Origin of the sequence: Streptomyces griseus subsp. griseus, assembly GCF_000720255.1 — a bacterium.
Classification (GTDB): domain Bacteria; phylum Actinomycetota; class Actinomycetes; order Streptomycetales; family Streptomycetaceae; genus Streptomyces; species Streptomyces griseus_I.
Genome location: NZ_JOJE01000004.1, coordinates 57,516 through 115,186, shown reverse-complemented (window position 1 = coordinate 115,186; position 57,671 = coordinate 57,516). Strand labels below are relative to the sequence as shown.

The following is a 57,671-nucleotide window of genomic DNA, read 5'->3' as shown; positions in this document are numbered from 1 at the left end:
CTTGCCGCAGATGAGCCGCCCGCCGAAGCCCTCGTTGGCGAAGAGGTGGTCGTGCGCGTCGACGAACCCGCGCACCTCGCCCGCGGAGTTCGTGCCCTTGAACGGCTCGCCCGTGACGTCGATCTGCGAGTCCGGCGCGGGCCGTGCGGTGGGTGTCCACCAGTCGGCGGCGGCGGCCGAACTCGGCGTGGGGCCGAGGGTCATGGCCAGCACGAGGAGGAGCAGCGAGACGAGGGTGACGTCTTTGCGGCTGCGGTACGGGCGTTGAGCACTGGTCACTACCCACGTCCCTTGAATTGTCATGAGCGGCACAAGATGTGGAACGAGGATCACCGCTGCCGCATGCCGCGTCAATACTTCGCGGTAACTTCTCTGTGGAGCCCGTCACTTACCGGATCAGTCCGGCCTTCTCGCAGGCGGCCCGCAGGTTCGGGACGCAGATCTGGCCAACGGTATACACACCGTCCGCGACGAGGGTCTGTTCGATGTTGTCCACGGTCACCGACTGCGGGGTGAGCAGCACCGCGGGGATGCGCGGTGTGGTGGGGCTGTCGAACGTCGTGGTGGCGATGCCGCTGAGGTCCTCGCCGCGCCCCAGCGCCACCGCCATCTCCGCGGCCGCGTTCGCTTCCTCGTCGAACGGCTTGTAGACCGTCATGTACTGCTCGCCCTTGACGATGCGCCGCACGGCGTCGAGATCGGCGTCCTGGCCGGTGACGGGAGGCAGGTTGCTGACCCGGGCGCTCTTGAGAGCGGAGATGACACCCGCGGCCATGTCGTCGTTGGCCGCGAGGACGCCGTCGATCCGGTTCGGGCCCAGGGCGGCGATGGCCGCGGCCATGTTGGTGTGGGCGTTCTCCGTGCTCCAGTCCTGGGTGTCGTACGACCTGCTGATGATCACCCTGTCCTTGAGGACGGAGAGCGAGCCCCTGCGGAACCAGGCCGCGTTGGCGCTGGTCGGATCGCCGTTCATCATGACGACGTCCTTGCCGGTCCCCCGCTTCGCCACGGCCTTCAGCAGCGCCTCGCCCTGGAGCCGGCCGACCTGGGCGCCGTCGAAGGTGACGTAGCCCGAGATCGGGCCCTCGGCGAGCCGGTCGTAGGCGACGACGGGCACGCCCTCCTTGCGGGCCTCCTGGATCGAGGAGCGCAGCGCCCTGGTGTCGGCGACGTCGAGGATCAGGACCCGGGCCCCTTTGGTGATCATGGTGACCATCTGCTGTCGCTGCCGCGCCGCGTCGTCGTCGGCGTTGGCGTAGTCCACGGTGCAGCCGGGGCAGAGCTCCTTGACCCGCTTTTCGATCAGCGGCCGGTCCGACTTCTCCCACCGCGGGGTCGTCCGGTTGGGGAGCAGCAGGCCGACGGTGAAGTCGTCGGAGCCTCCCGCGCCGTCGCCTCCGCCGCAGGCGGTCGACGTCAGCGTCAGCAGTCCGGCGGCGAACACCGCGAGCCCCTGCCACACCCGGGCCCTCATGACAGCTCCCAGCCTTCCTTGCGCGGCGTCGCCTGCGCGGGATCCGGCTCGTCGCGCGGTACGGCGATCTCGCTCCACACCTGCTTGCCGCCGGCCACCGGCACCGTGCCGAAGGACTCCGCCATCGCCTCGACCAGCAACAGGCCCCGGCCGCCGGTGGACTCCCAGTCCACGATCACCGGCTTGGCGGGCGCCCGCGGCGAGGAGTCGCTCACACAGACCCGCACCCGGTCGCCGCGCAGCATCAGATCGACGCGGACCGGCCCCTGCGTGTGCACCAGGGCGTTGGTGACCAGCTCGGACACCACCAGCAGCACCGTGTCGGACACCTCCTCGACCCTCCAGCGGCGCAGGGTGCGCGCGGTGAAACGGCGGGCGTGCATGACGGCGTCGGGCAGCCGCCACACCGCCCAGCCGGCCCGGATGGGGCGGCTCTCCATGCCGTCGTAGCGCAGTACCAGCAGGGCCACGTCGTCCTCACGGCGGCCGATCTCGCCGAGCAGTTGGTCGGCCATCCGCCCCGGGTCCGCCGGGTCGACCACGGCGAGCGCGGCGCGCACGCGTTCCATGCCCTCGTCGAGGGGCAGGTCGGCGGCCTCGACCAGGCCGTCGGTGACCAGGGCGAGCACCGTGCCGGGGGCCAGGGCGACGGCGGTCATGGGGAACTCCGCCTCCGCGAGGATGCCGAGCGGGGGTCCGCCCTCGACCTCGACCTCCTCGGTGACGCCGTCGGGGTGGCGCAGCAGCGGGGCGAGGTGGCCGGCCCGGACGAACAGGGTGTTGCCCTCCTCCAGGTCCAGCTCGGCGTAGCAGCAGGTGGCGAACAGGTCGGTCTCCATGCCGACCAGGAGGCGGTTGGCGTGCGAGACGACCACGTCAGGCGGGTGCCCCTCCACCGCGTAGGCCCGGACCGCCGTACGCATCTGGCCCATGATCGTCGCGGCTCCGGCGCTGTGCCCCTGGACGTCGCCGATGACCAGGGCCACGCGGTCCTCGGAGAGCGCGATGACGTCGTACCAGTCGCCGCCCACCTGCAGCCCCCGCCGGGCCGGCAGATAGCGGGCGACCGCGGTTCCACCGGGCAGCTGGGGGAGGCGGCGGGGCAGCAGGCTGCGCTGGAGCATCGTGGCGAGCTCCTGCTCGGCGTCGTGCGCGTGCGCCCGCTTGAGGGCCTCCCCGACCAGAGCCGCGGTCGCGGTGAGCAGGGAGCGCTCCTCGGGGACGAAGTCGTGCGGCTGGTCCCAGCCGACCAGGCACACGCCGGCGATCCTGCCCTTGGCGGGCAGCGGCAGCACGGCCAGGCCGCCGCTGCCGATGCCCGCCAGACCGGATTCCAGGACCGTACCGGCGGGCCACAGGTCGGTCCGCCCGTCGCGCAGCGCCATCTGGAGGGTGGGCAGACCGCTGATCGGGGCGTCGGGCCACTCCGAACGCCATTCGGCGCGCCAGATGTCCGGCCATGCCTCGGGCTGCGGCGGGTCGAGCATCGTCACCATGAGCCGGTCGTCCTGCAGTTCGGCGAGGGCCACGCGGTCGGCGCCGAGCGGCTCGCGCAGCGCGGTGACCACGATCCGGCTGACGTCACGGACGGTGGCGGCGTCGTCGAGCGCGGCGGTCAGCCACTGGATGCGGGACACGTCGTCGGCGCTGCGGCGCAGCACGGCGGTCGCCGTCACCACGCCGAGCACCTGCTCCGGCCGCTCGTCGGTGCCCGCCACGACCCGGCAGCTCAGGCTCAGCCAGCGCATCTCACCGGTGGGACGGCGGACCCGGAATTCCAGTTCCCGCCTGCCGAACGCCTGCGGGGACGGCTCCAGCACCGACATCAGGGCGTGCATGTCCTCGGGGAGGGCGTGCGCGAGCAGGGTGTCGGCCTTGCCGTCGAAGTCGTCCGGCGTGATGCCGACGAGTTCGAGCAGCGTCTCGTCCGCCTCGATCAGGCCGGTGTCCGGCACCAGCACGAAGGAGCCGGCGCGCAGGCTGCGCAGGGCCGGACGCAGCAACGGCGGCGCCGCGGCCCGGCCGTTCGCGGCGGGCAGCAGGCCGGCGACCGCGTCGGCGTACCGCTCGAGGAAACCGCGCTGCTCGGCCTCGAAGCCGTTCGGGGAGTCGCCCACGACCACGAGGCAGCCCAGCCGTCCGCCGTCCCTGCCGAGCGGCAACACGCCGAACGAGACGTCTGCGCGCGCGGGCGACGGGCCACCCTGGGGGTAGGAAGCGAGGGCCACGGGGTTCAGCCAGACGGGCCGGTCGGCGCGGAAGGCGTGCGCCGCGGGCGAATCACCGGACAACGGCAGCTTCTCCGGCAGCCCGAACCCCTCGGCGCCGGAAGGTCCGGTGGTTTCCACCAGCAGGAGCTCGGCGCCGGCCTCGGACACATAGAGCGCCGCCAGCGCGACTCCGGCGAAGGTCAGGGCCCGGTCGCTCGCGGCGGCCTCGGACACCGGCGGCGCTGAACCGGTGTCCGCGACCGAGGCCTCGGACACCCGCTGCTGCGAGACCCCGGCCCGGGCAGGGCCGTCATGAGGCATGTCCGCAACCTACCTCCCGTCCATGCCGCAGGTGCCGACAGGATGAGATCGGGGCACCCACACACCAGAATCGCATAAACCGGCTAACCGGACAGATCTATGTATACGCGTACGATTCTCGCCTATGCCCAGAATTGTCTGCCGTCCTATGCCCAGAATTGTCTGCCGCCGAGCCGGTCGGTGGCCGAAGCAGCTGCGCTCGCAGTTCACCGTGCCCGGTGACAGACTGACGACGTGGTCGACGCGTGGCACGGTGAGGAGGCCGGGAGTCGCCATGCTCGATGCGGAAGCCGAATGTACCTGGCGGGTCGGGCGACGGACCCACCGCGCCGGGACGGGCGCCGACACGCCGCGACCCTCCGAGCCGCAGTCGTGCGACCCGCAGCCTTGGGCACGGCCACCGGCCCCGGCTGCCGCATGCGACGCCCTCGCGCCGCGTCCGCATCGGCTCGGTCGGCGGCACGCTGGCGCATCGCGTCATCGCCGGCCCCGGCCGGCCCGCCGCCTTCGTACCCCCGGCAGCGAGCTGCGCGTGCGCCGTTCCTCCGCCGTCGCACCGCGCCGGCGGACAAGGGAGGTCCCGCACATGATGGCCTGCATCCGGGGCGCGGCCGTCGCGGTGGCCGCGCTCTCGACGGCGGTCGCCCTCGCGGCCTGTGGCGCGGGCAAGGGGAACGACGCCGTCGGCGGTGATCCACCGACGATCGGTCTGCTGCTGCCGGACGCCACCACGGCCCGCTGGGAGACACAGGACAGGCCCCTGCTGGAGAAGGAGATCGAGCAGCGCTGCGCCGACTGCGTGGTCGAGCACGCCAACGCCAAGAACGACGTGGCCCTCCAGCAGGAACAGATGGACTCGATGGTCACCAAGGGGGTCGACGCCATCGTGCTCGTGGCGGTGGACGCCCGCTCGCTCGGTCCTGCCGTCCGCAAGGCGGACCAGGCGGGCATCCCCGTCATCGCCTACGACCGCCTCGCCCGGGGTCCGATCGCGGGATTCGTCTCGTTCGACGGCGAGGAGGTCGGCAGGCTCCAGGGCGGAGCGCTGCTGAAGGCCATGGACGACGATCCGGACGCCGGGGACGACCGGCAGATCGTGATGATGAACGGCGATCCCACCGACCCCAACGCGTCGTCGTTCAAGAAGGGCGCGCTGTCCGTGCTCCAGGGGAAGGTGAAGATCGGAAAGGCCTACGACACCCTCCAGTGGCGGACGGAGAACGCGAACACCAACATGGCCGGGGCCATCTCCGCCCTCGGTGTCGGCAACATCCACGGGGTGTACGCCGCCAACGACGGACTCGCCGCCGGCAGCATCTCGGCCCTCAGGGCGAACAAGGTCACCCCGCTGCCCCCGGTCACCGGTCAGGACGCCGAACTGGGGGCCTTGCGGCGCATCGTCGCCGGCGACCAGTACATGACCGTCTACAAGCCCTTCGCCCCGGAGGCGTCCGGCGGTGCCGCCCTGGCCGTGGCCGCGGCGCGGGGCGAGAAGCTCGACCGGGTCGCCGAGGACAAGGTGACGACCAGCGCCGGGAAGGTGGTCCCGGCCGTCATGCTCTCCCCGGTGTCCGTGACCGCCGACAGCATCAAGGACACGGTGGTGAAGGACGGCGTCTACACGATCCGGCAGATCTGCACCCCCGAGATCGAAGCCGCCTGCGCCGAGGCCGGGCTGACCTGACAGGGCGGTCCCGGCCGCTCCGGGGCCCGGGAAGGAGATGGATCCGTGCCGAGTCCCCCCTTGCTGGCCCTGCGCGGCGTGTGCAAGCGCTACGGCGTCGTGGAGGTCCTGACCGACATCGAGCTGGAGATCCACGCCGGCCAGGTCGTCGCGCTGCTGGGCGACAACGGGGCGGGCAAGTCCACCCTGGTCAAGGTGATCGCCGGGGTGGCCCCCGCGGACAAGGGCGTGATCGAGTGGGAGGGGCGGCCGGTCCACATCAGGCGTCCCCATGACGCGCAGGACCTCGGCATCGCCACCGTCTTCCAGGACCTCGCGCTGTGCGGGAACCTCGACGTCGTCGGGAACCTGTTCCTCGGGCGGGAGATCCGCAAGTTCGGGTTCCTCGACGAGGTGGAGATGGAGCGCCACTCCCTCCAACTGCTGAAACGCCTGACCAGGGGTATCCCCGATCTGCGCGCTCCGGTCGTCTCGCTCTCCGGTGGTCAGCGGCAGACGGTCGCGATCGCCCGTTCGCTGCTCGGGGAACCGCGGGTCCTCCTGCTGGACGAACCGACCGCGTCTTTGGGCATCGAGCAGACCGGCGAGGTCCTCGACCTCGTCGACCGATTGCGCGAGCGCGGCCTGGGCGTGCTGCTGATCAGCCACAACATGGGCGACGTCAAGGCCCTCGCGGACCGTGCGGCCGTGCTGCGGCTCGGTCGCAACAACGGCTTCTTCGACGTGAACACCGCGTCCCAGGAACAGATCATCTCCTCCATCACCGGCGCCACGGAGAACGTGCCCCGCCGCATGGTTCCCCGGGAGGCGGGTTGGTGAAAGGGAAGCGTTTCACCGGGACGGTGGAGGGCTGGGTCACCGTCATCCGGCGCAAGCTGAGCGCCGGTGAGCTGGGTTCCCTCCCCGTCGTCCTCGTCCTCGCCGCGATCTGGATCGTCTTCCAGTCCCTCAACCCGAACTTCCTCTCACCCCGCAACCTGTCCAACCTCAGCGTGGACATCGTGGGCACGGGGCTGATCGCCGTCGGCATCGTCTTCGTCCTGCTGCTCGGCGAGCTCGATCTGTCGGTCGGTTCGATCAGCGGGCTCGCCGCGGCCGTCTTCGCCGTGCTCAACGTGAACAGCGGTGTGCCGGAGTGGCTGGCCCTCGTCGTCGCGGTGCTCGCGGGAACGGTGGCGGGAACCGTCCAGGGCTATTCGTTCGCCAGGACCCGGGTGCCGGCGTTCGTCGTCACCCTGGCGGGGCTGCTCACCTGGAACGGCCTCATGCTGTCCATCCTGGGCACCAGCGGCACCGTCAACCTCGACGAGAACGGCCTGGTCGCCGAGCTGACCAGCTACTACTTCACCAGCGACGCCGTCGCGTACGCCGTGGCGGCGGTCGGCGCCGGGCTGGTGTTCCTCGTGGCGTACCAGGACCGGCGGCGCCGCCAGGCCGTCGGCATGCCGCACCGCTCGCTGGGCAGCATCGCGACCCGAACCGGGGTGGTCGCGGTGATCGCGTTCGCCGCCGCGTACGTGCTCAACCGCTTCCAGGGGCTGCCGCTCGCCCTTCTGATCTTCCTGATGATGGTGGCCGGCCTCGACCTCCTCCTGCGCCGCACGCACTACGGGCGGCAGGTCTACGCCCTCGGCGGCGGCGTCGAGGCGGCCCGGCGTGCCAGTCTCAGCGTGACCCGGGTGCAGACGGCGGTGCTCGCGATCTCGGGCACCATGGCCGCGATCGGCGGCCTGTTCCTGGCGTCCCGGATCACCTCGGTGAGCCAGAGTTCGGGTTCGGGCGTGCTGCTGCTGAACGCCATCGCGGCGGCCGTCATCGGGGGCACGAGCCTGTTCGGCGGACGGGGTACGACCTGGTCGGCGGTGCTCGGCATGCTGGTCATCCAGTCGATCGCCTCGGGCATGGCGATCACGGACACCCCTGCCGCGGTCCAGTTCATGATCACGGGAGGGGTGCTCTTCGCCGCGGTGGTCATCGACTCGCTGTCACGCCGCTCGCAGGAGGCGCACGGGCGGGCGTGACGGGACCGGGGGTTCAGTGCCGCAGGCGTGCGCCGACCGCCGCCGCCACCACACGGTCCCGTTCGGCGCGGGTGAACAGCCCCTGCGACTGCCAGCCGTCGGCGAGGGTGCGCACCGCCGTCACGAAGCGGCCGGAGGTCGCGAACGGTGCCTGCTGCCAGAGCACGTCGAGGAAGGTCAGGCCGTCGGCGCGGGCCCGGTTCGGCACCCCCGAGTCGGCCGTGCCGAAGACCACGACGGGCTCGGAGCGCTTGAAATAGGCGTGGTAGCGGCTGTCGTCCGCGATATGGAACGGGGCGAGCGTCAGGCCGTGGGTCGTGAAGTGCAGCGGGCGGCCCTCGGGGCGGACGGAGTCGGCGAGGTCGCCGCGAAGGGTGAAGTACTTGTAGAAGGAGAAGGCACGGAAACCCGTTTCCGGGCTGCGCGCGACCAGCAGGACCGGTCCGAAGAACACCGACTGGACGGTGGGATCGTCCAGGGCCCTCTCGACGCGCAGGCGGTACGGAGCGGAGACCTTCACCTGGTCGCCCGGGCGCCAGCTCCTGCTCAGCGTCAGGTAGCTGCCGGGCACCGCCTCGACGCGCTGCCGGACCCCGTTGACCGTGACGGTGAAGCCTCCCGTCGCCCAGGACGGCACCCGGAGTCTCAGGTCGAGCCTCCCGCTGCCCTCGCGGAAGGTCAGGGTGCGCACCCCCTCGGCCGGGTAGTCGCTCGTCTGCTCGACGACGAAGCCCCGCTCCGGCCAGCGCAGCGTCGAGGCGAGGTAGAGGTTGACGTACAGCGCGTTGCCGTCGGCGGAGCGGAAGTAGACGGAGTCCTGGTACTTGGTGTGGTTCTCCATGCCGGTGCCGCCGCAGCAGGTGCCGGTGTTGTCGTACTCGCGCACGACCCCCGGGCCCATACCGACGAAGTAGGTGACCTCCGGGCTGGTCGTGCTGGGGGCGTCCCGCCGGGAGGCGAGGATGTGGTTGGTCAGGCCCCGCTCGTAGTAGTCCATGTACGCCGGGTCCGGCTCCCGGAAGAACAGCTGCCGGCTCAGCTTCAGCATGTTGTACGTCGCGCAGGTCTCGGCGTTGTTGTCACCCAGGGTGGCCGCGATGGCACCCCGTGCCCGGAACATCTCACCCTGCCCGGTACCGCCCAGGCTGTACGTCCGCGGGTCGACGACCATGCCCCAGAAGTTGCGGGCCGCGGCGGCGTACCTCTCCTCCCCCGTGTGGTCGGAGAGCCGGACGTAGCCGGTGAACTGGGGGATGTGCTGGTTGGCGTGCCGGCCGTCGAGGATGTCGCGGTCCTCGGCGCAGGCGTCCAGGAGCGCGGTGTTGTCGAAGCAGCGGGCGGCGGCGAGGTGTTCCTGCCGTCCGGTGAGGGCGTACAGGTCGGCCAGCACCTCGTTCATCCCGCCGTACTCACCGGCGATGTAGATCGACCACATGCGTTCCAGCTGCGCCTTCGGCAGCCGGCCGAGGCGGCTGTGCACCCAGTCGCCCATCTTCGAGGCGATGGTCAGGGCCTGGGCGTTCCCGGCGAGGGTGTGCGCGTCGAGGAGACCGCGCATGATCTTGTGGCAGGTGTAGTACGGCGCCCAGATGGTGGGGTACGTCGTGTAGCTCTCCAGCAGGATGAACTGCGTCTCCGGGTACGCCGCGAGGAAGCCGGGGTGGCTCGGTTTGGGTGTGCCGTGCTCGGCCAGGGCCTGCTGGCACTCGCCCAGCGCGGTCACCAGGTAGTCGAGCTTGGCCTTGAGCGCGGGCTCCCTGGTGTCGGCGTACGCCTGGGCGATCAGGGTGAGGAAGTGTCCGCCGAAGTGGCCGCGCAGGTTGCCGTCGGAGGTCTCCCAGCCGCCGGGCGGCCGGGCGCCGCGGGTGTCGAGCCCGGCGTTGGCCCGGAAGACGGCCAGGATGCGGTCGGCCGGGTAGGACCTGGCGTAGTCGAGCATCAGATCGCGCTTGCGGCGGAAGACACCGTCGCCGAGGGTCACCCGGTCGAGCGGGAAGGGCTGTACGGCCCAGGTGGGCGGGGTCGGCGCCGCAGCCGGGGCCGGCGGGGCGGGGGCGGCCTGGGCCGGGGTGGCCGCCTGCACGAGGGGTACGGCGGCCACCGTACCTGCCGCGAGGCTCAGTACGCGGCGGCGGGTGGGGGGCTGGGACACGCTCGGTCTCCGATCGTCGGTCGTCGGCGGGCATGGGACGGGAGGGGGGACGGATGGTCATGAGGGGGCGGTCACGGTGACGGTCGCCGTGGCGCGGTACGTGGTGCCCGCCACGGTGCCCTTCACCTCGAAGGTCCCGGGCCCGGCGTAGCGGTCCGGGTCCACCGGGTCCCAGGTCACCGGGACGCCGCTGTCCTTCGAGCCGTCGTTGTAGGTGGCGACGACGGTCGCGGGAAGCGTGGGTGCCCGTCCGGCGCGGGCGGTGACCCGCTCCTCCGCGATGCTGGTGATCTCGACGGCGTCCGTCTGCCGCACCCACACGGTCGCGGTGACGGGCCGGCCGGCCCGGTCGGCGAGCCCGGTGATCCGTACGCTGGTGCCGCCCTCGGCGACCTGGTCCGCGGTGAGGGCGGGCCAGGCGACGGGCGAGCGGGCCGTGGAGCCGTCCGGGTACATCAGGGTCACCTCGCGCGGCAGTTCGGGGATCTTGCCGCGCGGGGTGGGGACGTGGACCTCGCGCACGGACTCCGGTGTCTCGGCGTACACCTTCCACTCCTGCACGCCGAGCGCCAGGTTCGGGTGTCCGGTCAGCCGGGCGCGCAGGGCGGTGGTGGTGACCGGCGTGAAGGTGGTCCGGTTGTAGCGGTCCTCCTGGGTGCCGTAGCCGCTGGGCGAGGCGACCTCGCGCCAGGTGTCGCCGTCGCGGTACTCGATGACCCAGGAGGCCGGGACGCCGACGCCGTCGGCCGCGCCCGGCTGGGCGTCACGGAAGAAGTACAGGTCGGAGCCGTCCACACGGACCGGCTCGTCCCAGGTGTACTGGACCCACTGGGTGCCCTTCTGCGGCCAGCTGCCCCAGCGTGGGGCGTCGGAGGAGGAGACGGGTTCGCGGCCGTCGTTGATCGCCGCGACCGACTCCCAGCCCGAGGTGTAGGACGCCGTGGGTGTCGCGGCCGGGGCCACGTTGACCTGGCCGTCGGCGAGCCCCTCCGCCTTGACCACGACCTGCTTCGAGGACGTCGACGCGCCGTCGGTGGCGGTGAGTTCGAGGGTGTAGGTGCCGGGCTCGGTGAAGCGGGCGACGGTGGTCGGGGCGTTCGGGGTGTCGAGGATGACGGCGGCGCCCTCGGGGCCGCCCACCGCCCTCCACGAGGACGACAGCTTGCGCTCCGGCAGCCCGTCGTCCTCGACGATCCCCGTCAACCGGACCTGCCCGGGCCGGCTGTAGGTGGTGTCCCGCCATGCCTCGACGTACGGCGCGTGGTTGCGGGCCGCCGGGGGCCGGACGCCGGTGGCGAACGCCTGGATCTCCTTCAGTCCGCTGGTGTGACCGTCGCGGTGACGCATCAGCACCCTCAGCTTGCCCGTCGTGAGCTTACGGAAGCGCACCTCGTTGAGGTTGGCCCGCGGGTACACGGGCGACTTGACCTGGCCGGGCACGTCCTTCCACTGCCCGCCGCCGTCCTGGTACTGGACGCTGTAGAGGGCGGGTTCGGCGTATCCGCCGGGCCGTTTGTCGCTGTAGAAGTGGACCCTGACGTCGTCGACCTGACGCGAGCGCCCGAAGTCGATCTCGTACCAGTCCTCGGCGTTGCCCGACCCTCGTGCGCCCCAGAAGGGCTCGTTGATCGTGAAGCCGTCCACCGCTCCCGCCACTCCCCGGCCGGGTGCCTCGTGGGAGGCGCGGGCGGTGGCGCCGACGGCGAGGTCGTCCTTCGCTCTGCCCGTCAGGTCCCGGCCGGCCTTGGCGAAGAGGTCGGTGACCCGGTCCTTCGGGCCGTACCGCACGGCCTGCGGTTCGGCGACGGCCGTACGCAGCCCGGTGGTCCGGGCCTTGGCCCCGCCGCCGTCGGGGAAGGTGACCTTGCGGGTGACGGGGTCGTAGACGAGGTGGGTGAGGCGGTCGGCGGTCAGGGCGAGCTTCCCGTCGAGGTAGAGGGAGTACCCCTCGGGGACTCGCTTGCCGTACGGCCGTTTTTCGTCGCCCGGCTGGTCCCACAGTACGGCCACGTCGGTGCCGCGGTAGTTGATGTCGGTCACCGCGAAGTGGGACCAGTCGATGTCGATCGGCGACAACTCGATCTTCCGGTCGTCGCGCGGCCGGAATCCCATCGCGTCCTCGATGACGGTCCAGTTGGTGGTGCCGAGGATGGTGTGGTGGATCCAGGAGCGGTAGCCGATCTTCTGCGGGTCGGCGCTGCCGTCGGACCAGAACTCGTTCTGGTCGGGCCACCGGTTGTCGCCGTCGACGTAGTGGGACCAGGCGTTCCAGGACAGCAGCTTCTTGTACCAGCTGTTGTCGATGTACTTGTTCGGGTACTTCCGCAGCACCGAGGAGAGGAAGCGGAAGGTGACGGTGGAGTTGATGACGGAGAAGTTGTTGCTCCCCGGGTGCCCCTGCTCCGCCGCCTCCGCCTTGTCGGCCTGGTTGGCGGTGAAGAACGGGAAGACGGGGTACTGCTTGTCGTCCGCCCACAGCCGCAGGGCTTCCAGGTACTGCGGGTCCTCGTCCGGCGTGGGCATCAGGCCCACGCTGTACGGGTAGTAGTTGTTGATCTCCTTCCAGGGCACCAGGGTGTCGCTGGCGACGTGCCGGTGCTTGACCAGCTTGTCCTTCGGATCCCAGAGGTACTTCAGGACTCCGTCCTTGACGCGCTGCGCGACCCCGCGCATCTCGTCGGCCTTGTCCTTCTCACCGAGCAGGTCGTAGGCGCGGGCCGCGGCCGTGGCGTTGCTGTGGACGTACGCCGACTCGGCGCGGTCCATGTTGCCCGGCTTCCAGTCGAACGACACCGCGTCGGCGTCGTTGCCGGTCATCGCGCCCCAGTCGTACTCGATCAGCCCGTTGCCGTCGTGGTCGTAGTTCTCGAGCTGGCCCCTGACGTCCTTCTCGGCGTACCGCGCGAGGTTGCGCACCACGCCGTCGGGTCCGCCGTGCACCTGGTAGGAGCGCCAGGCGGCCTCGGAGATGTACTGGGTGTAGCTGTTGGACCAGTTCTCCGGGTCGCCCGGGTTGTCGGTGTACTTGCCGTTCTTCGACACCTCGCCCGCGGACACCCAGGGACCGTAGGAGTAGCTCGGGTCGCGCAGGTACTTGAGGTCGTCGACGAACATGCCGACGGTCAGCGCGATGGCGTTGTTGTAGCCGAGCACGCCCTCCATGGAGGTGGGGAACTGGTAGTCGTTGCCCGGGATGTCGGCGTCGAGGTAGTTGTAACGCAGCAGCCACCAGCGGTAGTAGAGCGTCTTCTCGATGTTGTCGTCGGGAACGTCGAGGTAGGGCAGGTTCTCCCCCCACCAGCGGTTGTACGTCTGCACATGGGTGCGGAAGGCGGCGGCCGGGGTGGCGGTGCGCACCGCGTCGTACTCCGTGCGGGAGCGGCCGATCTCCTCTGTGACGAAACCGAGTTGGACCTTGGTGGTGAGGGTGCGGCCGGCGGGCACGGTGAGGTTCCGGGTCAGGGCTTGCTCGTCGGGGGCGAAGCCGTCGCCGCTGAGCCGGGGGAAGACCGTGGTGAGGTTGTTCTTCGCGGGCACCGCACCGGTGAGTTCACGGCCTTCGGGGGACGTGGTGTACGGCGACGAGGCGCGCAGCGTGACCGCACGGCGCGCGGAACCGGTGTTGGTGACGGCCAGGTTGGTCACGGCCACGTCGGCGTCGGTGATGAACTTGGTCTGGGTGACCTTCAGTCCGGTGGCCTCGTGGGTGAACACGCTGCGCCAGTAGCTGGGGGTCTGGGTGCGGGCGGCGGTGTCCTCGCGGAGGGTGAGCTTCTCGCCGTTCACGGACAGGTCGACGGTGTACGCGGACCGGTTGTCGATGCTCTCCCAGTACGCGACCTTGCCGGCGAACCCGAGCCGGTCGGGGTCGTGTTCCTTCATGAACACCGCCCGGCCCCGGGTGAACAGCCAGTCCCCCGACGGGTCCTCGCCCTTGCGGGCCAGCATGCGGTCCATCCAGAAGTCGGTCCCGTCGCCCGCCTTGCGGTCGGCCTCGAACTGGGCGCGCAGGGTGCGGTGGGTGGAGAAGCCGGCCGGCAACTCCGGCACCGGGTGCGCGGAGCCGGAGTAGACCGGGTAGCCGATGTCCGCGTTGTCCGCCGTGGCGGGGGTGGCGGTGGCGAGGGTGGCGAGCAGTCCCAGGACCGGCGCCACGGCCGTGCTTCGGCGGTGGTGTCGTCTTCGCGGTCGTGGCACGGCTACCTCCCTGTACCGGTGCGGGCCGGTTCCTCCGTCGGCAGCCACACCCGCATCGTCGAGGGGCCGCGGTTGGCCCAGGAGTGGTAGGGAACGAGAACGATCCCCGCCGGGTCCGCGGCAGGGGCGGAGTCCTCGTCGGGCGTCCGGTACGGCCACGGGGCGTCGTGCTCCGGGCCCGGCGCGGCGAGTGCACCGGCTACGACAACGGTGTCGTCCGGCCCGTCCGCGGGCTCGGCGGAGGGATCCACCCGTACGGCGTCGACCTCGTGTCCGTCGGGCAGGTCGACGGACTCGGCGCAGTACACCAGCGGCCCCCGCTGCACGGCCAGCGTGCCGCGCACCGCGTCGACGCGCGGGTCGGCCGTGATCCAGCGCGGTGTCACGGGCAGTTCGAGCCGTACCTCGTCGCCGGGCCGGAAGACGCGGGTGACCTCGGCCGTACCCGGTGCCACGGCCCGCCGTACGCCGTCCGGTTCGACCAGCCACACGGTGGCGCCCCGCGTCCAGGCGGGGACGCGCAGGGAGAGGGTCCAGGGCTGGTCCGGGGACCTGCCGATCCGCACGGTCACGCTTCCTCCGGAGGGGTAGTCGGTACGGAGCCGCAGTGCGACGGGCCGGCCGGTGGAGAGGACGGTGGTGATCTCCGCGTCCGCGTACTGGTGCAGCTGGATGCCGTGGTCGTCCGCCGTCGCCAGGTACGCGGGCAGGGCCGCCAGTGTCCGGGCCACGTTGGTCGGGCAGCACGACACCGCGAACCAGGGGGCCCGCAGGCTCGACTCGGCGCGCGGACTGTCACGGTCCGCGGGCGGCACGGTGCCCCGGTGGCGCCGGTGCAGGGTGTTGGCGTAGAAGAAGGCCCGGCCGTCCTCGGACGGGGAGGTCGCGACCACGTTGAACAGGGTGCGTTCGGCGAGGTCGGCGTAGCGCGGGTCGCCGGTGGCGAGCAGCAGTCGCCAGCTGAGCATCACGGAGGCGACGCCGGCGCAGGTCTCCGAGTAGGCGCGGTCGGGCGGCAGTACGAAGTCGTCGCCGAAGGACTCGTCGCGGTGGTGGGAGCCCATGCCGCCGGTGAGGTAGGTGCGGCGGGCGACCGTGGCCTCCCACTGGCGTACGACCGCGGCGAGCAGGTCCTCGTCGCCGGTCTCCACGGCCACGTCGACGGCGCCGGACGCGAGGTAGAGGGCGCGGACGGCGTGGCCGCGCAGCACGGTGGCGTCACGGACGGGCATGTCGTCCTGGAAGTAGGCGCGGCCGAACTCGATGTCGGCGAGGGTGCGCCGGCCGCGCCGACCGAGGAAGAGGGCCGCCTGGTCGAGGTAGCGCTGTTCCCCGGTCGCCCGGGCCAGTTCGACCAGGGCGGTCTCGATCTCGGGGTGCCCGCAGACGCCCTCGATGCCGCCCGGGCCGAAGGTGACGCAGACGTGGTCGGCGGCCCGGCGGGCGATCTTCGCGAGCTCGCCCTCGCCGCCGGCCCGCGTCTGCGCCACTCCCGCCTGGATCAGGTGCCCGTAGCAGTACAGCTCGTGGCCCCATTCGAGATCGCTGTAGCGGGGCTGCTGTCCGGGGCGTCCGAAGGCGGTGTTGAGGTAGCCGTCGGGTTCCTGGGCGGAGGCGACGACGTCGCTGAACGTCGCGATCTCCGCGGCGTGCGAGAGGTCGTGCGAAACGTCGTGCGAGACGCCGTCCCAGGCCATGGCTTCGAGCAGCTTGTACATCTCGGAGTCGGCGAACTCCCGGCCCCGTCGGTCGCGGTGGATCCGTCCCTCGGCGGCGGCCCGGAAGTTGCCGGTCCAGCCGACGCGTTCCATCCAGTCGAGGCAGTGGCCGAGTGTGGCGGTGGCGTTGGTGTGCCGGCGCCGGCCCCAGAAGCCTCCGGTGATCCTGACCTCGTCGAGACCGAGCGGCCGCAGCCGTCCCCGGCTCGGCGCCACCGGCAGGACGGACGAGCGCGCCGTGTTCTCCCTCACCAGTTCATGCCTTCGGTACGTCCTTTCGGTTGTCCGCTCTCTGTGGTCCGGCGCCTCAGCCCTTGAGCGCGCCCGACATGAAACCCCGTACGTAGTGGCGTTGCAGCAGCAGGAAGAGCAGCAGGCAGGGGACGGCGAGGACGACCACGCCGGCCTCGGTCGCGCCGTAGTCGACGGCGCCCATGCTCTGCTGGCGCAGGTTCGCGACGGCCAGCGGCAGGGGTGCCTTCTCGCTGTCCGAGATGAGGATCAGAGGTGCGATGAAGTCGTTCCAGGCGGCGAGGAAGGCGAACAGCCCCACGGTGATCAGCCCCGGTCGCACCGCCGGGAGGAGGATCCGGCGCAGCGCGCCCGCCGTGCCGCAGCCGTCGACGAGCGCCGACTCCTCCAGTTCGCGGGGTACGGCCTCGAAGGAGATCCGCATCATGAAGGTGGCGAACGGCAGTTGGAACATGGTCAGCACCAGGCTCAGCCCGATCAGTGAGTTCTGCAGGTGGAGCCTGCCGAGCAGCACGTAGAGCGGGATGAGGAGGGTGGCGTACGGGACCATGAGGATGGCCAGTGTCAGCAGGAACAGCAGGTTCTTGCCGGGGAAGTCGAAGCGGGCGAAGGCGTAACCGCCGAGCAGCGACACCCCGAGGGTCAGGGCGACGGTGAGTGCCGAGACGAGGGTGCTGTTGAGGAGGTACCGCCACAGGCCGGCGTCGTAACCGAGCAGTGTCTTGTAGTTGCCGAGGCCGTAGCCGGAGTCCTGCGCGGTACCGGGCTGGGCGCTGACCGAGGCCCAGGCGTTCCACAGCAGCGGGAAGAGGAAGATGACGGCCAGACCTCCGGCGACGACGTAGTACGGCGTCCGGCCGAGGGCGCGGGTGAGCACCGGGGTGTCCCTTCGTAAGGTGGCGGGGGTCATGACGCGTCGTCGCGGCGCAGGCCGCGGAACTGCACGATGTTGAGCAGGAGCAGCGCGGCCAGCACGATGATCGACAGGGCCGCCGCGGTGCCGAGGTTCAGCTTCTGGAACGCCTCCCGGTAGATCAACTGCACGACGGTGACGGTGCTGTTGTCCGGTCCGCCCTTGGTGAGGACGAAGAACTGGTCGAAAGCGAGCAGGGATCCGGTCACGCACAGCAGCAGGGACAGCGCGAGCGAGGGCCGCAGCAGGGGCAGGGTGATGGAGCGGAAGATCTGGGCCCGGCTCGCGCCGTCCATCCGCGCAGCCTCGTAGATCTCGTGGGGGATGCGCTGGAGTCCTACGAGCAGGATCAGCATGTAGAAGCCGGCGAACTTCCAGACGACGAGGAACACCGTCGACAGCAGGGCCGAGGTCGGTGTGCCGAGGAAGGACACCGGGTCGTCGACGAGGCCGAGTTTCTCCAGGATGCCGGTGAGGGGGCCGGTGGTGGGGCTGTACAGGCCCCAGAACAGCAGGGACGCGGAGGCGAGTCCCAGGGCGCCGGGGAGGAAGTAGACCGTGCGGAAGAAGCCGGCGCCGGGGCGGGACTCCTGCACCAGCAGGGCGAGCAGGAGCGCGAGGCCCAGGAGGACGACCGTGACGATCACGGTGTAGAGGAGGGTGAAGCGGACGGCGGGCCAGAACAGCGGGCTGTCGCTGATGTCGGTGTAGTTCTCGGGTGCGTTGCCGCCCCGGTCGCCGGCGAGCAGAGGCCAGTCGTGGAGTGACATCTGCCCGACGAGCAGCAGGGGCAGCAGGAAGAAGACCGCGACGAACAGGGCCGTGGGGGCCGCGTAGCCGAGGCCCTGGACCGTGCGGGACCGCCACCACCGGGCCGCGGGGGGACGGGGGCGGTCTGCCGGGCGTCGCGGTGGCGCCCGGTGCTCGGCGGCCGCTCGGTCGGGCGCCTTCACCTGCATGGCTCTCCTCTGCCGGGTGACGTGGGAGCAACGTGCGGGGCTTGCGGGGTGCGGGGCTCGCGGGTGTGCGGTGGGGGTACGGCGGATCAGTCGGCCAGCGACGCGCTGACGGCCTTGTTGTCCTTCTCCACGGACGCTCCGTCGCCGAAGACGGCGTCGCGCATCAGGCTCAGCCAGGGCCCGTTGGGGTCGTTGAAGGTCTGCCCGAACTTCAGCGCGTAGGGGGTGCGGCCGTCCGCGACGAGCTGGTTGATGGTGACCAGGCGCGGGTCTGCGTCGGAGTACTTGTTGGACGCCAGGTCGGTGCGTGCCACCACGTCCTTGTGCGCGGCGACCACGTCGACCTGCGCCTCGTCGCCCAGGGACCAGGCGAGGAAGTTCCAGGCCTGGTCGGCCTTCTTGCTGGTGGCGGCGATGCCGATGGCGTCACCGCCGACGAAGGTGGACTTGCCGCCGTCGGGTCCGGGGATGGGCGCGACGCCGAGGTCGAGGTTCTTGGGCATCAGGCCGAGGGTGGTCGACGGCATGGGCATCACGCCGACCTTGCCCTTGGGGAAGACGCCGGTCCAGGTCGCGCCCGTCTCGTCGCGGGCGCCGGGGGCGACGATGTCGTCCTTCACCCAGCCGCGGTAGGTGTCGTAGACCTTCTTCGCGGTGGCGGAGTCGAGCTTCGCCTCGGTGCCGTCCTCGTTCAGCACCTGGTCGCCGGCGGCCCAGATGGACGGCCACCAGGTGAAGACGCCGCAGCCGCCGCAGTTGCCGCCGAAGAAGGTGCCGTTGACGTCTCCGCCGAGCGCGTCGACGGCCCGGGCCTGGCGGTCCCACTCGGCCAGGGTGGTGGGCGGCTTCGCGGGGTCCAGCTCGGCCTTCTTGTAGAGCTCCTTGTTGTAGAAGAGCACCGACAGGTCGAGGGTGTGCGGCACGACGTACTTCTTGCCCTCGTAGGTGCCTGCCTTGATGTGCGACTGGGCCAGCTTGTCGGCGAAGGGAAGGGCGTCGACGCGGTCGGTGAGGTCGGCGAAGAGGCCACTGGAGGTGTAGTTGGGGACGAAGACCACGTCGGAGGCGAAGAGGTCGGGGAGGTCACGGGAGCCGGCGGCGGCGCCGACCTTGGCCTGGTAGTCGTCGGTGGGGATGACGGTGAGTTCGATCTTGTTCTTGTGGTGGGCGTTGTACGCCTTGACAAGTGCTTCGCTCTGCGGTCTGGTCGCGGCCCGTGTCCACATCGTCAACGTGGCGCCGTCGTCGACGCCTTTCGCGTCCGCCGCCTTGCCCCCTCCCCCTCCTCCCGAACCGTCCTCCCCCGACCCGCAGGCCGTGATCAGGCTCGCGGTGGTGAGCAATGCGACGGCGCCGAGGGCGAGTCGGCGCATCTGTCCACGTCGTCCGGTCGTGCTCCCCATGACGTTCCCCCTCGACAGAAATGGACCGAAAAGGCTTTCTGAAAGCTAGGACCCCGCTCACTGCCCGTCAATCCCCTTGCACGGAACGTCTTGAAGAGCATCGCCGAAACCTGCGAAACAGCACTTGGCACACCAGTTCCGAAAGTTCTCGCGTACGGTTTCACTGACGCGACGCGTGACAGGAGAACCCTCATGACGCAGGCCACCGGCCCCGCTCGTTCGCATCCCGCCACACTCGGCGACGTCGCTCGGCTGGCGGGCGTGTCCATCGCCACCGCGTCCAAGGCGCTCAACGGCCGCAGCCAGGTCCGCGCCGAGACCCGGCAGCGGGTGATCGAGGCGGCCGAGCGGCTGTCGTTCCGGCCCAACCAGCTGGCCCGCGGCCTGCTCGCCGGGCGGACGGGCACGGTCGGCCTGCTCACCAGCGACCTGGAGGGCCGCTTCAGCATCCCGATCCTGATGGGCGCCGAGGACGCCTTCGGCGCGGGCGAGGTCGCGGTGTTCCTGTGCGACGCCCGCGGTGACGCGATCCGGGAGCAGCACCACGTCCGTGCGTTGCTGGGGCGCCGGGTCGACGGCCTCATCGTGGTGGGCAGCCGGACCGACCCCCGGCCGTCGCTGGGCCGCGAGCTGCCCGTGCCCGTCGTCTACGCGTACGCGCCCTCGGACGATCCGGCGGACCTGTCCATCGTCCCCGACAACGTCGACGCCGGCCGGATCGCGGTGGAGCACCTGCTGGCCTGCGGCCGTACCAGGATCTCGCACATCACCGGCGACCCCGGCTACCTCGCCGCACGGGACCGGGCCGAGGGCGCCCGGGCCGCGCTCGCCGACGCCGGTCTCGACCTGGTCGGCGAACCGCGGTTCGGTGCCTGGTCGGAGGGCTGGGGGCGGGCGGCCACCGCGCTGCTCCTCGACCGGCACCCGGACCTGGACGCCGTGCTGTGCGGCAGCGACCAGATAGCCCGCGGCGTCATGGACGTACTGCGCGAGCGGGGGCACCGGGTGCCGGAGGATGTGGCGGTCATGGGCTTCGACAACTGGCAGGTCCTGACGTCCTCCTCGCGCCCGCCGCTGACCAGTGTCGACATGAACCTGGAACAGGTCGGACGCGCGGCCGCGCACGCCCTGTTCACCGCGATCTCGGGGGTGCGGCGCTCGGGGATCGAGGCGCTGCCCTGCCGCGTGGTGATCAGGGGCTCGACGGCACCACTGTCCTGAACGGCGGGCGGCGGGGGGCGGGCGGCGGGGGGCGGGGGGGGGGCCCAATTCCGGTGCCTGCCGCCCCTCTTGACACCTCCCCGGACCGCTCCTACGTTGCGAAAACCTTTTAGGTCCGTTTCCTCGCACGTATGTCAGGCGCATGACATTGTCCGCATGCCGTCAACCGGAGAGGGAGCACCTCCATGAAGCGCCTCCTCGTCGCCCTCGTGCTCATCCTCGGCTCCGTCTGTTCCGTCACCCCGGCCTCCGCCGCGCAGACCATCGGGTTCCCCACGTTCAGTGGTCCCGCGATCCCGGCACCGCCCGTCGCCCACACGACGGGCGACATGATGAAAGCCATCTACGACGCGGAGAGTTCGGGCACCGACTTCTGGATGGACCGCCTGCTCGCCCGCTCCGGCAACGATCCGGCCGGCCCCTGGCTGATGAGCCGGGGTCGGGCCGTCTTCATGAAGGAGCACGACCCCTCGAAGCTCGGTTTCGGCGGCAAAGTCGCCTACTGGGAGAGCATCAACGACAACAGCGCCTACACGGTCGCGATCAGCCCGGGCACCTTCACCGAGCAGGTCTCCCAGCGCCGGCAGGTGCCCAGCCACTGGAAGAGCGTGCACACCAGCGGCTCGATCACGGTCGACCAGACCAAGTTCATCACCGACAACAACGTCGCCGTGACCAACTTGGCGATCAAGAACAACGGCACCAGCTCCACCACGCTGCAGTTGCGGGCGACCTCCCCGTACGCCACCACGGGCTCCGGCAGTGAGCTGACCGGGCAGGTGAGCGCCAAGAACAACCTCACCACCATCCGTCCCCGGCTCACCGGCGACGGCTTCACCGTCTCCAGCGGCGGCCTGAACCGGTCCGTGACGATCGCCGCCGGAGCCACGGTGACCGCCAAGGTGGTCATGGGCTTCGTCACCGACGAGATCCCCGAGTCGCTCACCGAGTACAACGCCTACGCGGGCTACTCCCCCGCGACCGCGTTCGCCACCCACGTCAAGGCCTACAACCTGTGGTGGGCGCAGAACGTGCCCTACATCGACGTGCCCGAGGGCGCGATCAAGAAGAGCATCTACTACCGCTGGTGGCTGATGCGCTTCAACAACCTCGACGCCGACATCCCCGGGCAGACCTTCCAGTTCCCGACCTCGACCGAGGGCGTCCTGGGCTACAACAACGCGATCGCGCTCACCCAGCCCATGCACATCGACGACCTCAAGTACCTGCGCAACCCCGCCTACGCGTACGGGGACTGGCTCAGCGTCGGCCAGACCTCCAAGGGCGGCCGCTTCCTGGACAACCCGGGGGACCCGGAGAACTGGTCCAACAGCTACACCCAGTACATCGCCGAGGCGGCCTGGAAGAGCTACCAGATCCACGGCGGCCAGCCGGCCATCGCGGGCAACCTGGCCAAGTACGCCGAGGGTGACGTCAAGGGCCAGCTCGCGTACTACGACCACGACAACAACAAGCTGATCGAGTACGACTGGGGCGCCCTGACCGGCAACGACGCCGACGCGGTCTCCTTCCACTGGAAGCCCGGAAACATGGACCGCGCCGAGTCCGCCTACCAGTACAGCGGCGCGCTCGCCGCCGCGCAGGCCTACGAGGCGGTCGGCAACACGGCCAAGGCCACCGAGATGCGCACGCTGGCGAACCAGATCAAGGACGCGATCCTCAACGTGCTGTGGAACCCCAACCGGCAACTGTTCGAGCACCGGCTGAAGTCGACCAACGAGTGGGTGCCCTGGAAGGAGATCAACAACTACTACCCCTTCGCGGTCGGCGCCGTCCCCAACACCGCGACCTACAAGCAGGCACTGCGCCTGTACGACGATCCGGCCCAGTACCCCGTCTTCCCGTTCTACACGGCCAACCAGGTCGACAAGAAGGCGGCGGCGGACGCCGGTGAGCCGGGCTCCAACAACTTCTCCACCATCAACTCCACCGTCCAGTTCCGGCTCTACTCCTCGGTGCTGCGCAACTACCCCAACTCCTGGATGAACGCCACCGACTACAAGAAGCTGCTCTACTGGAACGCCTGGGCGCAGTACATCGGCGGCAACACCCAGTGGCCCGACGCCAACGAGTTCTGGGCCGACTGGAACGGCAGCAGCATCGACTACCGGTCCTGGATCCACCACAACATCCTGGGCAGCAGCAACTGGACCGTCATCGAGGACGTGGCCGGTCTGCGACCGCGCAACGACGCCAAGGTGGAGCTCTCCCCGATCGACATCGGCTGGGACCACTTCACCGTCAACAACCTCCGCTACCGGGGCGCCGACCTCTCCATCGTCTGGGACGACCCGGCCGACGGCGTGGTGCGATACCCCGGCATCCCGGAGGGCTACTCGATCTACGTCAACGGCAACCGGGTCGCCACCGTCAACGCGCTGGTGCCGTTCACCTGGGACCCGGCGACCGGTGACGTCACCACGAGCGGCACGGTCACCCACCACACGGCCGTCTCCGGCCTCAAGGCCCCCAACCAGGTCGTGCAGGACAGCCCCCGGCTGGTCGACATGTTCGCCAAGGCGGGCGTGGACCTGACCGCCGACCTGACCAACCTGGCCTCCGGTGCGACGGTCTCCGCCTCCCACACCGGCTCCGGCAGCACCACCGCCGGCGCGGTCGACGGCTACCCGACCAACGAGCCGTTCTGGGGCGCCGGCGGCTCCCCCAACAGCCAGGACTGGTACGAGCTGAACTTCGGCACGGCCCGCACGCTCAACGAGGTGCGCCTGTACTTCAAGGACAGCCGCCCGGCGAGCACCACCTACCGGGCCCCGTCCGCGTACACCATCCAGTACCACAACGGCAGTTCGTGGGTGGACGTGCCGGGCCAGACCAAGAGCCCGGGGTCACCGCGGGCCAACTACAACCTGGTGCGGTTCCCGGCGGTCAGTGCCCAGCGCGTGCGGGTCCTGGCGACCAACACCTCCGGGGCCAAGACGGGCCTGACCGAGGTGAAGGTCTTCAACCGGGGCGGTGTCCAGCCACCGGCCAACCTGGCGACATCGGCGACGGCGTCCGCGTCGTACACCTCCTCCTGGGAGAGCGTCGCCGCGGTCAACGACGGGATCGACCCGCCCTCCTCGAACGACACCGTGAACCCTCGCTGGGGCACCTGGCCGGAGTCCGGACAGCAGTGGGCCGAGCTGACCTGGCCGTCGGCGAAGACCGTCGACAGGGCCGAGGTGTACTTCTTCGACGACGACCAGGGCATCGACATGCCCGCCTCATGGAAGCTGCAGTACTGGAACGGCGGCGCCTACGTCGATGTGCCGGGCGCGAGCGGCTATCCGCTGGCCAAGAACCAGTACGACACCGTCACGTTCACCGCGACGAACACCACGCGACTACGTGTGCTTCTCACCAGTAACGGCTCCAACTCCGTCGGCCTCCTGGAAGCAAAGGTGTACGGCCCGTGACCCGTTCCAGATGTCTGTCAGCCCTCCTCGCCCTGTTCACCCTGGCGGTCGCTTTCCTGGTCGCGCCGTCGCCCGCTGCCGCCGCCGCCAACTTCACCTCGACGGGGGTGAACCAGAACGGCGGCAACTGCCTGGACCTCCCCGGTGGTTCGACGACCAACGGGACGCAGCTACGGGCGTTCTCCTGCGGCTCCGGAGCCAACCAGAACTTCGGCTTCATACCGGTCTCGGGGTCGAACGACACCTACACGATCACCACCCAGTCCGGTCAGTGCCTCGACGTCCACGGCGCGTCCACCGCGGACGACGCGGCCGTGATCCAGTGGCCCTGCCACGGCGGGGCCAACCAGCAGTGGCGGCTCGCTCCCGTGTCGGTGAGCGGAACGGACAGGACCTTCAACCTGGTCTCCGTCGGCTCCGGCAAGTGCGTGACGCCGAGCGGTGGTTCGTCGGCCTCGAACACCGACCTGGTGCAACTGCCGTGCGCGACGGCGAACGGCAGGGTGTGGCGGCTGCCCGGCTTCACGGGCGGCGGCACGGGGACGAAGACCTACACCAACCCGCTCTCCCAGCAGGGGCCCGACCCCTGGCTGACCTACTACGACGGGTTCTACTACCTCGCCACCACGACCTGGAACTCGACGGTCACCATGCGCAAGTCGAGCACGCTGGCGGGGCTCGCGACGGCCACCGACCAGGTGATCTTCAACCTGAGCCGGCCGAACGGGGCCGGCACCATGTGGGCGCCGGAGTTCCATCTGCTGGACGGCCCGAACGGCAAGCGGTGGTACTTCTACTACACGGCCGGGCGCGAGCCGTACGACCTGGGCACGCAGCGGATCCATGTGCTGGAGAGCGCCGGTCTGGACCCGATGGGGCCGTACACCTTCAAGGCCGACCTGCTCGACCCGACCCAGGACAACACCTGGGAGCTGGACCCGAGCATCCTCCAGCTGAACGGCAAGCTGTACCTGCTCGGCACCTTCTACAACGGCTCCCAGCCCATGTTCATCCGGCCGCTGTCGAACCCCTGGACCGCGAGCGGCACCCGCAGGGTGCTGTCCACGCCGACCTACGGCTGGGAGACGGTGGGCGGCGCGGTCAACGAGGGCGGCGAGGTGCTCCAGCGCAACGGCAAGACGTTCATCATCTACTCCGCGAGCCACTGCTCCACGCCCGACTACAAGCTGGGCATGCTCACCTACAACGGCGGTGACCCGCTGAGCTCCTCCTCCTGGGTGAAGTCGCCGAACCCGGTCTTCCAGCGGTCCAACGCCAACGGGGTGTACGGGCCCGGCCACAACGGCTTCTTCAAGTCGCCCGACGGGACCGAGGACTGGATGGTCTACCACGCCAACAACTCCGCGAGCGGCGGCTGTGACATGAACCGCTCGACCCGGGCGCAGAAGTTCACCTGGAACGCGGACGGCACACCGAACTTCGGTACGCCGGTGGCGACGGGCGTACCGCTGACGGCCCCGTCAGGGGAGTAGCCGACGGCTCTCGCCCATGGGCGGGGCGTCCCTTCATGGGGCGCCCCGCCGATGCCGTGTGTGCTACCCGGCGCACCCGCCGACCCGCTTGGTGCTCAGCGCCACGTCGTCCATGCGGAGGTCGTACGAGGACGGGGTGGGGTCGGCCTGGTACAACTGCCAGCCCAGCTTGAGTTTGTCGAAGCGCGGGAAGACGAAGTCGTCGGCCGTGCCGCCGTGTTGCTTGGTCGAGACGGTCAACTCGGACTGCTCGGTGCCGTCCAGGTAGACGGTGACGCGGTTGTCGGTCGCGTCGAGGTGGAACTCGACGCACTGCCATCTCCCGGCCGTGGCGGGGGCCGAGGTCTTCCAGGCGGTCCAGTCGCCCGTGGGGCCCAGGTCCGAGCCGACGCCCCAGAAGTTGCCCCGGTCGGTGGGAGCGTACTGGCCGCCCAACGGGCGTACCAGCGTGAGTCCATCGGAGCCCGAGGCCTCCGCGATGGTCCAGTGCGCCCAGTCGGGGGCGGTGGGGAAGCGGTCCACGCGCAACCGCAGCCGGGCCCAGAAACTGTTGCCGGGGGGCGCGAGGTCGGAGAGGACGAGGAAGGCACGGCCGTTGCCGTCCGTGTGGAGCCGCAGTTCCCGGCCGTGGCCGGTGGCGCCGCGTTCGACGGTCAGCGAACCGTTGGAGGTGTCGGTGGTCCAGCCACGCCCGGCGGTCACCGGGCCGAGGGGGAGGCGGTCGAAGTTCTCCCGGACGAAGGTGCCGTGCGGGACCTCGTGGTGTGTGGGATCGGCGGAGGCGGTGGGGGGTATCGCAAACAGCGTGCCCGCTGCCGCTGAAGCGGCGGCGAGCTTCCTCATGCGTGTCATGGGGGCCAGTCTGCAACATTGAAAGCTCAAGCAACACAAGGGATTTGGGCCACCGAGGTCATACCACTGCGCGGGAAACGGTCTGCCCGGGAACGTGCGCCGCCCCGCTGCCGGCCGGCTTGCGGATCAGCAGCAGCGCCGCGTCGTCGTGCAGCCGCCCGCCCACGTGCGCCAGCAATTCGGCGTGGAGCCGAGTGAGGGTGCGGGCCGGCTCGTCGGACACGTGGCGGGCCAGCCCCTCGACGAGCGGATAGAACGCGCGGTGGCGGTCACGGGCCTCGATGACCCCGTCGGTGTAGAGGAGCAGCTGGTCGCCGTCGGCGAAGGGCAGCACCTGGAGGCTGGGGGTCTGTTCCGTGAGGGCGCGCAGCCCGAGGGGCGGCGCCGGATGCGTGGGCTCGACGGCCTCGACGTCACCGGCCGGGCCGACCAGCAGCGGGGGCGCGTGACCGCAGTTGACCACCTCCAGCCGGCCGTCCCCGGGGTACCCGGCGACGACGGCGGTCACGAAGTCGTCACCGCCGAGATTGCGCGCGAGGCTCCGCTCGATGCGGTCGACGACGGCGAGGAGGTCGGGCTCGTCGTAGGCGGCCTCGCGGAAGACACCGAGCACCAGCGCGGCGGTCCCCACGGCCGGCAGTCCCTTGCCGCGCACATCGCCGACGATCAGCCGCACCCCGTAGGGCGTGGGTATGAGCGCGTAGAGATCCCCGCCGATCCGCGCCTCGGCCGCCGCGGCGCTGTAGCAGACGGCCACCTGGAACGGTCCGACGGTGGCCGGCACGGGCTTGAGCAGCGCGTGCTGGGCGGTCTCGGCGACCGAGCGGACGGCGGCGAGCACCCGCTCCCGGCGCCCCCGCAACCCGCTGGCCAGGCAACTCGCGAGGGTGACGGCCACCAGGGCGGACAGCACGGCCGCCAGCTCACGGGCCGGAACGCCGTCCCGGATGCCGAGCGGGATCCCGAGGAGGGCGGCGAGGAGACCGACGCAGAGGACACCGCGCGGCTCGCTGGTGGTGGTGGCCAGCGCGGGCCCGGCGGCCAGCAGGGGCAGCCAGATCATGCCCGCGCCGCCGATCAGGTCGACGATCACCACGCCGGTGACGATCAGGACGGGCACCAGGGGTGTACCGACGGCCAGCCGAGCGGCGGTGCGCCTGCGGACCGGCGTCCCGGAGGCGGCGTCCGGATCGGTGATCAGCCGTGTCAGCCAGTGGGCGTCGCCGTGGTCTCGGGCCTGACTCATGTGGTGTCCGCAGTCCTCACCTGTGTACGGGGCATATTTCCGGAATGCCTGTTTCATCCAGGAAAGAGGTTCAGCCCGGCCGTCACAAGGAGGCGGATTTCAGATAGTGAGCGAGAGGCCCCGGGTCACGCGGCTCGCGGTCGGGAGCAGCCTCTCCCGGATCCCCTCCAGCCGGGACAGCCGGTCCGCCGGAAGTGAGACCCCGAGGGAACCGAGCCTGTCCCCGCTGTAGACGGGCACGGCGACACAGACGGTGCCGAGGGCGTACTCCTCGAGATCCGTGACGGCCGGGGCAACGGGCGAGGCGTCGAGCCGTCGGAGCAGCTCCGGCGGGCTGGTGATCGTCCGCGGGGTGAGACCGGCGAGCTCGTGCCGGGAGAGGTAGTCCTTGCGGGACTCGTCGTCCAGCTCACGCAGCACGGACTTGCCCAGCGCGGTGGCGTGCCCGGCGTCCTCGAACCCCACCCAGAGGTCCACGCGGGGCGCCCTTGGGCCGTCGACGATCTCGGCGACCCGGATCTCACCGTCCTCGTAGAACGTGAGGTACGCGGCGGTCGCGAGCTCGTCCCGCAGCGCGGCCAGGGTGGGCCGCACCCGGCTGAGCAGCGCCTGCCCCCGGCCCGTGGTGTGCAGCGCCCCCAGCTTGTCACCCAGCACGAACCCCCCGTCGGCCAGCTTCCGCACGTATCCGTCGTGGACCAGCGTCCGCAGCAGGTGGTACGCCGTGGCCAGCGGCAGCCCCGTCTCGCGCGCCAGCTGCTTCGCCGGTGCGCCGTTCTCGTGCGCGCCCACCGCTTCCAGCAGCCGGAACGCCCGCTGCACGGAAGTGATCAGGGTGGGCCCGTCCTGCCCCGCCATACGACCAGCCTGCGTCAGCCGTCCGGCACAGGCAAGACGCGGTCCGCTCCGGCTCGCCCTGAGGGCCGGAGCGACCGCCCCTGGCGTCAGCTGGAGGGGAGCCGCCTAGAGGGGAGTCGCCGCGTGCAGCACGAGGGCCAGGTTCAGGGCGGAGTTCGCCGATGACATGGCGGAGACGGCCGTGCCGGCGGTGGCCGTCCAGGCCGCCATGCCCACGGCCGTGAACAGGGACGGCCAGCGGCGAGCCAGGGGTGCCGGGTCGAGGAGGGCGGCCACCCGGCGGGGCACCGGGCCGGGCGCGGCGAACCCGGTGAGTCCGGCGAGCGCGGGCGGGGGCGTCGTGCGGTGGGAGACCAGCGCGGCCCTGCCGATCGCGCGGGCCACGGTCCGGCGGCTTCCGACGGCCGCGGCCGCCTCCTCGTCCGCCCAGCGCTCCGTCGTGTAGGCCACCGCCGTCCGCAGCGGGTACAGGAACGGGTTGGCGTGCGCGGCCAGGCGGACCGTGAGGAGGAAGCGGTGGTGACGGGCCGTGAGGTGGGCTCGTTCGTGGGCGAAGAGGGCCCGGCGTTCGGCCGGTTCGAGGTGGGACAGCAGCGCAGTGGTGACGACGATGCGGTTCCGGGTGCCGCCGGGCAGCGCGTAGGCGTACGGGACGTCGTCGGGCAGGACCGCCGCCTCGGTGGTGGGCAGCCCGGCCAGTGCGCGGTGGGCGCGGCGGCGGGTGCGCCGGTGTCGCCACCCGGTGCGTGCGCATGCCGCCACCACCGCGAGCAACGTGGGGACGGCGAGCCGGCCGGCGATCCCGTCGTACGGCACCGCCGCGCGCACCGCGGGGTCGGACCATCCGTCGGGCAGCGGATTGCCGGGCAGTTGGGCGGTGCCCACCACCATGAGCAGTCCCAGGCTGACGGAGCTGCACGTCGCCATGGCGGCCGCCAGCCCGGTCAGCAGCCTGGTGGCGGTGCGGGGATGCAGGTGCTGTTCGGCGAGGCGGGCGACGGGCCACGCGGTGAGCGGCAGGATCAGTGGGAGGAAGACGAACATCCCCATGCGGTGTCAGTCCGTCCCTTTCGTGTCCGGCTCGGTTCCCAGAACCAGTTCACGCAGCAGGCGTTCGTCCTCCGGCTCCAGGGAGGTGACGAAGCTGGCCAGGACCGCCTCCCGGTCGCTCTCGCCGTCGAGCACCTTGCGCATCCGGTGTGCGGCGAGACCGGCCTGGTCGGCCACCGGTGTCCACGCGAAGGAGCGGCCCGACCGTTCGCGGGTCACCGCGCCCTTGGCGAGCAGTCGCGTGAGGATGGTGATCACGGTCGTGTAGGCGAGGCCGCCGCCGAGGCGTTCCTGCACCCAGCCCGCGCTCGCCGGGCCGTCCGCCTCCCCCAGGGCCTCCAGGACCAGCCCCTCCAGTTCGCCCTGTGCCCGGCGCCGGGGACCCTCCCGCCGGTTCGTCACACCCGGTCTCCCTTCCACCGCCGTGAGGTTCACATGGAGTCCATCGTAAGGACTCCCGGTACCGCTCCCCCGCCTGTGAGCTGTGCAACGCCGGCTCCCTTCGGGGTTTACGCCGGCGAGGATCGGTGAGGCGGCCCGGATGCCCGACAGTCTCACCCCCACCGCGCCCGCCCCCGACCCCTTACCGGCCGACGACGGGGCGACGCGCGGAACGACGCCGCCCTCGCCCGGGCGCCCCAAGCAGCGTGACGCGTTCTTCGACAACGCCAAGTACCTGGCCATCGTGCTGGTGGCCGTGGGACACGCCTGGGAGCCGCTGCGCTCCGGCAGCCGTGCCGTCACCGCGCTCTACACGGTGGTGTACGCCTTCCACATGCCGGCGTTCATCGTCATCTCCGGTTACTTCTCGCGCGGCTTCGACGCGAGTCCGCGCAGGATCAGGCGTCTGATCACCGGAGTCATCGTCCCCTACGTCGTGTTCGAGACGGCGTACAGCCTCTACACCCGGTGGGCCGAGCACCGCCCGGACCGTGAGATCAGCCTGCTGGATCCGCTGTACCTGACGTGGTTCCTGGCGGCTCTGTTCATCTGGCGGCTGACCACTCCGCTGTGGGAGAGGGCGCGCTGGCCGCTGCCGCTCGCCCTCGGCATCGCGATGCTGACGACGCTGTCGCCCTCCGTCGGCGGCGACCTCGATCTGCGGCGGACGCTGCAGTTCCTGCCCTACTTCGTGCTGGGGCTGTGCCTTCGGCCGGAGCACTTCCGGCTGGTCCGCCGGCGCGAGGTGCGCATCCTGGCGGTGCCGGTCTTCGCCGGTGCCCTCGCCGTGGCGTACTGGGCTGTCCCGCGCTTCGACTACGCCTGGTTCTTCCACCGGGACAGCGCGGTGGAGTTGGGCGCACCCGCCTGGTACGGGCCGATGATGACGCTGGCCCTGTTCGGCTGCTCGATGACGCTGGTGGCCTGCTTCCTGGCCTGGGTGCCCGGCGGCCGGACCTGGTTCACCGTGCTGGGGGCCGGCACGCTCTACGGGTACCTCCTGCACGGATTCGTCGCCGTGAGTGCCAACCGCTGGCACTGGTACGGCCCTTCCTGGGTGCACGGCCCCCTCGGTGAGGTCACCGTCACCCTCGTCGCGGCCGCCGTCGTGACCGTCCTGTGCACGCCGCCCGTTCGGCGGGCCCTGCGCTTCGTGGTGGAACCGAGGCTCGACCGGGTGTTCCGGCGCCCCTCGGCCGTATCGCCCGAGTAGTCCCGGGACAGCGCCGGGCCGTCTCCCACGGGGGCGCGCGTGAGACGGCCCGGCGGTCGGGCGATGACCAGGGGCCACGACCCATGAAAAAGTAAAAGACACGCAAAAGAGGCTGGTCAAGGTACCAACATGCGCCAGGGGGGCGCTTTCAGGACAAGGGGAGTGGCGGATGGGGACTGACGGGAACTTCTCCGCCCCGCCACTAGTTTCTACATTGCTGTAGATATCGATCGACCGTCTTTGGAGTGCGCATGGCCCTGTGGGACCGCCTCAAGGAATCCGCGACGCAGATGCAGACCCAGCTGCTGGCGAAGAAGAACGACCTCACCAGCGGCGCCTTCCGCGACGCGAGCATGGCGATGTGCGCGCTGGTCGCGGCCGCCGACGGCAGCGTGGACCCGTCCGAACGGCAGCGCGTGGCGCAACTGATCGCCACCAACGACGTGCTGCAGAACTTCGACGCCATGGATCTGCAGCGGCGCTTCGACCAGAACCTCGACAAGCTCACCGCTGACTTCGACTTCGGCAAGGTGAGCGTGCTTCAGGAGATCGCCAAGGCGAAGAAGAAGCCGGCGGAGGCCCGCGCGGTCGTCCAGATCGGCATCGTCATCGGTGGCGCGGACGGCGACTTCGACAAGAGCGAGCAGGCCGTGGTGCGCGAGGCGTGCTTCACGCTGGACCTGCCGCCGCACGAGTTCGACCTCTGAGCGCAGACCGCCGCAACCCCCACGGGCCCCGGATCAGGCGATCCGGGGCCCGTGGGTCAGGCGCGAGCCGTCGTCAGTGAGCGGCAACGTGGATGCTGCCACCCGCCACGACCCCGTCGGCCGAACCGACAGCCAGGAGGTCGGCGCAGACGTCCGCGAGCGGCGTCTCGACGTGGAGGCCACCGGCGCCACCGGCCGCGAGGCCGCCGGAGACGGCGTCCAGGGCAGCGTCGGAGATCTCGGCCGTCTCGACCTGCGGGGCAAAGTTCATAGCGAGTGGTTCCCTTCGAATGAGCACGTCTGAATGGCGGAGTTCGCCTGCTTCCCGCACGGGAAGCGTCCCGGCGATGTGAGCCACGCGCTGGATCAAAGCACGCCGACGAAAAGACGGCCAGCCGCCCGGAGTTCGACCGCGCGTATCGGGAGGGCCGACTTCATCGGTGTGACAGCGCGATGACCGAACACGGCGACTCCTTCACACAGCCCGCCACGCCACTGCACGTGCGGCGGTTGCCGCCGCATTCCGAGACGCACCTTCGTCGCCACTGTTCGGGTTTCGCATGACGCCCTCGTGAACGGTGTGCAGATTCACTGAATTTTCCCCATGGACCGGAAATCCTCGGTCTCCTGGTGGCGTGTAACGTGGCGGCGCTTCATGACGCGGACTTACAGCGAAGGATCAGCCCAGTGACAACCCACTCGAGCGGAATCGACCAGCTGCCCATCTACGACAGCCTGGTGCGTGAGCAAGGTGACGTCGTGGCCGAAGTGCGCGAGGTGGCGGAGCAGATGCTGTTCCAGGCCGCCCAGGCCCTGCGGGGACATCACGTGGTTCAGCAGCGCGTGACATCACCGGACGCGTGAGCCAGCCGCATTTCGACGGAAAGTCCGATTCCTCGCAACCCTGCACAGGACTCCGTCATTTCGAACTGAATCCGCACCGAATCTCCACCGACCCCCGGCGTCCACATTTTCCTCACGACGCGCTCGGCGCCGGGCCCATGCTCCGCAGCTGCCGCACGCTTCCGCCGAGCTCGGACCGGATCTCCTCCAGCTGTTCCCGTTTCGCGGCGACGACCCAGCGGGTGCCGACGAGATAGGTGCCTCCGTAGATGGAGGCGCTCTCCAGCCAGGTGTCCTTGAACTTCTCCTCGGGGAAGGTCGTGATGATGTAGTCGGCCTTCTTCCCGTGGCACACACCCTCGCGCAACTCGTCCGCGTCGATGCGGATCTTGGCCGTACAGCCGATGAGACCGGCGATCACCTCCACCTTCGCCGGGGCGACGACACCGGCCGCGGGCGCGGCGGACACCTTCGTCGGCTTGCTGTCCGCCGACGCGTCGTCGTTGCTTCCGCCGCAGGCCGTGGCCAGCGGCAGCAGGGCCAGACTCGCTGTCAGCGCGACACCGCGCGCCAGTTGCTTGAACACGTGCCTCTCCGTATCCGGGTGCTCTGCCGACGTCGGCGGCCAGGGGTACGAAAGGAGGTACGGCTGAACGCCGCCGCCCGTTCAAGCGCATTCGCGTGCGGTGGAATTTCCCGAGGGTGATTTGGTGGCGGGCATGTGCGGATCGTGTAGGGGAGGCCGCGAATTGGCGGCGTATAAACCCGTCGGTCCGATTCGGCCCCCCGCCGCGCCCGAAGCAGCCTTGCAGCCCTATCGGCCATGCAGTAACTACGTGAATCATGAACTTGTTCACCCGCGCTGCGTCCCTGCGCCGCTCGGCACCCCCCGCGGCTCCACAACACCCCGCCGAGTCCTCGGCGTTCGCCTCCCCCGGCCTGCTCGACCCCGGCCTCGCCGGGCTGACCGGAGCATGGATCATCGACCCGGCCCACAGCCGGATCGGCTTCTCCGTCCGGCATGCCATGGTGACGACCGTGCGCGGGGCCTTCACGGAGTACGAGAGCCGTCTCTACTTCGACGGTCGCGACCCGTCCCGCTCGCGGGCCGAGATCGTGCTGTCCACCGCCAGTGTCGACACCGGTGTGGAACAGCGCGACGCCCATCTGGTCCACCGTGACTTCCTGGACGCCAAGACCTATCCGCGCATGCGCTTCACCAGTACCGCGGTGGAGCTCGCGAGCCCCGACGTCTACCGGATGACCGGCGACCTCACCATCAAGAACAGGACCCGCCCCGTCGTCCTGGAGCTCACCTACATCGGACAGGTCACCGATCCGTTCGGCCTTGAGCGGGTCGGGTTCGACGGCACCACCACCATCAACCGCACCGAATGGGGTCTGACGTACAACGCCAGACTGGCCGAGGGCGGTGCCATGGTGAGCGAGAAGGTGCGCCTCCAGTTCGACATCGCCGCCATCCGCGCCGACCTCGCGGAGCCCGCCGCACGCTGACTCCCGGGGCGGGGCGGACACCGGGTCACGTCCGCCCCGCCGTCCACTTCTCCTCGATACGGGCGAGCTTCCACACGAGCAGGGCGACCACCCAGGTGGCGAAGAACAGCACGACGACGACGTAGCCGAGGACGTTGAGGTCGAGACCGGAGACCCAGTCCCAGAAGGGGCCGCGCAGATGCGCCTTCTCGGCGACCAGGCCGAGCAGTTCGACGGTGCCGATGAGAAGCGCGACGGCCACGGACAGCCCCGTGACGGTGAGGTTGTAATAGACCTTGCGGACCGGCTGGGAGAACGCCCATCCGTACGCGAAGTTCATGAACGAGCCGTCGATGGTGTCCAGGAGCGACATTCCGGCCGCGAACAGGACCGGCAGGCACAGGATCGCGTACCAGGGCAGTCCGGAGACGGCACCCGAGCCTGCCAGGACGAGCAGCGCGATCTCGGTGGCCGTGTCGAAGCCCAGGCCGAACAGCATGCCCAGCGGGTACATCTGCCACGGCTTGGTGATCGACTTGGTCAGCCGGCCGAGGACGCGGTTCATGAAGCCCCGGTGGTCGAGGTGTTCCTCCAGGGCCGCCTCGTCGAAGTGGCCGGTGCGCATCCGCCGGAAGACCTTCCAGATGCCGACCAGGATCACGAGGTTGAGGACCGCGATGACGTAGAGGAACGCGCCGGAGACCGTCGTACCGATCCAGCCCGTCACCCCGTGCAGCGCGGAGTCGTGGTCGGTCACCGGTCCGGCCAGCGCCTTGACTCCGATGGAGAGCAGGAAGGCGAGGACGAAGACGATCGACGAGTGGCCGAGGGAGAACCAGAACCCGACCGACAACGGGCGCTGACCGTCGCCCATCAGCTTGCGGGTGGTGTTGTCGATGGCGGCGATGTGGTCGGCGTCGAACGCGTGCCGCATCCCCAGCGTGTAGGCGGTGACGCCGACCCCGACACCGAAGGTCCGGGTGCCCAGGCTGTGGTGCTCGGGGGCGACGATCACCACGAGCGTGAACCACCCGATGACGTGCAATGCCAGGACGAGCCCCGCCATCCCGGCGAGGCTCGCCCACTCCTGGCGGGTCAGCGAGGCGCGGATCCGCCGCCAGGAGAAACCGCCCTCCGCGGTCGTGGCGGGGCGGGCGGTGTCGGGAACGGTGGCCATGGGGTCGTACGCCTTCTTCGTGTGCTGCGAGGATCCGCGTCGGCTCCCCGAGCGGCCCTTTCACCTTCATGCCATGTCACCGCAGCTGCAACTGGCTCGCAGTAAAGCTCACCCCACGTTTCGGTCAGGGGGGTCCGGGGACAGGAAGACGACGACGTCCGTCTCGCTGCCCGGCCGAGCCGCCGGCTCGCGCCAGCCGATGCGACGGTAGAACGCGAGGGTGTCGTGCGCCTGACTCCACGTGAGCAGCCAGGCACGCCCTTCGGGAGCTCCGGCGGTGAGGGCGCACAGCAGCCTCCGCCCCAGGCCGGTGCCGCGGGCCCGCGACCGTACGCCGAGCTCGTCGATCTCCAGGGCGCCCACCAGCAGTTGGTCCACGCGGTCGGGGCCCAGTAGCTCGGTCACCCGGCCGTAGGCGCGGTCGGCGGGGAACGGGGCCCTGGTCGTCCAGCCGGTGACGAAGCCGTCCACCCCGCCGTCGTCCGCCGGGGACACGAGGGCCCGGAAACCGGGGCGGTGCGCGTCCTTCTCCAGCCGCTCCCGGAACGCCGCCGCGGTCTCGGCGGCGCCCCTGTGCTCCCAGGGCGGGGCGGTGAAGATCTCCACGTACGCCTCGGTGAGGGCGTCCGCGATGGTGAGGATGTCCGAGCCGAAGTACCGCACGGGGCAGCCCTGTCTCCGTCTCACGAGCCGTCAGGAGGTCCCGGTGGTGCGGCGGCTCCTGAGCCACCACGCCACCCCGCCGAGGGCGAGTACGCCCAGTCCGATGCCGAGGGGTACGCCGAGCGGGACGCCGTCGTCGTCGGAGCTGTCCGCCGCGGCCTTCGCCGAGGCCGTCGGGGTCGGTGACGGGGTCGTCGCGTCGGTGGAGGCGGTGGGCTTCTCGGTGGGGGTGGGGTCCTGCGTGGGGGTGGGGCTGACCGCCTTGGCCCCGGGCGCGGCGGCCTTCAGGGCGAGGCGCGGGGCGGGGTGACCGTGCCCTTCGTCGTCGCCGCCGCTGTCGTCCAGCTCGATCCAGCGGTCGACCTCTCCGTCGCTGTAGCTCTGCAGGGTCTTGAAGACCAGCGACTTGGCATCGGGCAACTGCCGTACGGAAACGACGTACTCGGCGTCCTCCCCCACGGCTAGCTTCGGGCCCGAGACGGTGTAACCGCGGCCGGTGGGGGCGAGCTTCCAGCCCTTGGGGCCCTCCTTGTAGGTGATGTCGCCCGGAGCGATGCCCTCGGGAAGAATCACCTCCAGCTTGGTGATGCCGGCGTCGGCGGACTCCGACTCGGCGGTGAAGGTGAGGGCGACGTCCTGGGCGAGGGCCCGGGCGTCTGCGGCTTCGACCTCCGTATGGGCGGAAGCCGGCCCGGCGGTCGCGACGGCGGCGGCCAGCGCGACCGCGGTGAGGACGCCGAGGCGGCTTGCCGTGGACGCCAGGTTGGTGCGGGACACTTCGGACTCCTGAGGGGTGCGGGGCCGGGCCCGGGCCGCTCGACGGCGGACCGGAGAACTGCTGCGGTTCGGTCAGGAAGTCGGAACGCCCGCCACGAAAGTTCCCGAAGCAGGCCAGTGATCCGCGTCACAGGACGTCAGCTCCCACACCCCGCGATGTCGTCCTCGCAGTCCTGTACGTCCTCGGGGGCGACGGTGTCGAGCCGCCACAGAACGAGACCGTCGGTGTCCCGCTCCGTCGGCGTGATCGTGGCGGTGAAGGGGGCACCGGCGGGAACGTTGAACCGGTCCGCGTCACGGTCGCCGCACTCCACCTCCCACTCCCTCTCCGCCTCCCCGCGCGCCAGGGTCAGGGTCAGGGTGTGCGGCGCGGGAGCCTGACAGGCGATGTCGAAGGTGTAGGGCCGGTCGCCCTTCGCGGTGAACGTCCTGTCCAGCCCCTTCGTCAGGGCCGTCACGCCGTCGTCCTCCCGGGAGGCGCCGTCGGACTCGACGGCGTTCAGCGCGCGGGTGGCGCGCTCGATCGCGTCTTCCTGGTCCGCTTTCCCCTCCCAGGACGAGGGTCGCGACACGGACGGGGTGTCCTCGGGATCCGACTCCTTCGGCTCCCCCTTCCGCTCCGCGCAGCCTGCGGCCAGGGCCACCACGGTGAGGGCGAGGACGAGGGTCCCCAGGGGTCTGCGTCTCGGGTGCGTCACGCGCTTGCTCACAGCTCGGATTGCCTTTCACGGTTGGTCAGGCCGTCAGGTGGCGTCACCACTGAACCGTATGCGACTCTCCGAACGCACCGATCACTGATCCGCATGCGACTCTCCGAACGCACCGATCACACTGATCCGGGGGCGGATCCGACGCGAAAAGAACACGCCAGGAGGGACATTTCGGCGACTGTTCGCCCCAGGCGCCCCTCAGGTCACGCGGCGAGCCGCCGAGCCGCTGCGTAAGTCCCGCGAACGCGGGTAGACGCCGCAGAGTCGGCGGGGAAGCGGAGGGCGCAGCACCTGGGGAGGTCATGCGCCCTCCGCTTCCCCGCCCTTCTCTCTTTCCCCCTGCGGCACAGCCCCCGCCCGGGCCCCGCACCGCCGCGTCCGGCGGGCGGGGCGGCCGGGGGGACCGTAGCGTGAGAGATGAAGTCCGGGGAGCAGGAGCGAGACGGGCGGTGGCTGTGTCGAAGATGGACTACGCGGCCTTGTTCGCCGCGACGCCGAGCCCGTACCTGGTCCTGGGGCAGGACCTGGTGATCCTGGAGGTCAACCAGGCCTACCTCAGGGCGACGGGGCGGACCCGGGACGACTTGCTGGGGCAACATGTGTTCGACGCGTTTCCCGAGAACCCCGCCGACCCCACCGCGGACGGCGTGCTGAACCTGAACGCCTCGCTGCACCGCGTCCTGGCGTCCCGGCAACCCGACACCATGGCGCTCCAGAAGTACGACATCCCCGACGTGAGCCGCCCGGGAGCGTTCGACGAACGATGGTGGTCCCCCGTCAACACGCCGGTCCTCGCGGAGGACGGCACCGTGGCCTGGATCATCCACCGGGTCGAGGACGTCACCGCTTTCGTCCAGGCCCACGCCACCGCGAACCAGCCGCCCTCCCGGCACCTGACCGAGCGCGAGGCCCTGGAGGCGGAGCTGTACGCCCGCGCGCGGGAGCTGCAGCGGCTGAACGAGGAACTGCGGCAGGCCCACACCCGGGAGCGGCACGTCGCCCTCGCGCTCCAGGAAGCCATGCTCCAGGCCCCTGACCTGGTCCACCACCAGAACATCGCGGTGCGCTACCTGCCCGCCGCCGGGTCGCTGAACGTGTGCGGCGACTGGTACGACATGGTCGACCTGCCCGACGGCCGCTTCGCGGTGGCCGTCGGCGATGTCGTCGGCCACGGCCTGGAGGCCGCCGCCGTGATGGGCATGCTCCGTAGCGCCCTGAGCGCCGCCATCCGCGCCCTGGAGCGGCCCGCGCAGGCGCTGGAGGTCCTGGGTCTGTACTCCAGGTCGGTCGAGGGCGCGCTGAACACCACGGCGGTCCAGGCGCTGGTCGATCCGACGAGCCGGCTGATCATCTACAGCAACGCCGGTCACCCGCCCCCGGCCCTGCTGCACCCGGACGGCACCTGCGAGCTGGTGGACCAGGCGACCGACCCGCCCCTGGGCGTCCGGCCCCAGCACGTGCCCCGCCCGCAGGCGACCGCCTCCTACAGCCCCGGCGACACCCTGCTCCTCTACACCGACGGGCTGATCGAACGCCGGGGCGAGGACATCGACATCAGCCTCGCCCGGCTGACCGACGTCCTCGGCCGGTTCGGGCACCTGGCCCCCGAAGCCCTCGCCGACAACCTGCTGGCCCAGCTCGGCCTGGCGGGGGGCGGCCGCGACGACACGGCGATGATCGTCGTGCGGCTGTAAAGGCGCTTTCGTAGGCGGACGGCACCGTCGTACGGCCGAGTGTCAGTCCGCGGGCAGCGTCTGCTCCGCCCAGATGGTCTTGCCGCGGTAGGTGTGGCGGGTGCCCCAGCTCCGGCTCAGCTGTGCCACCAGCAGCAGGCCGCGCCCGCCCTCGTCGTAGACGCGGGCCCGGCGCGGATGCGGTGAGGTGCCACTGGCGTCCGAGACCTCGCAGATGAGGTTGCGGTCCAGGATCAGACGCAGTTCGATGGGCGGCCGGCCGTACCGGATGGCGTTGGTGACCAGTTCGCTGACGATGAGCTCCGTGACGAACGCGGCCTCCTCCAGGCCCCACTCCGCCAGCTGCCGGCCGGCCTTCGCGCGCATCTCGGCGACCGCCGACGGCTCCGCCGGTACGTCCCAGGCCGCCACGTGGGCCGAGTCCAGGGCGTGCGTACGGGCCAGCAGCAGAGCCACGTCATCGGCGGGCCGGTCCGGGAGCAGCGTCCGGAGCACGGCGTCGCAGGCGTTCTCCAGTGAGAGGCCCGCTCGGGACACCTGATCCAGCAGGACGGCGATGCCCTCGTCGATGTCGTGCCCTCGGGATTCGACGAGACCGTCGGTGTACAGCGCGAGCAGGCTGCCCTCGGGCAGTTCGAACTCGACGGACTCGAAGGGCAGTCCGCCCAGCCCCAGTGGGGGGCCGGCGGGTACGTCGAGGATGCGCGGCGGGTCTCCGGGCGTGCGCAGGACCGGTGCCGGGTGGCCCGCGCGAGCCATGCAGCACAGGCGGCTGACCGGGTCGTAGACGGCGTACAGGCAGGTCGCGCCGATGTCGCCGGCGTTGCCGGGCTCGTCCTCCGCCTCGGCCGACAGCCGGTCGACCAGGTCGTCGAGGTGGGTCAGGAGCTCGTCGGGGGGCAGGTCGACGTCGGCCAGCGTACGCACGGCGGTGCGCAGCCCTCCCATCGCGGCGGACGCCTTGATGCCGTGGCCCACGACATCGCCGACGACGAGGGCGACCCGGGCGCCGGAGAGCGGGATGACGTCGAACCAGTCGCCGCCCACGCCGGCCTGTGCGCTGGCGGGCAGGTAGCGTGAGGCGACCTCGACGGCGGGCTGCCGGGGCAGCCGCTGCGGCAGCAGACTGCTCTGCAGGGTCAGCGCGGTGGCGCGCTCCCGGGTGTAGCGGCGGGCATTGTCGATGCTCAGGGCGGCCCGGGCGGTGATCTCCTGTCCGAGGAGCAGGTCGTCCTCCTCGAAGGGGTCCGGATGCCGGTGGCGGGAGAAGGTGGCCACGCCGAGCGTGATGCCGCGGGCCTGCATCGGCACCGCGAGCACCGAGTGGAAGCCGAACTGCCGCATCTTGTCGGCCCGATCGGGCGCCTCGATCGCCCACCGGGCCACGCCGGCCCGGGTCACCTGCTGGATCATGGGCTGCCCCGCGAGCAGACACTCGGCCGCGGGCGAGTGGTCGGGGTACACGGCGACCTTGCCCAGCGGGACCACGGCCTCGGGGCACCCGGGCAGCACCGACTGGTTGGCGACTCGGCGCAGCATGACGGGGTTGGGCAACGTCAGCGCGCTCAGCTCCCGGTCGTCCTCGATGTCGGGGAGCAGGTCCACGGTGACGAAGTCCGCCAGTGGTCCGACGGCCACGTCGGCCAGTTCCTGCGCGGTGCGGGCCAGGTCGAGGCTGGTGCCGATACGGACGCCGGCCTCGGCGATCAGGGCGAGCCGTAGGCGGGCGAGGTGCTGCTCGGTCATGTTGTGCGCGGACAGCAGGACGCCCCGGACCGTGCCGTCGGGGGCGCGTACCGGTGCCAGGGACACCGACCAGAGGCTTTCGCGCTGATCCCCGGCCAGCTGCAGGGTCGCCCGCAGATGCTGCCGTTCCCCGGTCTCCAGCACCTGTCGCATCAGGTTCTCGGTGCGCTCGCTCTCCGGGTCGAGAACGATCTCCGACACCCGCAGTCCGCGCACCTCGGCCTCCGACAGGCCCATCACGCGTTCCATGTCGGCGTTGACCCGCAGCAGCCGCAGCCCGGCGTCGTAGAGCGCCATGGTGCACGGGGAGTGGGTCAGCGACCAGCCGAGCAGATCGGCCTCGTCGAGCTTCGGACCGGGCCGGGCCACCGGTGAGACGAACAGCCACTCGTGCCCCTCGCCATCGGCTTCGGCGGAGCCCCGTTCCTGCAGCTCACGGCGGTGCGCCAGCAGACTGACCGGCACGAGTCGGCCGTCGCGGTGGCGCAGGTCCACCGTTCCGTTCCACCTGCTCAGCCCGACGACGGACGCCGGCGTCGGAGCGGGGGCCTCTCCGGCCAGCAGTACGGCGGCGGGGCGGCCCACCACCTCCGACGCCTCGTACCCCACGAGCCGCCGGGCACCCTCGCTCCACCCCGTCACCGTGCCGTGCGCGTCCACGACGGCTCTGGCCGTGCCTGCCTCGCCGTCGTCGTGCGTCATGGCACCCATCCTGCTCTCGGCAGCCCCGGACCGTACCGACACATATGGCGTACATTATAGAACTGACATGCCTTTACGCGTACATGTCCAGATTCACGATGGGCGCCCCTGGTGCCCCGGAGCAGACGGCGGACGGCTGCGGGCGGCCCGTCCGCTCCGATCGCGCCCGTGCCCCCTCCGAGCGACCATGGCAGGACGGGACTCAGTCGGCGTCACGCACCGGCCGGTCGGGAGGTGGCCACGCTGCACACCCTGCTCCCCGTCGTCTTCGCGCTCTGCGCGGCCCTCAGCAACGCCGTCGCGACGGTGCTGCAACGCAAGGCGGCGCTGACCGTGCCGCGCTCAGCGGGGTTCCGCGCCGGGCTGATGCTCGATCTGCTGCGGCGGCCCGTCTGGCTGGCCGGCATCCTCGCGGTATTCGCCGCCGCCGTCTGTCAGGCCCTGGCGCTGGCGACCGGGCCGCTGACGATCGTGCAGCCGCTGTTCGTCCTGGAGCTGCCGCTCACCCTGATCGTCGCCTCGCTGCTGATGCACCGGAATCTGCCGGGCAGGGGCTGGCTTGCGGTGACGGTGGTGGTGGCCGGGCTGGCGATCGGGCTCGCCGCCGCGTCCCCGACCGGCAATCGCACCCATGTGGCGCTGGACCGCTGGATTCCCGCGCTCGCCGTCTGCGCGGGGGTGGTCGCCGCCCTCGCCGTCGCGGCTCTCCGACGCCCGGAGGGCCGTGCCCGCGCCGCCTGTCTGGGTGCCGGGACGGCGGTCGGTTACGCGGTGACAGCGGCGCTGATGAAGGCGTCCATGCACATCCTCGACGAGCAGGGACTGGTGGGCTTCTTCACCGCCTGGCAGACGTACGCCTTCGCCGCGACCGGCGTCTGCGCGCTGTTCCTGCTGGAGAACGCGATGCAGGCCGGGCCACTTGTCGCCTCGCAGCCGGCGCTCACCCTCGGCGACGCGATGGTGAGTCTGGCGCTCGGCATCACCCTGTACGAGGAGACGGTGCGCTCCGGATGGTGGCTGCTGCCGCAGCTGTTCGGCGTCGCGCTGATCGCCGCGGGGGTCCTCGCCCTGGCGCGGATCCCGTTCACCCGGTCCCTGGTGGCACCGGACGAACAGCGCCCGACCGCGGCGGCTCCCTGAGCGAGAGAGGTACCTCACCCGATGGCGTCCGGGCGGGGCTTCACCAGGCCGCTCTGGTACGCGACGACGACGAGTTGGGCACGGTCACGGGCGGCGACTTTGGTCATGGCCCGCTGGATGTGGCTGCGTACGGTCAGCGGGCTCAGGACGAGTTGCTCGGCGATCTCGGCGTTGGACTTGCCGAGCGCGGCCATGGCCGTGACCTCGCGCTCCCGGTCGGTCAATGCCCTGACGGCGTCGGGCAGGGCGAGGAAGTCGTGGGTGTCGGGGGTGGCCAGGAAGCGGCTGATGAGGGTCCGGGTCGCGGCCGGGGACAGGAGCGAGTCGCCGGCCGCGACGGTGCGGATGCTCGACAGCAGGACCTCGGGGCTGACGCCCTTGCCGAGGAAGCCGCTCGCGCCGGCGCGCAGCGCCCTGGCGACGTTCTCGTCGTTCTCGAAGGTGGTGAGGACGAGGATGTGGGTGTCCGACAGTTCCGGTCGGGAGCAGATGGCGGCGGTGGCCTTCACTCCGTCGACGTTCGGCATGCGGATGTCCATGATGACCACGTCGGGCCGGTGGGTCGCGGTGAGGTCGACGGCCTCCTGTCCGTCGGCCGCCTCCGCCACCACGCTCAGGTCCGGGACCGAGTCGATGAGGATGCGGAAGGTGGCGCGCAGCAGGGCCTGGTCGTCGGCGAGCAGGACGCGGATGGTCATGTGGCGGGGCTTTCGTCGGGGTGCACGTCGAGGCCGTCGTGGTCGGTGTCGTCGCTGCCTTCGCTGCCGTCGCTGCCGTCGTCGTTGCCGTCGAGCGGCAGCGTGCAGGCGACCTCGAACGTGCCCTGGGGACGGTGACCGGCGTGGAAGGTGCCGCCCACGGCGGTGGCGCGCTCGCGCATGCTGAGCAGGCCGAATCCGCCTCCTGGGCCCGATGCGGGCGACGGACGGCCCGGGGCGGTGTCGTTGCTGATGGTCAGGGTCAGGTAGCGGGGTGTGTAGGACAGGCGTACCCGTGCCGTGCGGGTGGCGGCGTGCTTGGTGACGTTGGTGAGCGCCTCCTGGATGATCCGGTAGGCCGTCAGGTCGAGTACGGGGGTGAGCCGCCGGGACCGGCCTTCGACGGTGACCGTCGCCTCCAGGCCGGCCACCGAGCAGGCGTCGACCAGGTCGGGCAGTTGCCGAAGGCCCGGTGCGGGCGCCAGGTCGCCGCCGTCGCTGTCCTCACGCAGCAGTCCGACGGTGGCCTTGAGTTCACGCAGCGCCGCGGCGGTGGCCTCGGGCAGCTTGCCGATGATGCCGAGTGCCTGCTCGGGGTGGGTCCGTGCCAGGTGGGCCGCCGTGCTCGCCTGGGCGTCGGCGAGGGTCATGTGGTGGGCGACCACGTCATGCAGTTCCCGGGCGATGCGCATGCGCTCCTGGATCACCCGGTGCCGTGCCTCCTCCTCGCGCTCACGGGCCGCGTGCTCGGCACTGGCCGCCGCGTACTCGCGCCGTACCCGGATGTAGCTGCCGCAGGCCGCCGACAGCAGGACCCAGGCCGCCGGGTTGACGATGATGAGGATCACCGATTCGTGACCGGTGGTGCCGGCCAGTGCCGTGACGACCACGCCCGCGGCGGCCCCCACCGCGCTGTACCAGGTCATGCGGCGGCGGGGTTCGCACGCGCTCACGACGTACTGCGCGACCAGCAGCGGAGCCATCAGGAGAGGGGTCATGAGATAGCCGAGGGCCCCCTCGACCATGGTGCCCAGCAGGATGACGGCGAAGACCGGAAGGGGCAGGCTGTGGCGTCGGCGCAGTGCCGCGCAGGCCCCGGCGGACAGGACGAGGCCGGACCACACGGCGGGCGGGTCGGCCATGACCACCCGGGTGAGGAAGACGCCGCAGAGGGCGGCGGCGAACGGCAGGGCCAGTGTCACCGCTTCGGCGGTCCTCGGACGGGTCGCCGCCCTGCTCTGCCAGTGTGTGCTCATCACGCTCCGAGATGGTTCCGAAGGCAGACTACTCAGGCACGCGCGGGCCGCGGTGCCGGGCAGAGCGACGCCGTGGCCCGCCCGTCCCGGTCGCATCAGGTACGGGCCGGTTCCTGCGGCGCGGGCTCGGCCGCCGCCGCACCGGTGCCGGCCGCGGGGCGCATGGTGAGACCGGCGCCCTCGACGTCGACGCGGGGCAGCATCCGGTCCAGCCGGCGGGGTATCCACCACGCCTTGTCACCGAGCAGGGCGAGCACCGCGGGCACGAGGGCCATACGGACGACGAAGGCGTCGAACAGCACCGCGACGGCGAGACCGAAGCCGATGGTCTTGATCATCGACTCGTCGGAGCCGACGAACCCGGAGAAGACCGCCATCATGATCACCGCCGCCGCCCCGACCACCCGCGCACTGTGCCGGAAGCCGGTGACGACCGCCTGCGGCGCCCGGTCCCCGTGGACGTACGCCTCGCGCATACGGGCGACGAGGAACACCTCGTAGTCCATCGCGAGGCCGAAGACGATGCCCACCAGGAAGATCGGCATCAGGCTCATGATCGGGCCGCTCTGTTCCACACCGAGCAGTCCGGCGCCCCAGCCCCACTGGAAGACCGCCACGACCGCTCCCAGGGCGGCCAGCACCGACAGCAGGAAGCCGAAGGCGGCCTTGACGGGGACGAGCACCGAGCGGAAGACCACCAGCAGCAGGATCAGCGCCAGGCCGACGATGACGGCCAGGTAGGGCACGAGGGCGTCCTGGAGGGCCTGAGCGACGTCGATGTTCATCGCGGTGCTGCCCGTGACCTCGAAGGTCGCCCCGGTCTTCTGCTCCAGCCCGGCCCGTTCCCCTCGGATGGTCCGGACGAGGTCCTTGGTCTTCTCGTCGGTCGGACCGGTGGCCGGAACGGCGGAGAAGAGCGCGGTGTCACCGGCCCGGTTGAAGCGCGCGGCGGAGACGGACACGACCCCGCGGGTGGCGCCGATCTCCCGGACGATCTCCTGGACGGCAGCCTCGGGGTCGGCCGCGCCCTTCGCGTCCGCCACGATCGTCAGCGGCCCGTTGAAGCCCGCGCCGAAGCCGTCCGCGAGCGCGTCGTAGGCACGCCGTTCGGTCGACGTGACCGGCTTGGACTCGGCACCCGGCATGCCCATCTCCAGCTGCGTGGCGGGCAGCGCCAGGACGCCCAGGCCGGCGACGCACGTCACGAGCACCGCCACGGGCCGGCGCAGCACGAACCGCGCCCACCGGGAACCGCCGTTGTCGGAACGCTGAACCCGGAACTTGCCCTTGCGGACCCGGCGGGACAGCACCGCGTTGGGCCACATGCCGAGCAACGCGGGGACCAGGGTGAGGGCGACCAGGACGGCGACGACCACGGCGCCCGCGGCGCACAGCCCCATCTTGGTCAGCATCGGAACGCCGACCACCGCCAGCCCGGCCAGCGCGATGACGACCGTCAGGCCGGCGAAGACCACCGCGGAACCGGCCGTGCCGACGGCGAGACCGGCGGCCTCGCTCGGCGCGTGACCGTTCGCGCGTTCCTCCCGGTACCGGGAGACCACGAAGAGGGCGTAGTCGATGCCGACCGCCAGCCCCAGCATCGAGGCGAGTGTCCCCGTGGTCAGGGAGAGACCGAAGACGCTGCCGAGGGCGATGATCGCGGCCATGCTGATGCCGACGCCGATGACCGCGGTGAGCAGGGGCAGCCCCGCGGCCGCGAGGGAGCCGAAGGTGATCAGCAGGACCACGGCGGCGAGCACGATGCCGATGGCCTCGGACGAGCCGCCCGCGGCAGGCTGCTCGGCGAGCGCGGTGCCGCCGACCTCGACTGTGAGGCCGGAGTCACGGGCCTCGTCGACGGCCTTCTCCAGGGCGGTCCGGTCGGCCTCGGTGAGGTCGTCGGCCTTCACCTTGTAGTTCACGGTGGCGTAGGCGGTGGAGCCGTCCTTGCTCACCGCGCCCGCCGTGAAGGGGCTCACGGCGTTCGAGACCTGCGGCTCGTCGGCGGCCTCCGCCACGAGCGCGTCGACGGCGGCGCGGTGGTCGGCCGCGGTCACCTTCTCCCCGTGCGGTGCGATGAACACGATCCGCGCGTTGGCGCCATTGGCAGCCGAGCCGGGGAAGCGCTCTCCGATGAGGTCGAACGCCTTCTGCGCCTCGATGCCGGGCATGAAGGACGTGCCGTCGTCGGAGGCGGCGGGTGCCTTGGCGGCGCCGGCACCGACGGCGCCGAGGAGCACGGCCCACAACAACGTCACGAGCCAGCGCCGTTGGAAGGCGCTCCGGCCCATCCGGTAGAGCAAGGTAGCCACGGGAAACGGATCTCCAGATCTGGGTTCGGGTAGATCACCAGACTGCGGGGAGAAGGGGTCCCGGGGCATCGTGCCCGTGCTCGCACTCTCGCTTGGTGACACCGCACGAGGTGACGCGCTCGGCTCCGACTCAGGGAGGATAGCCGCGTACTGCGAGGGGAGGAGAGCCAGGTCGACGCCGAAGCCGTCCGTGGCGACCGGCGTCGTCCCGGAGGGGCGAGCGGAGGCGGCCAGTGGCCGTTGATCGAGCCGGTGATCACCGCATGGCACCGCTCGGTCAGCGGCCACCAGGGCGCCTACGACTCGCGCGACACCGTCAGCCCTTGGCCACGAGGTCCTTGAGCGCGATGTTGAGTTCGAGCACGTCGACTCGGGGCTCGCCGATGAAGCCGAGGGTGCGGCCCTCGGTGTGCTCGTCGACGAGCTTTCGGACCTGGGCGACGGTCAGGCCGTTGCGCTGCGCGACCCGGTGGACCTGGAGGTCCGCGTAGGCCGGCGAGATGTCCGGGTCGAGACCTGAACCGGAGGAGGTGACGGCGTCGGCGGGCACCTGAGAGGGCCTGACGGTGTAGTCGGCGGTGGAGTTCTCCCGGACCACCTTGGCCTTGGCCGCCTGGACCTGCTTGATCAGGTCCTTGTTGTCGGCGGAGAGGTTCGTGGCGCCGGAGAGGATCAGCTTGTACCGGGTGTTGACGGAGTTCTCGCCGAGCCCGTTCGCCGGGCGCGGCTGGAAGCAGTCCGGGCCGTAGCCCTGTTGGCCGATCAGGGACGAGCCGACGACCCTGCCGTCCGCCTTGACCTCGGAGCCGTTCGCCTTGCCGTTGAACAACCCCTGGGCGAAGCCGGTGACGACCAGTGGATAGATGACGCCGGTCACCAGGGTGAGCACGAGGAGGGCGCGCAGTCCCGCCCCGAGCAACCGGGCGGAGTTCACAACGGAGTTGTTCATGGTCCTTCAGCACGCTTTCGAGAAATTACAGCCCGGGGATCAGGGAGACGAGGAGGTCGATGAGCTTGATGCCGAGGAAGGGCGCGATCAGTCCGCCGATGCCGTAGACGGTGAGGTTACGGCGCAGCATCCGGTCCGCGCTCACCGGCCGGTACCGCACGCCCTTCAGGGACAGCGGCACCAGCGCGATGATGACCAGCGCGTTGAAGACGACGGCGGACAGGATCGCGGAGTCCGGCGAGGACAGACCCATGATGTTGAGCTTGTCCAGGCCCGGGTGGACGGCCGCGAACAGCGCCGGGATGATCGCGAAGTACTTCGCCACGTCGTTGGCGATGGAGAACGTCGTCAACGCGCCCCGAGTGATGAGGAGTTGTTTGCCGATCTCGACGATCTCGATGAGTTTGGTCGGGTTGGAGTCGAGGTCGACCATGTTGCCCGCCTCCTTGGCGGCCGACGTACCGGTGTTCATCGCCACGCCGACGTCCGCCTGCGCGAGGGCGGGCGCGTCGTTCGTACCGTCACCGGTCATCGCGACCAGCTTGCCGCCCGCCTGCTCCCGCTTGATCAGGGCCATCTTGTCCTCGGGAGTCGCCTCCGCGAGGAAGTCGTCGACGCCCGCCTCCTCGGCGATCGCCTTCGCGGTCAGCGGGTTGTCGCCGGTGATCATGACGGTCTTGATGCCCATGCGGCGCAACTCCTCGAAGCGCTCCCGCATGCCGTCCTTGACGACATCCTTGAGGTGGATTACACCCAGCACGCGGGCGCCCCGCTCGTCGTCCACCGCGACCAGCAGCGGGGTGCCGCCCGCCTCGGAGATCCGGCCCGCGATCCGGTCCGCGTCCTCGGCGACTTCGCCGCCCTGCTCCTTCACCCAGGCGACGACCGAGGCGGTGGCCCCCTTGCGGACCTTGCGGCCGTCGACGTCGATACCCGACATCCGGGTCTGGGCGGTGAACGCTGTCCACTCGGCGTGCGCCAACTCGCCCTGGTGGCGCTCGCGCAGGCCGTACCGCTCCTGGGCCAGTACGACGACGGAGCGGCCCTCCGGGGTCTCGTCGGCCAGCGACGACAACTGGGCGGCGTCCGCGAGTTCGGCCTCGACGGTGCCCCGCACCGGCACGAACTCCGAGGCCTGCCGGTTGCCGAGGGTGATGGTGCCGGTCTTGTCCAGCAGCAGTGTGGAGACGTCACCGGCGGCCTCGACCGCCCGCCCGGACATCGCGAGGACGTTGCGCTGCACCAGCCGGTCCATGCCCGCGATGCCGATCGCGGAGAGCAGGGCGCCGATGGTGGTCGGGATGAGGCAGACCAGCAGGGCGACCAGGACCACCAACGTCAGGTGCGTACCGGCGTAGTCCGCGAGGGGCGGCAGCGTGGCGCAGGCGAGCAGGAAGACGATCGTCAGCGACGCCAGCAGGATGTTCAGCGCGATCTCGTTCGGCGTCTTCTGCCGGGCCGCGCCCTCGACCAGGCTGATCATCCGGTCGATGAAGGTCTCGCCCGGCCTGGTCGTGATCTTGATGACGATGCGGTCGGAGAGGACCTTCGTACCGCCGGTGACGGCCGAGCGGTCGCCGCCCGACTCACGGATGACCGGAGCCGACTCCCCCGTGATCGCCGACTCGTCGACGGACGCGACCCCCTCCACGACGTCACCGTCACCGGGGATGACGTCGCCGCTCTCGCAGACGACCAGATCACCGATCCTCAACTCCGCGCCGGGGACGACCGTGCCGTCCACCTTGCGGGCGATGCTGTCGGTCTTGGCCTTGCGCAGGGTCTCGGCCTGCGCCTTGCCCCGGCCCTCGGCGACCGCCTCCGCCAGGTTGGCGAAGAGCACGGTCAGCCACAGCCAGGCGCTGATCGTCCAGCCGAACCAGTCGCCGGGGTCCTTGAAGGAGGACACGGTGGTCAGGACCGAGCCGATCCACACCACGAACATCACGGGCGACTTGACCATCACCCGCGGGTCGAGCTTGCGGAAGGCCTCGGGCAGCGACTTGACCAGCTGCCGGGGTTCGAAGAGGCCCGCTCGGACACGGCCCTCGGCGAGGTGGTGCCCGGCAGGTGCGTCGCTGTGCGGTGCCCGGACGGGGGTGGCTGTGGACATGGAGTCCTCTGACTTCTCGGTACGGGTGGTCGTCACGCCAGCCCCTCGGCGAGCGGGCCCAGCGCGAGCGCGGGGAAGTACGTGAGACCGGTGATGATCAGGATCGCGCCCACCAACAGCCCCGTGAACAGCGGCTTCTCGGTACGCAGGGTGCCCGCCGTGACCGGGACCGGCTGCTGCCCGGCCAGCGAACCGGCCAGTGCGAGAACGAAGATCATGGGCAGGAAACGGCCGAGCAGCATCGCGAGACCGGTCATGGTGTTGTACCAGTCGGTGTTCGCGTTCAGACCGGCGAAGGCCGAGCCGTTGTTGTTCGCGGCGGAGGTGAAGGCGTACAGCACCTCGGAGAAACCGTGGGCACCGGAGTTGAGCATCGAATGCGGCGGGGTCGGCAGCGCCATGGTGGCCGCGGTGAACACCAGCACCAGCGCCGGGGTGACGAGGATGTAGCAGGCGGCGAGCTTCATCTCCCGAGCGCCGATCTTCTTGCCCAGGTACTCGGGTGTGCGGCCGACCATCAGGCCGGCGATGAACACCGCGATGACGGCCATCACGAGCATGCCGTAGAGGCCGGAGCCGGTGCCGCCGGGCGCGATCTCGCCCAGCATCATGCCCAGCATCGCGATGCCACCGCCGAGGCCGGTGAACGAGGAGTGGAAGGAGTCCACCGCGCCGGTCGAGGTGAGGGTCGTGGACACCGCGAAGATCGACGAGGAGCCGACCCCGAAGCGGACCTCCTTGCCCTCCATCGCCCCGCCGGCCGCCTGCAGCGCCGGGCCGTGGTGGGCGAACTCGGTCCACATCATCAGGGCGACGAAGCCCAGCCAGATGGTGAACATCGTGGCGAGGATCGCGTAGCCCTGCTTCACCGAGCCGACCATGACGCCGAAGGTGCGGGTCAGGGAGAACGGGATCAGCAGGAGCAGGAAGACCTCGAAGAGGTTGGTGAAGGGTGTGGGGTTCTCGAAGGGGTGGGCGCTGTTGGCGTTGAAGTAGCCGCCGCCGTCGGTGCCGAGCTCCTTGATGGCCTCCTGCGAGGCGACCGCGCCACCGTTCCACTGTTGCGAGCCGCCCAGGAATTGGCCGACCTCGTGGATCCCGGAGAAGTTCTGAACGGCACCGCAGGCGACCAGTACCACCGCGGCGACCACGGCGCCCGGCACCAGGATGCGTATCGTGCCGCGCACCATGTCCACCCAGAAGTTCCCGAGTTCACCGGTGCGCGACCGCGCGAAGCCGCGGACCAGGGCGACCGCGACGGCCATGCCGACGGCCGCCGAGACGAAGTTCTGCACGGCGAGACCGGCGGTCTGCACGACATGCCCCATGGTCTGCTCGCCGTAGTACGACTGCCAGTTGGTGTTGGTCACGAAGGACACGGCCGTGTTGAACGACTGCGCCGGGTCGACCGAGTCGAAGCCGAGCGAGCCGGGCAGAACGCCCTGGAGCCGCATCAGCAGGTAGAGGAAGACCACCCCGGCGGCGGAGAAGGCGAGGATCCCGCGCAGGTACGCGGGCCAGGTCATCTCGGTGTCGGGATCGGCACCGATGCCCTTGTAGATCCACTTCTCGACGCGCAGGTGCCTCTTCGAGCAGTAGACCCGGGCCATGTACGTGCCGGCGGGGACGTAGGCGAGCGCCAGCGCGCCCACCAGAGCCAGCAGTTGGAGGATGCCTGCGAGGACGGGACCCATGTCGGCGCTCAGAACCTCTCCGGGAAGATCAGGGCGAGGACGAGATAGCCCAGCAGGGCCACGGCGACGACCAGGCCGACTACGTTCTCGGCGGTCACAGCTTCGTCACCCCCTTGGCGACGAGAGCCACCAGCGCAAATCCCGCGATCATGGTGATGACGAAGGCCAGATCGGCCATCGCAGACTCCTGGAGTGAGGTTCGACGAACTCGGACGATTCGAGGAAAGCCCCTCCATGGCCGGATGGACCGGCCGTTGACGGCTCCCATACGCCCGCACCCATCGCTTTGACGGGTCTCTTACGGCAGCCGGGACCGGAGCCACGGATGACCGCCCTCTCGGCTCCGACGGATGCCCAGCGGCAGGGCGTAAGGGACGCGTCAGGACCGGCCCGCCCGGCGTCTGGGCTTCGGCAGTGGCGGTCTTCGGGGCTCGTGCCGCCACCTGGCACCGGCGGTATGCGACGGAGTGGGTCCGCGGAACCGGCCGGCGATCGCCACTGGCGGGGCAGCGTCCGGCTCGCGGCGGCCTGTGCCCTGGTGTTCGGCACCATGCGCGTGCTGGTCGACTGGGAGGCGGGAAGCCTGACGTCCGCGCACCCTGCTCTGGGCCGCCCCGTCGGCCGCCGTGTTCGCCGTCCCGCTCCCGCCACAGGTGAGCGCGGGCCCTGGCTGGCTTACACGGCGCGGGCGGTGCTCCGCCCTCGTCGAGCGCGTGGCGCCGCGGGATCAGTCCATGGGGACGCGCAGGGCCAGGAGGGCGACGTCGTCGTCGTTGTCGGTGGGGCGGACGCGGCGGAGCAACTGGTCGGTGAACGAGGCGAGGGGGCGGTGGGCGAGGGCGGCGGCGTGTTGGCGCAGTCGGTTCAGGCCCGTGTCGAGGGTGTGGCCGGGCTCCTCGATGAGGCCGTCGGTGTACAGCACCAGCGTGGAACCGGGCGGGAGCAGCGCCGTGGCGTCAGGACGGGCGGTGCCCGCCTGGGTGCCCAGCAGGATGCCGTGGCCGTCGGTGAGGTAGCGCGTCAGACCGTCCCGGCTGATCAGCAGCGGCGGTGGGTGGCCCGCGTTGGTCCAGGACAGCCGCCAGTGACCGTCGTGGGCCGCCTCGATCCGCGCGAAGATCATGGTGGCCATGGTGACGTCGGTGATGTGCTGGATCGCCTCGTCGAGCCGTTCGACGATCCGGCTGGGAGGTTCCTGCTGGAACCAGGCGTAGGCGCGGAGCATGTTGCGGACCTGCGCCATCCCGGCCGCCGCCTCCAGGTCGTGGCCGACGACGTCTCCGACGGCCAGGGCCGTGGACGCGTCGGACAGGGGGAAGGCGTCGTACCAGTCGCCGCCGACCTGGGAGGCGTCGGGGGCGGGCAGATAGCGCACGGTCATCTGCAGGCCCGGGACACCCGGCATCTGGGGCAGCAGATGGTTCTGCATGGTCTCGGCCACCTTGCGCTGGCGCTGATAGAGGCGTGCGTTGTCCAGGGCGAGGCCGGCGCGGCGTGCTATGTCCTCGATCAGGGGGAGGTCCTCGGGGGCGAAGGCAGCGGGATTGTCGGCGCGGCCCAGGGTCAGCGCACCGAGCACCGCACGGGTGCTGCGGATGGGTGCGATGGCCGCGGAGTGCATCCCCGTGGCCTCGAACAGGCGGCGCTGTTCGACGGCGATACCGGAATCCGGTGTCCGCTGGTAAGTCTGCGGACCCGTCAGGGTGGAGGCGACACCGCGCAGGGCCCGGGACAGGGGCATCGGAGATTCCTCGGAGACCGGGGGCATCGGCCCCTGGAGGTCCTCGTACGGCAGGAGGATGTCGCCGTCGGCGTGGGTCACGACGGTACGCCACACCTCGTCGCGCTCGGTGATCAGGTCGACGACGACCCAGTCCGCCAGCCGGGGCACGACCAGGGCCACCAGCCGCCGCAGCGCCTCGTCGACGTCGAGCGTGGAGGTCAGCCGCGTGGTGGTCTCGGCCAGCAGGGCGAGCCGCTGCAGTTCGGACAGCGGCTGAGCCGTCGGCTCCGGCACCGGGTCGGTGTCCTCCGGGCGCTCGGGGACGTGGAAGACAACGAGCGTGCCCGCTTGGTGGTCGCCGATGTCGTACGGGGTGATCAGCCAGGAGATGGGCAGCACGGAGCCGTCCGCGCGTGCGAAGAAGTCCTCGTCCGCCTGCGCGGTGCGTCCGGCGTGGAACGCCTGCCGCATGGCGCACTGGGTCCTCGGCAACGGCTCCCCCTGCGGGCCGCGGTGCAACAGGTCGTGAGCATCGTGACCGACGAGATCGTCGGCGGGCCGGGCCAGCAGGTGCTCGGCGCGGGCGTTGACCGCGATGATGCAGCCCTGCTCGTCGACGACGTAAGCGCCGGCGCCGATGGCATCCAGAGCCCCGGTCAGCGCCTTGGTCACCGCGTCGGACACTGCGGACGCGCACGGCCCGTGGCCGGTCTCCGTATGCTCCGACCCCGCCATCGTGGCCTCCCTTCTTTCTCCTGCCTGCCTTCCCCGTATGCCCAAGCTTGTGGAAATCCCACGTCATCCGGCGGCTTGAATGAAGTCCGCTCAGCCCTCCCACGTCTGAGCGGCGACTGCACCCGCTTCCGACCGCCAGGGCTCCTGCCGAGGCGACCAAAGACACAGGTCAGCGGATTGTTCGGTGCAGTGCCCGGTGATCGCGACGCGTTCAGCGACGAGCCGCGATCACCGGGCCGGAGCGTCAGGACGAGGGCCGTTCCTCCGGTACGTCCTGCTCTGCGGGGAGCCTCTGCTCAGCCCAGATGATCTTGCCGTTGGGCATCTGGCGGGCGCCCCAGCCCTGGCACAGCTGGGCGACGAGGAGCAGCCCGCGGCCGCCCTCGTCGTAGGTGCGGGCCCGGCGCATGTGCGGGGCGGTCGTGCTGCCGTCGGACACCTCGCAGATGAGGGTGCGGTCGTGGATCAGCCGTAGCTCGATGGGCGGTTCGGCGTGCCGGATGGCGTTGGTGACCAGCTCGCTGACCACCAGCTCGGTGACGAACACGCACTCGTCGAGGCCCCATTCCGCCAGCTGCCGGCAGGCGTTCTTGCGGGCTTCGGCGACGGCGGCGAAGTCGGGGGCCACGCCCCAGGCGGCCACATGGAAGGCGTCGAGGGCGCGGGTGCGGGCCACGAGCAGGGCCACGTCGTCCTCGGGCCGGTCCGAGAGCATGGTCCGCAGGACCGCGTCGCAGGTGCTCTCCAGCGGGGCGTGGGCCCCATGGAGCACGCGGAGCAGGGTGTCCATGCCTTCGTCGATGTCACGGCCCCGGCCCTCGATGAGCCCGTCGGTGTACAGCGCCAGAACGCTGCCTTCGGGCACTTCCAGCTCGATGGCCTCGAAGGGCAGGCCCCCCAGCCCCAGGGGAGGTCCCACGGGCACGTCGAGGAAATCCACCGCGCCGTCCGGTGTGGCCAGCGCGGGGACGGGGTGACCGGCGCGGGCCAGGGAACAGCGGCGCGAGACCGGGTCGTAGACGGCGTACAGGCACGTGGCCCCGATGTCGCCGCCCGTGTCGGCTCCCGCGGCGAGGTGGTTGACCAGGTCGTCCAGGTGGGTCAGCAACTCGTCGGGAGGGAGGTCGACATCGGCCAGGGTCCGTACGGCGGTCCGCAGCCGCCCCATGGTGGCCGAGGCCTGGATGCCGTGGCCCACGACATCGCCGACGACGAGTGCGACGCGGGCGCCGGACAGCGGGATGACGTCGAACCAGTCGCCGCCGACCCCGGCCTGGGCGCTGGCGGGCAGGTAACGGGAGGCGATGTCGAGGGCGGACACCTCGGGCAGGCTCCGCGGCAGGAGGCTGCTCTGCAGGGTGAGGGAGGTGGAGCGCTCGCGGGTGAAACGGCGGGCGTTGTCGATGCAGACGGCGGCCCTGGCGGTGATCTCCTGGCCGAGCAGCAGGTCGTCCTCCTCGAACGGTTCCGGGCGCCGATGGCGGGAGAAGGTGGCCACTCCCAGGGTGAGACCGCGGGCCCGCATGGGGACGGCCAGCACCGAGTGGAAACCGAACTGCCGCATGCGTTCGGCCCGCCTGGGGGTCTGGCGCAGCACATGCTCCATCGCCTCGGCGGTGACCTGCTGAATCACCGGCCGGCCGGTGGCCAGGCACTCGGCCGCGGCCGACTTGTCCGGATAGACGGCCACCGCCCCGTCCGGGACCACGGTCTCGGGGCAGCCTTCGAGAATCGACTGGCGGGCGACGCGCCGCAGTCGCACGGCCCCGCGCGGAGGTCCCGTGGGCGGGTCCTCACCGCCCTCGATGGGCGGCAGCAGGTCGACGGTGACGAAGTCGGCGAACCGCGGGACGGCCACGTCGGCGAGTTCCTGGGCGGTACGGGACAGGTCCAGCGTGCTGCCAATGGCCAGGCTCGCCTCGTTCAGCAGGGCGAGCCGCTGGCGGGCCAGGTACTGCTCGGTCATGTCGTGCGCCGAGAGCAGCACGCCTTCCATCCGGCCGTCGTCGTCCCGGACGGGGGCCAGGGAAAGGGTCCACACGCTCGCGCGCTCCTGGCCGACGAGGTTCAGGGAAGCCCGCGTGTCCTGCTGTTCGCCGGTCTCCAGCACACGCCGCATCGCCTGCTCGGTGAGGTCCGCCTGGGGGTGGTGCACGATTTCCGACACGCGCAGTCCGCGCATCTCCTCCTCCGACAGGCCGATCGCCCGTTCCATGTCCGCGTTCGCCCGTACCAGCCGCAGGCGTGTGTCGTACAGCGCCATCGTGCAGGGCGACTGGGTGAAGCTCCGGCCGAGGAACGCGTCGTCGTCAGGACTCACCGCGGGGCGGGAGACCGGCGAGAGGAGCAGCCACTCAGCGCCGGCGCCGTCCTGCCGCCGGTGCGCCAGCAGGTTGACGGCCAGGGGGTGGCCGTCGCGGTGCCGCAGCGTCGCCGTTCCGCTCCACCTGGGCAGGGACGGCAGCGAGCGCAGTACGTCGGAGGGCGGTCCGTCGGCCAGCAGTGCGGCCCCGGGGCGGCCGACGACCTCGGAGGCCGGGTAGCCGAGCAACCGCCGCGCCCCTGCGCTCCATGCCGTGACGAGGCCGCGCCCGTCCACGACGGCCGTCGCGGTGGCCGCCTCGTCCACGAGGTCCGCCGACCGGGCGCCGCCTGAGGCCTGTGCGGAGCAGCCAGGTGACACAGTGGTACGGCATTCCCGTCATTCGCTGAGATATGCGACAAACAGGCGGATAAGTCGCAAAAATGGGAGGTGATCCCACTCCGGGTCGATCGGCTACAGGGGCGGAGGTTGGACGGATGACGGTCACGGGCGAGGGCGTCTGGCCGAACGCGGCCGAGTGGACGGGGATGATCTACAGCGAGGGCTGGCGGACCTCCGAGGGCGGCACCCGCCGAACCATCGAACCGGCCACCGGCGAGCCACTGGCGGAAGTGGGCGTGGCCTCACCCGCGGATGTCGCACGCGCCGGCGCCCGCGCCGCCCGGGCGGCGCCGGACTGGGCGGCGGTCGCGGTGTCCGACCGTGCCGACGTGCTGATGCGCGCCGACCGTGCCCTGCGGGAACACAGCGCGGCGATCCGCGCCTGGATCGTCCGCGAGTCGGGCGGCATCCCCGCCAAGGGTGACTACGAGATCGCGGCCGGGCTCGGTCAGCTGCGGCACGCGGTCGGTCTCGCGTCGCAGCCCCAGGGAGAGATCCTGACGCCGCAGGTTTCCGGCGGGACGAGTCTGGCGTGGCGGGTGCCACTGGGGGTGGTGGGTGTCATCAACCCGTGGAACGCGCCGCTGCTGTTCGCGATGCGGGCGCTGGCGCCGGCGCTGGTCCTCGGCAACGCCGTCCTGCTCAAGCCCGACCCCCTCACCCCGGTGTCGGGCGGCGTCCTCGTCGCCCAGCTGTTCCAGGAGGCCGGGCTGCCCGAG

Annotated in this window: 43 protein-coding genes (2 of these 43 cut by a window edge); 13 read left to right on the top strand and 30 right to left on the bottom strand. The window is 70.8% G+C overall.

Annotation, left to right across the window (positions count from 1 at the left end; genetic code table 11):
* The 3 genes from IG99_RS07700 to IG99_RS07690 all read right to left on the bottom strand — a co-directional run.
* Positions 1 to 279 carry the 5' portion of a galactose-binding domain-containing protein gene (locus tag IG99_RS07700; protein ID WP_037671210.1) on the bottom strand. 1,785 nt of this gene lie to the left of the window's left edge, so only the first 279 of its 2,064 coding nucleotides appear in the window; the start codon lies at positions 277 to 279; its stop codon lies off the left edge, out of view.
* Positions 280 to 388: 109 nt separating this feature from the next.
* Entirely contained in the window at positions 389 to 1,474 is a 1,086-nt protein-coding gene (locus IG99_RS07695) for a sugar ABC transporter substrate-binding protein (RefSeq protein ID WP_037671209.1), read from the bottom strand.
* A complete protein-coding gene (locus IG99_RS07690; protein ID WP_051865013.1) occupies positions 1,471 to 4,005 on the bottom strand; it encodes a SpoIIE family protein phosphatase in 2,535 nt (844 codons plus the stop codon). Before IG99_RS07690 ends, IG99_RS07695 begins: the two co-directional genes overlap by 4 nt.
* Positions 4,006 to 4,591: 586 nt before the next feature.
* Here IG99_RS07690 and IG99_RS07685 point away from each other — a divergent pair.
* The 3 genes from IG99_RS07685 to IG99_RS07675 are packed head-to-tail and all read left to right on the top strand — an operon-like array spanning position 4,592 to position 7,710.
* Positions 4,592 to 5,689: a sugar ABC transporter substrate-binding protein gene (locus IG99_RS07685; protein ID WP_037671208.1), complete on the top strand. Its 1,098-nt coding sequence runs from the start codon at positions 4,592 to 4,594 to the stop codon at positions 5,687 to 5,689.
* 45 nt (positions 5,690 to 5,734) lie between these two features.
* A complete protein-coding gene (locus IG99_RS07680; protein ID WP_037671206.1) occupies positions 5,735 to 6,508 on the top strand; it encodes an ATP-binding cassette domain-containing protein in 774 nt (257 codons plus the stop codon).
* Positions 6,502 to 7,710, top strand: coding sequence for a sugar ABC transporter permease (locus IG99_RS07675; protein WP_051865012.1), 1,209 nt, complete (start codon positions 6,502 to 6,504; stop codon positions 7,708 to 7,710). The genes IG99_RS07680 and IG99_RS07675 overlap by 7 nt, the downstream gene beginning before the upstream one ends.
* A 13-nt stretch (positions 7,711 to 7,723) precedes the next feature.
* Here IG99_RS07675 and IG99_RS07670 read toward each other — a convergent pair whose 3' ends face one another.
* The 6 genes from IG99_RS07670 to IG99_RS07645 all read right to left on the bottom strand — a co-directional run bounded on the left by IG99_RS07670 (position 7,724) and on the right by IG99_RS07645 (position 19,304).
* Complete coding sequence (locus tag IG99_RS07670) at positions 7,724 to 9,862, bottom strand: glycoside hydrolase family 127 protein (RefSeq protein WP_199815467.1); 2,139 nt, start codon at positions 9,860 to 9,862, stop codon at positions 7,724 to 7,726.
* Between the two features lie 57 nt (positions 9,863 to 9,919).
* A complete protein-coding gene (locus IG99_RS07665; RefSeq protein ID WP_051865010.1) occupies positions 9,920 to 14,017 on the bottom strand; it encodes an Ig-like domain-containing protein in 4,098 nt (1,365 codons plus the stop codon).
* A 44-nt stretch (positions 14,018 to 14,061) separates the two neighbouring features.
* Positions 14,062 to 16,029: a glycoside hydrolase family 127 protein gene (locus tag IG99_RS07660; protein WP_037671204.1), complete on the bottom strand. Its 1,968-nt coding sequence runs from the start codon at positions 16,027 to 16,029 to the stop codon at positions 14,062 to 14,064.
* A 55-nt stretch (positions 16,030 to 16,084) separates the two neighbouring features.
* Entirely contained in the window at positions 16,085 to 16,906 is an 822-nt protein-coding gene (locus IG99_RS07655) for a carbohydrate ABC transporter permease (RefSeq protein WP_037671202.1), read from the bottom strand.
* A 29-nt stretch (positions 16,907 to 16,935) separates the two neighbouring features.
* On the bottom strand, positions 16,936 to 17,901 hold the full coding sequence (locus IG99_RS07650; protein WP_037671200.1) for a carbohydrate ABC transporter permease: 966 nt from the start codon (positions 17,899 to 17,901) through the stop codon (positions 16,936 to 16,938).
* Positions 17,902 to 17,987: 86 nt separating this feature from the next.
* Positions 17,988 to 19,304 (bottom strand): ABC transporter substrate-binding protein, encoded by a 1,317-nt coding sequence (locus IG99_RS07645; protein ID WP_037671198.1) that lies wholly within the window; start codon positions 19,302 to 19,304, stop codon positions 17,988 to 17,990.
* 192 nt (positions 19,305 to 19,496) lie between these two features.
* Here IG99_RS07645 and IG99_RS07640 point away from each other — a divergent pair, with 192 nt between their 5' ends.
* The 3 genes from IG99_RS07640 to IG99_RS07630 all read left to right on the top strand — a co-directional run bounded on the left by IG99_RS07640 (position 19,497) and on the right by IG99_RS07630 (position 25,455).
* The gene (locus tag IG99_RS07640) at positions 19,497 to 20,525 is read left to right on the top strand and encodes a LacI family DNA-binding transcriptional regulator (RefSeq protein WP_037671196.1); all 1,029 of its coding nucleotides are present in this window, start codon (positions 19,497 to 19,499) and stop codon (positions 20,523 to 20,525) included.
* Between the two features lie 185 nt (positions 20,526 to 20,710).
* The gene (locus tag IG99_RS07635) at positions 20,711 to 23,962 is read left to right on the top strand and encodes a discoidin domain-containing protein (RefSeq protein WP_037671192.1); all 3,252 of its coding nucleotides are present in this window, start codon (positions 20,711 to 20,713) and stop codon (positions 23,960 to 23,962) included.
* A complete protein-coding gene (locus IG99_RS07630; RefSeq protein WP_037671189.1) occupies positions 23,959 to 25,455 on the top strand; it encodes a family 43 glycosylhydrolase in 1,497 nt (498 codons plus the stop codon). The genes IG99_RS07635 and IG99_RS07630 overlap by 4 nt, the downstream gene beginning before the upstream one ends.
* Positions 25,456 to 25,518: 63 nt before the next feature.
* On the opposite strand, the gene IG99_RS07625 is transcribed toward IG99_RS07630, so the two are convergent.
* From IG99_RS07625 to IG99_RS07605, 5 genes are all read right to left on the bottom strand, one after another.
* A complete protein-coding gene (locus tag IG99_RS07625; RefSeq protein ID WP_037671187.1) occupies positions 25,519 to 26,307 on the bottom strand; it encodes a LamG domain-containing protein in 789 nt (262 codons plus the stop codon).
* A 58-nt stretch (positions 26,308 to 26,365) separates the two neighbouring features.
* Positions 26,366 to 27,553, bottom strand: coding sequence for a PP2C family protein-serine/threonine phosphatase (locus IG99_RS07620; RefSeq protein ID WP_078947574.1), 1,188 nt, complete (start codon positions 27,551 to 27,553; stop codon positions 26,366 to 26,368).
* A gap of 99 nt (positions 27,554 to 27,652) precedes the next feature.
* On the bottom strand, positions 27,653 to 28,411 hold the full coding sequence (locus IG99_RS07615; protein WP_037671184.1) for an IclR family transcriptional regulator: 759 nt from the start codon (positions 28,409 to 28,411) through the stop codon (positions 27,653 to 27,655).
* A 105-nt stretch (positions 28,412 to 28,516) separates the two neighbouring features.
* Entirely contained in the window at positions 28,517 to 29,461 is a 945-nt protein-coding gene (locus IG99_RS07610; protein ID WP_037671181.1) for a M56 family metallopeptidase, read from the bottom strand.
* A 6-nt stretch (positions 29,462 to 29,467) separates the two neighbouring features.
* On the bottom strand, positions 29,468 to 29,863 hold the full coding sequence (locus tag IG99_RS07605; protein ID WP_037671177.1) for a BlaI/MecI/CopY family transcriptional regulator: 396 nt from the start codon (positions 29,861 to 29,863) through the stop codon (positions 29,468 to 29,470).
* A gap of 139 nt (positions 29,864 to 30,002) precedes the next feature.
* Between IG99_RS07605 and IG99_RS07600 the strand changes: the two genes are divergently transcribed.
* Together IG99_RS07600 and IG99_RS07595 are read left to right on the top strand one after the other, a co-directional pair.
* Entirely contained in the window at positions 30,003 to 31,115 is a 1,113-nt protein-coding gene (locus tag IG99_RS07600) for an acyltransferase family protein (RefSeq protein ID WP_037671174.1), read from the top strand.
* Positions 31,116 to 31,366: 251 nt separating this feature from the next.
* Entirely contained in the window at positions 31,367 to 31,822 is a 456-nt protein-coding gene (locus IG99_RS07595) for a tellurite resistance TerB family protein (RefSeq protein ID WP_037671171.1), read from the top strand.
* 73 nt (positions 31,823 to 31,895) lie between these two features.
* Here the strand turns inward: IG99_RS07595 and IG99_RS07590 are convergent, their stop codons facing one another.
* A complete protein-coding gene (locus IG99_RS07590) occupies positions 31,896 to 32,093 on the bottom strand; it encodes a hypothetical protein (RefSeq protein ID WP_037671168.1) in 198 nt (65 codons plus the stop codon).
* A 416-nt stretch (positions 32,094 to 32,509) separates the two neighbouring features.
* Here IG99_RS07590 and IG99_RS48640 point away from each other — a divergent pair, with 416 nt between their 5' ends.
* Complete coding sequence (locus tag IG99_RS48640) at positions 32,510 to 32,686, top strand: hypothetical protein (RefSeq protein ID WP_158973150.1); 177 nt, start codon at positions 32,510 to 32,512, stop codon at positions 32,684 to 32,686.
* A gap of 112 nt (positions 32,687 to 32,798) precedes the next feature.
* On the opposite strand, the gene IG99_RS07585 is transcribed toward IG99_RS48640, so the two are convergent.
* On the bottom strand, positions 32,799 to 33,251 hold the full coding sequence (locus IG99_RS07585) for a hypothetical protein (RefSeq protein ID WP_051865008.1): 453 nt from the start codon (positions 33,249 to 33,251) through the stop codon (positions 32,799 to 32,801).
* Between the two features lie 257 nt (positions 33,252 to 33,508).
* On the opposite strand from IG99_RS07585, the gene IG99_RS07580 reads away from it, so the two are divergent.
* On the top strand, positions 33,509 to 34,180 hold the full coding sequence (locus tag IG99_RS07580) for a YceI family protein (protein ID WP_037671164.1): 672 nt from the start codon (positions 33,509 to 33,511) through the stop codon (positions 34,178 to 34,180).
* Positions 34,181 to 34,205: 25 nt separating this feature from the next.
* On the opposite strand, the gene nicT is transcribed toward IG99_RS07580, so the two are convergent.
* From nicT to IG99_RS48635, 4 genes are all read right to left on the bottom strand, one after another.
* A complete protein-coding gene (gene nicT / locus IG99_RS07575) occupies positions 34,206 to 35,336 on the bottom strand; it encodes a Nickel transporter NicT (RefSeq protein WP_199815466.1) in 1,131 nt (376 codons plus the stop codon).
* A 108-nt stretch (positions 35,337 to 35,444) separates the two neighbouring features.
* Positions 35,445 to 36,023, bottom strand: a complete 579-nt coding sequence (locus IG99_RS07570) for a GNAT family N-acetyltransferase (RefSeq protein ID WP_199815465.1) — start codon at positions 36,021 to 36,023, stop codon at positions 35,445 to 35,447.
* 6 nt (positions 36,024 to 36,029) lie between these two features.
* Complete coding sequence (locus tag IG99_RS07565; RefSeq protein ID WP_037671158.1) at positions 36,030 to 36,776, bottom strand: DUF1775 domain-containing protein; 747 nt, start codon at positions 36,774 to 36,776, stop codon at positions 36,030 to 36,032.
* Positions 36,777 to 36,913: 137 nt separating this feature from the next.
* On the bottom strand, positions 36,914 to 37,474 hold the full coding sequence (locus IG99_RS48635) for a hypothetical protein (RefSeq protein WP_158973148.1): 561 nt from the start codon (positions 37,472 to 37,474) through the stop codon (positions 36,914 to 36,916).
* A gap of 476 nt (positions 37,475 to 37,950) precedes the next feature.
* Between IG99_RS48635 and IG99_RS07555 the strand changes: the two genes are divergently transcribed.
* Positions 37,951 to 39,180, top strand: a complete 1,230-nt coding sequence (locus IG99_RS07555) for a PP2C family protein-serine/threonine phosphatase (protein ID WP_037671152.1) — start codon at positions 37,951 to 37,953, stop codon at positions 39,178 to 39,180.
* Positions 39,181 to 39,222: 42 nt separating this feature from the next.
* Here IG99_RS07555 and IG99_RS07550 read toward each other — a convergent pair whose 3' ends face one another.
* Positions 39,223 to 41,628, bottom strand: a complete 2,406-nt coding sequence (locus IG99_RS07550) for a SpoIIE family protein phosphatase (protein WP_051865006.1) — start codon at positions 41,626 to 41,628, stop codon at positions 39,223 to 39,225.
* Positions 41,629 to 41,871: 243 nt separating this feature from the next.
* Between IG99_RS07550 and IG99_RS07545 the strand changes: the two genes are divergently transcribed.
* Complete coding sequence (locus tag IG99_RS07545) at positions 41,872 to 42,768, top strand: DMT family transporter (protein WP_037671442.1); 897 nt, start codon at positions 41,872 to 41,874, stop codon at positions 42,766 to 42,768.
* A 14-nt stretch (positions 42,769 to 42,782) separates the two neighbouring features.
* On the opposite strand, the gene IG99_RS07540 is transcribed toward IG99_RS07545, so the two are convergent.
* The 9 genes from IG99_RS07540 to IG99_RS07495 all read right to left on the bottom strand — a co-directional run bounded on the left by IG99_RS07540 (position 42,783) and on the right by IG99_RS07495 (position 56,877).
* Complete coding sequence (locus IG99_RS07540) at positions 42,783 to 43,466, bottom strand: response regulator transcription factor (protein WP_037671149.1); 684 nt, start codon at positions 43,464 to 43,466, stop codon at positions 42,783 to 42,785.
* Positions 43,463 to 44,722, bottom strand: a complete 1,260-nt coding sequence (locus IG99_RS07535; RefSeq protein ID WP_078947573.1) for a sensor histidine kinase — start codon at positions 44,720 to 44,722, stop codon at positions 43,463 to 43,465. The genes IG99_RS07540 and IG99_RS07535 overlap by 4 nt, the downstream gene beginning before the upstream one ends.
* Positions 44,723 to 44,817: 95 nt before the next feature.
* Positions 44,818 to 47,034: an MMPL family transporter gene (locus IG99_RS07530; RefSeq protein ID WP_037671147.1), complete on the bottom strand. Its 2,217-nt coding sequence runs from the start codon at positions 47,032 to 47,034 to the stop codon at positions 44,818 to 44,820.
* A 316-nt stretch (positions 47,035 to 47,350) separates the two neighbouring features.
* Positions 47,351 to 47,983 (bottom strand): potassium-transporting ATPase subunit C, encoded by a 633-nt coding sequence (locus tag IG99_RS07525; protein ID WP_037671144.1) that lies wholly within the window; start codon positions 47,981 to 47,983, stop codon positions 47,351 to 47,353.
* Positions 47,984 to 48,008: 25 nt separating this feature from the next.
* Positions 48,009 to 50,096 (bottom strand): potassium-transporting ATPase subunit KdpB, encoded by a 2,088-nt coding sequence (gene kdpB, locus IG99_RS07520; RefSeq protein WP_037671438.1) that lies wholly within the window; start codon positions 50,094 to 50,096, stop codon positions 48,009 to 48,011.
* Between the two features lie 32 nt (positions 50,097 to 50,128).
* Positions 50,129 to 51,790, bottom strand: a complete 1,662-nt coding sequence (gene kdpA / locus IG99_RS07515; RefSeq protein ID WP_037671142.1) for a potassium-transporting ATPase subunit KdpA — start codon at positions 51,788 to 51,790, stop codon at positions 50,129 to 50,131.
* An 8-nt stretch (positions 51,791 to 51,798) separates the two neighbouring features.
* Positions 51,799 to 51,888, bottom strand: coding sequence for a K(+)-transporting ATPase subunit F (kdpF, locus tag IG99_RS44775; RefSeq protein ID WP_009326374.1), 90 nt, complete (start codon positions 51,886 to 51,888; stop codon positions 51,799 to 51,801).
* 629 nt (positions 51,889 to 52,517) lie between these two features.
* Positions 52,518 to 54,248, bottom strand: a complete 1,731-nt coding sequence (locus IG99_RS07500) for a SpoIIE family protein phosphatase (RefSeq protein ID WP_037671137.1) — start codon at positions 54,246 to 54,248, stop codon at positions 52,518 to 52,520.
* Between the two features lie 244 nt (positions 54,249 to 54,492).
* The gene (locus IG99_RS07495) at positions 54,493 to 56,877 is read right to left on the bottom strand and encodes a SpoIIE family protein phosphatase (protein ID WP_234311766.1); all 2,385 of its coding nucleotides are present in this window, start codon (positions 56,875 to 56,877) and stop codon (positions 54,493 to 54,495) included.
* Positions 56,878 to 57,047: 170 nt separating this feature from the next.
* On the opposite strand from IG99_RS07495, the gene IG99_RS07490 reads away from it, so the two are divergent.
* Positions 57,048 to 57,671 carry the 5' end (the start) of an aldehyde dehydrogenase family protein gene (locus tag IG99_RS07490; protein WP_037671131.1) on the top strand. Its footprint extends 840 nt past the window's final position, so the window shows 624 of its 1,464 coding nt (coding positions 1-624); it begins with the start codon at positions 57,048 to 57,050; its stop codon lies off the right edge, out of view.

Coding starts and splice junctions, on each gene's coding strand:
- IG99_RS07695 (WP_037671209.1), bottom strand. CDS start 1,474: ATGAGGGCCCGGGTGTGGCAGGGGCTCGCGGTGTTCGCCGCCGGACTG.
- IG99_RS07690 (WP_051865013.1), bottom strand. CDS start 4,005: ATGCCTCATGACGGCCCTGCCCGGGCCGGGGTCTCGCAGCAGCGGGTG.
- IG99_RS07685 (WP_037671208.1), top strand. CDS start 4,592: ATGATGGCCTGCATCCGGGGCGCGGCCGTCGCGGTGGCCGCGCTCTCG.
- IG99_RS07650 (WP_037671200.1), bottom strand. CDS start 17,901: ATGCAGGTGAAGGCGCCCGACCGAGCGGCCGCCGAGCACCGGGCGCCA.
- IG99_RS07645 (WP_037671198.1), bottom strand. CDS start 19,304: ATGGGGAGCACGACCGGACGACGTGGACAGATGCGCCGACTCGCCCTC.
- IG99_RS07640 (WP_037671196.1), top strand. CDS start 19,497: ATGACGCAGGCCACCGGCCCCGCTCGTTCGCATCCCGCCACACTCGGC.
- IG99_RS07635 (WP_037671192.1), top strand. CDS start 20,711: ATGAAGCGCCTCCTCGTCGCCCTCGTGCTCATCCTCGGCTCCGTCTGT.
- IG99_RS07625 (WP_037671187.1), bottom strand. CDS start 26,307: ATGACACGCATGAGGAAGCTCGCCGCCGCTTCAGCGGCAGCGGGCACG.
- IG99_RS07620 (WP_078947574.1), bottom strand. CDS start 27,553: ATGAGTCAGGCCCGAGACCACGGCGACGCCCACTGGCTGACACGGCTG.
- IG99_RS07615 (WP_037671184.1), bottom strand. CDS start 28,411: ATGGCGGGGCAGGACGGGCCCACCCTGATCACTTCCGTGCAGCGGGCG.
- IG99_RS07610 (WP_037671181.1), bottom strand. CDS start 29,461: ATGGGGATGTTCGTCTTCCTCCCACTGATCCTGCCGCTCACCGCGTGG.
- IG99_RS07600 (WP_037671174.1), top strand. CDS start 30,003: ATGCCCGACAGTCTCACCCCCACCGCGCCCGCCCCCGACCCCTTACCG.
- IG99_RS07595 (WP_037671171.1), top strand. CDS start 31,367: ATGGCCCTGTGGGACCGCCTCAAGGAATCCGCGACGCAGATGCAGACC.
- IG99_RS07590 (WP_037671168.1), bottom strand. CDS start 32,093: ATGAACTTTGCCCCGCAGGTCGAGACGGCCGAGATCTCCGACGCTGCC.
- IG99_RS07580 (WP_037671164.1), top strand. CDS start 33,509: ATGAACTTGTTCACCCGCGCTGCGTCCCTGCGCCGCTCGGCACCCCCC.
- nicT (WP_199815466.1), bottom strand. CDS start 35,336: ATGGCCACCGTTCCCGACACCGCCCGCCCCGCCACGACCGCGGAGGGC.
- IG99_RS07555 (WP_037671152.1), top strand. CDS start 37,951: ATGGACTACGCGGCCTTGTTCGCCGCGACGCCGAGCCCGTACCTGGTC.
- IG99_RS07550 (WP_051865006.1), bottom strand. CDS start 41,628: ATGACGCACGACGACGGCGAGGCAGGCACGGCCAGAGCCGTCGTGGAC.
- IG99_RS07540 (WP_037671149.1), bottom strand. CDS start 43,466: ATGACCATCCGCGTCCTGCTCGCCGACGACCAGGCCCTGCTGCGCGCC.
- IG99_RS07535 (WP_078947573.1), bottom strand. CDS start 44,722: ATGAGCACACACTGGCAGAGCAGGGCGGCGACCCGTCCGAGGACCGCC.
- IG99_RS07525 (WP_037671144.1), bottom strand. CDS start 47,983: ATGAACAACTCCGTTGTGAACTCCGCCCGGTTGCTCGGGGCGGGACTG.
- kdpB (WP_037671438.1), bottom strand. CDS start 50,096: ATGTCCACAGCCACCCCCGTCCGGGCACCGCACAGCGACGCACCTGCC.
- kdpA (WP_037671142.1), bottom strand. CDS start 51,790: ATGGGTCCCGTCCTCGCAGGCATCCTCCAACTGCTGGCTCTGGTGGGC.
- IG99_RS07500 (WP_037671137.1), bottom strand. CDS start 54,248: ATGGCGGGGTCGGAGCATACGGAGACCGGCCACGGGCCGTGCGCGTCC.